The sequence below is a fragment of the Agromyces tardus genome, from assembly GCF_003710805.1.
Taxonomy (GTDB): Bacteria; Actinomycetota; Actinomycetes; order Actinomycetales; family Microbacteriaceae; genus Agromyces; species Agromyces tardus.
The window spans coordinates 1-43,714 of sequence record NZ_RHHB01000026.1 but is presented as its reverse complement, the minus strand read 5'-3'; the positions used below and the strand labels follow the sequence as shown (position 1 = coordinate 43,714).

Sequence of the window (43,714 nt, the reverse complement as noted above, 5' to 3'; positions counted from 1 at the left end):
CGTGCGTCGACGCGCGCCCTTCGCGCGCCCCGCGCCGCCGCGCCGCGCCAGCCGACCGCCGGCTCGCGGCCGGGAACGGGCATGCGCAGTAGGGTGAACCCCGTGGAGGGTTCGGTCGAGGCTCGCGTGAGCCACGAGGTCGACCGCTGGCTGGCGTGGCTTCCGCGCTGGCGACCGGGGACGCACCGCGGTCGCGTGCGCCTCTGCACGCGTTGCTTCGGCTCGCCCATCCTCGCGGCGGCCGGTCTCGACGTCGACGTGCCGCACCCCGTGCAGCACGCGTTCTCGATGCGCATGAAGGGCGTCATCGACGCCGCGGTCGATGACTACACAGCGCGGAACCTGCCGATGCTGCACCGGGAGATCCGCCTCGCCGAGGACCGCAAGGCCCGCCGACCGTATCGCGCGGGGGAGGGCCTGGACCCGGAGTTCCTGGGCCTCGACCTCGACCCGGAGCCGATGCCCGACCAGCCCTTCCTGTTCACCCTCCAGGGGCTCGAGGCGGAGACGGCCGCGGAGGCGGCCGAACCCGCGCCCCGACCGTTCACGATGGAGGAGAAGGAGGCGCTCCGGGAAGAGGTACGGCTCGCCGACGAGTTCGCGAAGCAACTGGGGCGGCGCATCTGCGTCGAGCTCGCCCAGCATCGGGAGCGCATCGGTCGCGCGGTCGTCGCGTTCGTGGAGCCGCAGGTCGCCGACCTGCTCGCCGACCTCGACCGGGAGCTCGACGCCCCGGGTTGGCCCGGCTGAGCACCGCGGCCCGTTCCGCCTGTGGAGAACAGGGCCCCGCGGCATCCGGACTCATTTGACCGCGAGGTTACGCCCCATTACCATTGATCGGGTGTGCGCTCTGCCGCGCGCTCGCATCATGCCTACGAAACCCCAGCGGATTCGGGTCGCGATGCGGGTTCTCCACGACGCACACTCGCAGGGTCCGGTCGCTCCGAGCGCCGGTCACCCCCACGGCATACCCACCACACGAAGCGCACCGCGGTTCCGCGGCGCGGGTGGGTCGTGATGTGAAATCCATCAACGCTGTCACCGTGCAGCACCAACAAGGAGAAGCAGTGCCAACCATTCAGCAGTTGGTCCGAAAGGGTCGCTCGCCGAAGGTCACCAAGACCAAGGCTCCCGCCCTGAAGGCCAACCCCCAGCAGCGCGGCGTGTGCACGCGTGTGTACACCACCACCCCCAAGAAGCCGAACTCGGCGCTCCGCAAGGTCGCCCGTGTGAAGCTCTCGAACGGCACCGAGGTCACGGCCTACATCCCCGGTGAGGGCCACAACCTGCAGGAGCACTCGATGGTGCTCGTGCGCGGCGGTCGTGTGAAGGACCTCCCCGGCGTGCGCTACAAGATCATCCGCGGCGCGCTCGACACGCAGGCCGTGAAGAACCGCAAGCAGGCCCGTAGCCGCTACGGCGCGAAGATGGAGAAGAAGTAATGCCTCGCAAGGGACCCGCTCCGAAGCGCCCCGTCGTCGCCGACCCGGTCTACGGTTCGCCCGTCGTCAGCCAGCTCGTCAACAAGATCCTCGTCGACGGCAAGAAGGACCTCGCGCAGCGCATCGTCTACGAGGCGCTCGAGAACGTCGCGAACAAGTCCGGCCAGGACGCGGTCGCCACCCTCAAGAAGGCGCTCGACAACGTGCGCCCCACCCTCGAGGTGCGCTCGCGCCGCGTCGGCGGTTCGACCTACCAGGTCCCCGTCGAGGTCAAGCCGCACCGCGCCAACACCCTCGCCCTCCGCTGGCTCACGAGCTACGCGAAGGCCCGTCGCGAGAAGACGATGACCGAGCGTCTCACCAACGAGATCCTCGACGCGTCGAACGGCCTCGGTGCCGCGGTCAAGCGCCGCGAGGACACCCACAAGATGGCCGAGTCGAACCGCGCGTTCGCCCACTACCGCTGGTAGTCGTTGGGCGGATGCCGCGAGGCGGCGCTTCGCGGCATCCGCTCACCCCCCACTTTCCACTCCTGACTTCCCCGGAGGAACCCCCGTGGCACAAGACGTGCTCACCGACCTGAGCAAGGTCCGCAACATCGGCATCATGGCGCACATCGATGCCGGCAAGACCACCACCACCGAGCGCATCCTGTTCTACACGGGCGTCAACCACAAGATCGGCGAGACCCACGACGGCGCGTCGACGACCGACTGGATGGAGCAGGAGAAGGAGCGCGGCATCACGATCACGTCGGCCGCCGTGACCTGCTTCTGGAACAAGAACCAGATCAACATCATCGACACCCCCGGCCACGTCGACTTCACGGTCGAGGTCGAGCGCTCGCTCCGCGTGCTCGACGGCGCGGTCGCCGTCTTCGACGGCAAGGAGGGCGTGGAGCCCCAGTCCGAGACCGTGTGGCGCCAGGCCGACAAGTACAACGTGCCGCGCATCTGCTTCGTCAACAAGATGGACAAGCTCGGTGCGGACTTCTACTTCACCGTCGACACGATCATCAAGCGCCTCGGCGCCAAGCCGCTCGTGCTGCAGCTCCCCATCGGCTCGGAGAGCGAGTTCGTCGGCGTCGTCGACCTCATCGAGATGCGGGCCCTCGTGTGGCCCGGCGACGCCAAGGGCGACGTGACCATGGGCGCCAAGTACGAGGTCCAGGAGATCCCCGCCGACCTCAAGGAGAAGGCCGAGGAGTACCGCCACGCGCTGCTCGAGACCGTCGCCGAGACCGACGACGCGCTGCTCGAGAAGTACTTCGGCGGCGAGGAGCTCTCGGTCGCCGAGATCAAGGGCGCGATCCGCAAGCTCACCGTCAACTCCGAGATCTACCCCGTGCTCTGCGGCTCCGCGTTCAAGAACCGCGGCGTGCAGCCCATGCTCGACGCCGTCATCGACTTCCTGCCGTCGCCGCTCGACGTGCCGGCCGTCGAGGGCCGCAACCCGCGCAACGAGGACGAGATCATCGAGCGTCACCCCGACGCCAACGACCCGTTCGCGGCGCTCGCGTTCAAGGTCGCGGTGCACCCGTTCTTCGGTCGCCTCACGTACATCCGCGTGTACTCGGGTCACCTCGACTCCGGCGGCCAGGTCATCAACTCGACCAAGGGCAAGAAGGAGCGCATCGGGAAGATCTTCCAGATGCACGCCAACAAGGAGAACCCGGTCGACTCGGTCACCGCGGGCAACATCTACGCGGTCATCGGCCTCAAGGACACGACCACGGGCGACACGCTGTGCGACCCCGACAACCAGGTCGTGCTCGAGTCGATGACGTTCCCGGCCCCGGTCATCGAGGTCGCGATCGAGCCCAAGACGAAGGCAGACCAGGAGAAGCTCGGCACCGCGATCCAGAAGCTCGCCGAGGAGGACCCCACCTTCCGCACCGAGCTCAACCCCGAGACCGGCCAGACCGTCATCAAGGGCATGGGCGAGCTGCACCTCGACATCCTCGTCGACCGCATGAAGCGGGAGTTCAAGGTCGAGGCAAACGTGGGCAAGCCGCAGGTCGCGTACCGCGAGACCATCAAGCGCGCCGTCGAGAAGCACGACTACACCCACAAGAAGCAGACGGGTGGTTCGGGCCAGTTCGCGAAGATCCAGTTCGCGCTCGAGCCCCTCGAGATCACGGCCGACAAGACGTACGAGTTCGAGAACAAGGTCACCGGTGGCCGCGTTCCGCGCGAGTACATCCCCTCGGTCGACGCCGGTTTCCAGGACGCCATGCAGTACGGCATCCTCGCCGGCTACCCGATGGTGGGTGTCAAGGGCATCCTGCTCGACGGCGCCGCCCACGACGTCGACTCCTCGGAGATGGCGTTCAAGATCGCCGGCTCGATGGGCTTCAAGGAAGCCGCTCGCAAGGCGAACCCGGTTCTGCTCGAGCCGCTCATGTCCGTCGAGGTGCGCACCCCTGAGGAGTACATGGGTGACGTCATCGGCGACCTGAACTCGCGTCGCGGTCAGATCCAGTCGATGGAGGATGCCGCCGGCGTGAAGGTCGTGCGTGCGCACGTCCCGCTCTCGGAGATGTTCGGATACATCGGCGACCTGCGGTCGAAGACCTCGGGACGCGCCGTGTACTCGATGGAGTTCGAGAGCTACGCGGAGGTCCCGAAGGCAGTCGCCGACGAGATCGTCCAGAAGAACAAGGGCGAATAGCCCTCGAACGCACGAGCCACCCGGTTCGCGTAACATATCAACACAACCCCCGTAATCCTCCGGTCGCAATCCAGCGCCCGGGGAGGTTGCACGAGTCCTGAGGAGGACCCACAGTGGCTAAGGCCAAGTTCGAGCGGACCAAGCCGCACGTCAACATCGGAACGATCGGTCACGTCGACCACGGCAAGACCACGCTCACCGCAGCGATCTCCAAGGTGCTCGCCGACAAGTACCCGTCGGCCACCAACGTGCAGCGCGACTTCGCGTCGATCGACTCCGCTCCCGAGGAGCGCCAGCGCGGCATCACGATCAACATCTCGCACGTCGAGTACGAGACGCCGAAGCGCCACTACGCGCACGTCGACGCCCCGGGTCACGCCGACTACATCAAGAACATGATCACCGGTGCTGCCCAGATGGACGGCGCGATCCTCGTGGTCGCGGCGACCGACGGCCCGATGGCCCAGACGCGTGAGCACGTGCTGCTCGCCAAGCAGGTCGGCGTGCCCTACCTGCTCGTCGCGCTGAACAAGGCCGACATGGTCGACGACGAGGAGATCCTGGAGCTCGTCGAGCTCGAGGTCCGCGAGCTGCTCTCGAGCCAGGGCTTCGACGGCGACAACGCTCCCGTCGTGCGCGTCTCCGGCCTCAAGGCCCTCGAGGGCGACGAGAAGTGGACGCAGTCCATCCTCGACCTCATGGAGGCCGTCGACGAGTCGATCCCCGACCCGGTGCGCGACAAGGACAAGCCGTTCCTCATGCCCATCGAGGACGTCTTCACCATCACCGGCCGTGGCACGGTCGTCACGGGCCGCGCCGAGCGCGGCACGCTGAAGATCAACTCCGAGGTCGAGATCGTCGGCATCCGCCCGACGCAGAAGACCACGGTCACGGGCATCGAGATGTTCCACAAGCAGCTCGACGAGGCCTGGGCCGGCGAGAACTGCGGTCTCCTGCTCCGCGGCACCAAGCGCGAGGACGTCGAGCGCGGCCAGGTCGTCGTGGCCCCCGGCTCGGTCACCCCGCACACCAACTTCGAGGGCACTGCCTACATCCTCTCGAAGGAGGAGGGCGGGCGTCACAACCCGTTCTACGCGAACTACCGTCCGCAGTTCTACTTCCGCACCACCGACGTCACCGGCGTCATCACGCTGCCCGAGGGCACCGAGATGGTCATGCCCGGCGACACCACCGACATGACGGTCGAGCTCATCCAGCCGATCGCCATGGAGGAGGGCCTCGGCTTCGCCATCCGCGAGGGTGGACGCACCGTCGGCGCCGGTACCGTCACGAAGATCCTCAAGTAGTCTTCGCGATCGCGACCACAGGGGTCGGGCCTTCGGGCCCGGCCCCTTCGTCGTCTGACGGCCGAGACCGCAGGGTCGGGTCTGCGCCGTGGTCGGGCCCGGCCCCTTCGTCGTCTGACGGCCGAGACTGCGGGGTCGGGTCTGCGTCGTGGTCGGGCCCGGCCCCTTCGTCGTCTGGCGGCCGAGACCGCGGGGTCGGGTCTGCGCCGTGGTCGGGCCCGGCCCCTTCGTCGTCCCCGGCGGGGGTCGGCCGCTACGTCGTTCGCGGGACCCTCACAGGTTCTGCTGAGGCACCCTCGGGTTACGTTGGAGGGGATGGTTCCCCCGTCGTCGTCCCCCGGGACGGCCGTGCGTCCGGAGATCCAACTGCTCCGCGCGCTGGCCGTCGGCGCGGTCGTGCTGCATCACGGCTGGCCGGCCGTCGCCCCTGCCGGGTACATGGGCGTCGACGTGTTCTTCGTCGTGTCGGGCTTCCTCATCACTGGACTGCTGCTCCGTGAGGCCGGACGAACAGGGCGCATCTCACTGCGGGACTTCTATCTGCGCCGGGCCCGCCGCATCCTGCCCGCAGCGGTCGTCGTGCTGGGGTTCGTGTCGGTCATGACCTTCCTCGTCGTGCCGCAGGCGCAATGGGCCTCCTACTTCCGGCAGGTCGTCGCGAGCGCGCTCTACGTCGAGAACTGGCAGCTCGCCGCGGACTCGCAGAACCCGCGCCGCGACGAACTCGTCTCCACCCCGGTGCAGCACTACTGGTCGCTCTCGGTCGAGGAGCAGTTCTACCTCGTCTGGCCGCTGCTCCTCATCGCCGCGCTGTGGGTCGCGCGTCGAAGCGGGAGGTCGAGCGCCCGCACGGCGCTCGTCGTGCTCGGCGTCGTCAGCGCGGCATCCCTCGTGCACTGCATCGTGCTGACCGCGCAGGACTACAACCTGGCCTACTTCTCGACCTTCGCCCGCACGTGGGAGTTCGGCGCGGGCGCACTGCTCGCCGTGGTCGCCGGCACGGTGCCAGCCGGACTCGACCGCCTGCGGTCGGCCGTGGGCTGGGCCGGGCTTGCCCTCATCGTCGTGCCCATCCTGACCTTCCGCAGCCCCGAGGCCTTCCCGGGTGTCGTGTCACTGCTGCCCGTCGTCGGTGCGCTCGCGTTCATCTGGGCGGGGATGCCGGCCGGCGCGTGGTCGCCCGCGCGGCTCAGTGCGCTCCGGCCCGTGCAGTGGACGGGCGACATCTCGTACTCGCTGTACCTCTGGCACTGGCCGATCTTCATGTTCGTGCCGTTCGTCACCGGCGTCCCCAGCCCGCCGTGGCTCATGGCGCTGCTCGTGGCCGCCTCGTTCGCCGTCGCAGCCGCGTCGAAGCGCTGGATCGAGGACCCGGTGCGGTACGGCTTCCGTGGGCGGCCGCCCCGGGCCGCCGTCGTGCTCGGCGGGGTGGCGTCCGCCGTGGCGCTCGTGGTCGCGGCGGGCGTCGTGGGCCCCGGCGTCGCCGCGGCGGAGGCCTGCGAGCGCTCGGTGCCCGCGGTCGAGTGACGGCCGGCTGCGATCGGCGGGCGGATGCCGCGCTGCGGGCGCCCGCGGCATCCGCTCGCCTGGTGGCATGCACCGGCCTGCGGCATCCGCTCGCCCCGCGTCAGACCTCGGTGCCGTCGATCGTGGTCGTGAGCTCGATCGACCCCTCGACGCTCCGCGCGACCGTGCAGCCCCGCTCGATCGCCTTCACCATGATCTCGAGCAGCTTCGCGCGCTCGTCGGGCTCGAGGGCGGAGAGGTCGACGAGCAGCTCCTCGTCGATGTGCCGGTACCGGTTGCCGTCGCGGGAGCTGCCGTGCGCCCAGATCGTCATGGGGAAGTCGTCGCCCAGCCGGCGTGCGGCGACGCGGTCGGCGCTCATGCCGGCGCAGGCCACGAGCGCGAGCTTGAGGAGCTCGCCCGGCGTGAAGTGCCCCTCGGCCTCGACGGGACCGATGAGCACCGTCGAGCCGCGCTCGTTCAGTCCCTCGTACGTGCGTGTGCCTGTGCGCGTCACCGAGACGCTGCCGGGTGCGATGCGGTCGCTCACCTGGTGGGCGTGCTCGGTCATGCGGTCTCCTGTCGTCGTCGGTCCCTCGATTCCACCACGGCGGGCGGCCCCGCGCGGACTGCCGGGAGCGCCCGGAGGGCAGCGCGTGCAGGGGCGCACGCCGGCCGCCCGGACCGCCCGCCGATGGCCGCGGGCGAGCCGCTGGCTGCGATCTGCCTGTGAGGCGCGCTGGCGCGACACGCCCGGGTTGCACGGGGGGCCCGACTGTGGCAAACTCGATGAGTTCAACATTTCGAACGGCGTGCTCTGCTGCGTGCCGTTCGAATCACTGCCAGGCAGTGCATAGCCACCGGAACAGCTCCCACGGAGCCGCACGGGTCAGGCTAGGCCGCGGGCAGCAGAACACGACAACCGACAACCAACTCGAGCATGGGTTTCCCATGCCCGTTTCGCGAGGGTGACACACCCGAGTGCGGGGGCCGGTTGGGGCTCACGGGTCGAGCGTGCCGAGGTCACCGCGCAAGCGGGGTGGTTTCGACAGGCTCGATCACGGCCTTTGACAGAAGAACAGTGGTGCTTCACACGGAGTAGCTACGCGGCGCCCGATGCCCTCGGAAGGGGTATGGCGCCTTGACAGAGAGAGAGTCCGAGATGGCGGGACAGAAGATCCGCATTCGACTGAAGTCGTATGACCACGAGGTCATCGACACCTCGGCGCGCAAGATCGTCGACACGGTGACCCGCGCGGGCGCCACGGTCGTCGGCCCCGTGCCGCTTCCGACCGAGAAGAACGTGGTGTGCGTCATCCGTTCGCCCCACAAGTACAAGGACAGCCGCGAGCACTTCGAGATGCGCACCCACAAGCGTCTCATCGACATCGTGGACCCGACGCCCAAGGCCGTCGACTCGCTCATGCGTCTCGACCTTCCGGCCGACGTCAACATCGAGATCAAGCTCTGAGGTACCAGATGTCTTCCGCTACCAAGAACGTGAAGGGCCTGCTCGGCACCAAGCTCGGCATGACCCAGGTGTGGGACGAGAACAACAAGCTGGTTCCCGTCACCGTCATCGAGATCGCGCCGAACGTGGTCACCCAGGTCCGCACCCCCGAGAAGGACGGCTACTCCGCCGTGCAGATCGCCGCGGGCGCGATCGACCCGCGCAAGGTCACGCAGCCCCTCGCCGGTCACTTCCGCGAGGCCGGCGTCACGCCCCGCCGCCACGTCACCGAGGTCCGCACCGCGGACGCCGCCTCGTACGAGCGCGGCCAGGAGCTCACCGTCGAGGGCGCCTTCGAGGCCGGCCAGCTGGTCGACGTCGTCGGCACCTCGAAGGGCAAGGGCTTCGCCGGTGTCATGAAGCGCCACAACTTCAAGGGCGTCTCCGCTTCGCACGGTTCGCACCGCAACCACCGCAAGCCCGGCTCGATCGGCGCGTCGTCGACCCCGAGCCGCGTCTTCAAGGGCATGCGCATGGCCGGCCGCATGGGCGGCGAGCGCGTCACCGTGCTCAACCTGCGCGTCCACGCCGTCGACGCCGAGAAGGGCCTGCTGCTCGTCAAGGGCGCCGTGCCCGGTGCACGCGGCCGCCTCGTTTTCGTCCGCAACGCAGTGAAGGGGGCGTAGTCCATGGCTACCGCCAACACCATCGACGTTCTCGACGCGACCGGCAAGAAGTCCGGTTCGGTCGAGCTGCCCGCCGAGCTCTTCGACGTGCAGACCAACGTGCCGCTCATCCACCAGGTCGTCGTGGCCCAGCTCGCCGCGGCGCGCCAGGGCACGCACAAGACCAAGACCCGCGGTGAGGTCTCCGGCGCCGGTCGCAAGCCGTTCAAGCAGAAGGGCACCGGTCGCGCCCGCCAGGGTTCGATCCGCGCCCCCCAGATGACCGGTGGTGGCATCGTCCACGGGCCGCAGCCGCGCGACTACGCGCAGCGCACCCCCAAGAAGATGATCGCCGCGGCACTCCTCGGCGCCCTGTCCGACCGCGCCCGCGGCGGCCGCATCCACGCCGTCGAGGCGCTGGCGGCCGGCGACGCGCCGAAGACGAAGGACGCCGTGGCCCTGCTCGGCGGCATCGCCCCGGCGAAGCACTTCCTGGTCGTGCTCACCCGCGACGAGGAGCTGTCGGAGCGCGTCGTGCGCAACATCCCGACCGTGCACGTGCTGCAGGTCGACCAGCTGAACGCCTACGACGTGCTCGTCTCCGACGACATCGTCTTCAGCACGGCCGCGCTCGAGGCGTTCATCGCCGCGAAGTCGGCCAAGAAGGAAGAGGTCTCGGCATGAGCGCCGCCCACAACAAGGACCCGCGCGACATCATCATCGCGCCGGTCGTCTCGGAGAAGAGCTACGGCCTGATCGACGAGGGCAAGTACACGTTCACCGTGGACCCCCGCGCGAACAAGACCGAGATCAAGCTCGCGATCGAGAAGATCTTCAACGTCCAGGTGGCGTCGATCAACACCCTGAACCGCCAGGGCAAGACCCGCCGCACCCGGTTCGGCATCGGCAAGCGCAAGGACACCAAGCGCGCGATCGTCACCCTCAAGTCCGGCTCGATCGACATCTTCACGGCTGTCGGCTAGGGAGCAGAGGAAGAACATGGCTATTCGTAAGTACAAGCCCACGACCCCGGGTCGTCGCGGATCGTCGGTCGCCGACTTCGCGGAGATCACGCGCTCGACGCCCGAGAAGTCGCTGCTCCGCCCGCTGTCGAAGACGGGTGGACGCAACAACCAGGGCCGCATCACGACCCGTCACATCGGTGGTGGCCACAAGCGCCAGTACCGCGTGATCGACTTCCGTCGCAACGACAAGGACGGCGTGCCCGCCAAGGTCGCACACATCGAGTACGACCCCAACCGCACGGCACGCATCGCGCTCCTCCACTTCGTGGACGGCACCAAGCGCTACATCCTCGCGCCGAACAAGCTGTCGCAGGGCGACCTGATCGAGTCGGGCCCCGCTGCCGACATCAAGCCCGGCAACAACCTGCCGCTGCGCAACATCCCCACCGGTACCGTCATCCACGCCATCGAGCTCCGCCCCGGCGGCGGCGCGAAGCTGGCGCGTTCGGCGGGCGCCTCGGTGCGACTCGTCGCCAAGGACGGCCCCTACGCGCAGCTCCGCCTGCCGTCGGGCGAGATCCGCAACGTCGACGCGCGCTGCCGCGCGACCGTCGGCGAGGTCGGCAACGCCGAGCAGTCGAACATCAACTGGGGCAAGGCCGGCCGCAAGCGCTGGAAGGGCGTCCGCCCGACCGTCCGCGGTGTCGCCATGAACCCGGTCGACCACCCGCACGGTGGTGGCGAGGGCAAGACCTCCGGTGGTCGCCACCCGGTCAGCCCCTGGGGCAAGTCCGAGGGACGCACCCGTCGCCCCAACAAGGAAAGCGACCAGCTCATCGTCCGTCGTCGTACCGTCGGCAAGAAGCGCAAGTAGGAGTAAGAGAAGATGCCTCGCAGTCTCAAGAAGGGCCCCTTCGTCGACGAGCACCTGCTTCGCAAGGTCGTCGTCCAGAACGAAGCCGGCACGAAGAACGTCATCAAGACCTGGTCGCGCCGCTCGATGATCATCCCGGCCATGCTGGGTCACACGATCGCCGTGCACGACGGCCGCAAGCACATCCCGGTGTTCGTCACCGAGACCATGGTGGGCCACAAGCTCGGCGAGTTCGCGCCCACCCGCACCTTCCGTGGTCACGTGAAGGACGACAAGAAGGGCCGCCGCCGCTAGTCGCGGTGGTGTGAAGGAGGAGAAGAAATGGTGGAGTCGATCGCCCGCGTGCGACACATCCGCGTCACCCCCATGAAGGCTCGCCGCGTCGTCAACCTGATCCGCGGCAAGCAGGCTCAGGAGGCCCTGGCCATCCTGAAGTTCGCGCCGCAGGGTGCGAGCGAGCCGGTGTACAAGCTCGTCGCCTCGGCCATCGCGAACGCTCGCGTCAAGGCCGACGCAACGAACACCTACCTGGACGAGCAGGACCTCTACGTCTCGCGTGCATTCGTCGATGAGGGCACCACCCTCAAGCGATTCCAGCCGCGTGCGCAGGGCCGTGCCTTCCGCATCAACAAGCGAACGAGCCACATCACCGTCGTGCTCGCCACGCCCGAGGAGGGTACGAAGTAATGGGTCAGAAGGTCAACCCGTACGGCTTCCGTCTCGGCATCACCACCGACCATGTGTCGCGGTGGTTCTCCGACTCGACGAAGCCCGGCCAGCGCTACGCCGACTACCTCGCAGAGGACGTCAAGATCCGTCGCCTGCTGCAGACGTCGCTCGACCGCGCGGGAGTCTCGCGCATCGAGATCGAGCGCACCCGCGACCGCGTCCGCGTGGACATCCACACGGCGCGTCCCGGCATCGTGATCGGCCGCCGCGGCGCCGAGGCCGAGCGCATCCGCGCCGACCTCGAGAAGCTGTCCGGCAAGCAGATCCAGCTCAACATCCTCGAGGTCAAGAACCCCGAGGCCGACGCCCAGCTCGTCGCCCAGGGCATCGCCGAGCAGCTCTCCGCTCGCGTGGCGTTCCGCCGCGCGATGCGCAAGGGCCTGCAGGGCGCCCAGCGCGCCGGCGCCAAGGGCGTCCGCATCCAGGTCTCCGGCCGCCTCGGCGGCGCCGAGATGAGCCGCTCGGAGTTCTACCGTGAAGGCCGTGTGCCCCTGCACACCCTCCGCGCGAACATCGACTACGGCTTCTACGAGGCGAAGACCACCTTCGGCCGCATCGGCGTGAAGGTCTGGATCTACAAGGGCGACATCACCAACAAGGAACTCGCCCGCGAGCAGGCCACCCAGAAGCCCTCGCGCGGCGACCGCAGTGACCGCCCCCGCCGTGCGCCCAAGGCGCAGGAGCCCGTGGCAGCAGGAGTTGAGGCATAACCATGTTGATTCCCCGTCGAGTCAAGTACCGCAAGCAGCACCACCCCGGCCGTTCGGGCCAGGCCACCGGTGGCACGAAGGTCACCTTCGGTGAGTTCGGCATCCAGGCCCTGACCCCCGCGTACGTGACGAACCGTCAGATCGAGTCCGCTCGTATCGCGATGACGCGTCACATCAAGCGTGGCGGCAAGGTGTGGATCAACATCTACCCCGACCGTCCGCTCACGAAGAAGCCCGCCGAGACCCGCATGGGTTCCGGCAAGGGTTCGCCCGAGTGGTGGGTCGCGAACGTCAAGCCGGGTCGAGTCCTCTTCGAGGTCTCCGGCGTCTCCGAGGAACTCGCTCGTGAGGCCATGACCCGTGCCATCCACAAGCTGCCCCTCAAGGCACGCATCATCAAGCGCGAGGAGGGCGACGCATAATGGCCGTCGGAACGAAGGAGCTCGCTCCCAACGAGCTCGACACCTTTGAAGACGAGCGACTCGTCGAGGAGCTGAAGAAGGCCAAGGAGGAGCTGTTCAACCTGCGCTTCCAGGCCGCCACCGGCCAGCTCGAGAGCCACGGACGCGTCCGCGCCGTCAAGCGCGACATCGCCCGCATCTACACGGTCATCCGTGAGCGCGAGCTCGGCATCCGGGCCACGCCCGCGCCGGTCGAGGCTCCGGCCAAGGCCGAGAAGAAGACCAAGAAGGCCAAGGCCGCGGCATCCACGGATGCTGCTGCCGAGGCAGAGACGAAGGAGGCCTGAACATGGCTGAGACCAAGAAGGCTGCGGCCGAGGTCGCCGAGTCGGCCGAGCTCGTCCGCGGGTACCGCAAGGTGCGTCGTGGCTACGTCGTCAGCGACAAGATGGAGAAGACCATCGTCGTCGAGGTCGAGGACCGCGTGAAGCACCCCCTCTACGGCAAGGTCATCCGCCGCACCTCGAAGATCAAGGCCCACGACGAGCAGAACACCGCCGGCATCGGCGACCTCGTCGTGATCAGCGAGACCCGCCCGCTCAGCGCCACCAAGCGCTGGCGCCTCGTCGAGATCGTCGAGAAGGCCAAGTAAGCCTCGCGCTTGCTTGAAAGAAGGAGTTAGAAGTGCTTCAGCAGGAATCACGACTCAAGGTCGCCGACAACACCGGCGCCAAGGAGCTGCTCACGATCCGCGTCCTCGGTGGCTCGAAGCGCCGGTACGCCGGCCTCGGTGACACCATCGTGGCGACCGTCAAGGACGCCATCCCCGGCGGCAACGTCAAGAAGGGCGACGTCGTCAAGGCGGTCATCGTCCGCACCGTCAAGGAGACCCGTCGTCCCGACGGCTCGTACATCAAGTTCGACGAGAACGCCGCGGTCATCCTCAAGAACGACGGTGACCCCCGCGGCACCCGCATCTTCGGACCGGTCGGTCGCGAGCTTCGCGACAAGAAGTTCATGAAGATCATCTCGCTGGCACCGGAGGTCATCTGAATCATGGCGAACATCAAGAAGGGTGACCTCGTGCAGGTCATCTCGGGGCGCAGCCAGGCCCGCGGCGGAGACCGCGGCAAGCAGGGCAAGGTCCTCGAGGTGCTCGTGGCGCAGAACCGCGTCGTCGTCGAGGGCGTCAACTACGTCACCAAGCACGTCCGGGTCGGCCAGACCCAGCGCGGCACGAAGACCGGTGGCATCGAGACGCACGAGGCGCCGATCCACGTGTCGAACGTGGCGCTCGTCGACCCCGAGACCAAGAAGCCGACCCGCGTCGGCTTCCGCAACGAGACCGTGACGAAGGACGGGGTCACGAAGACCGTCCGCGTCCGCTACGCGAAGAAGTCAGGTAAGGACCTGTAATGACCGACACGGCAACGCAGGCTGGCAAAATCCAGCCGCGACTGAAGACCAAGTACCGCAGCGAGATCGCGAAGAGCCTCACCGAGGCGCACGGCTACACCAACGTGCACCAGGTGCCGGGCCTCGTGAAGATCGTCGTGAACATGGGTGTCGGCGAGGCTGCTCGCGACGGCAAGGTCATCGACGGCGCCATCGCCGACCTCACGAAGATCACCGGCCAGAAGCCGCAGGTCACCAAGGCCCGCAAGTCGATCGCCCAGTTCAAGCTCCGCGAGGGCCAGCCCATCGGCGCCCACGTGACGCTGCGCGGCGACCGCATGTGGGAGTTCCTCGACCGCCTGCTCTCGCTCGCGCTTCCCCGCATCCGCGACTTCCGCGGCCTCTCGGACGCGCAGTTCGACGGCAACGGCAACTACACCTTCGGTCTCACGGAGCAGTCCGTGTTCCACGAGATCGACCAGGACAAGATCGACCGCGTCCGCGGCATGGACATCACCGTGGTGACCACTGCCAAGAACGACGACGAGGGTCGCGCGCTGCTCAAGGCGCTCGGCTTCCCGTTCCGGTCGGCCGAGGCCGCCAACTAGTACCCCCGGATGCCGCGCGCACGCGTGCGCGGCATCCGATCCGGTCCCGGGCACCCGCCCGGGCCCACACCACAGGTCAGTCCCCGTGTAACGGGTCCTGAAACCTGGTGAACGTTAGGAACCACGTCATGACGATGACCGACCCGGTCGCTGACATGCTGACCCGACTGCGGAACGCGAACTCCGCACACCACGACTCCGTGTCGATGCCCCACTCGAAGCTCAAGGCGCACATCGCCGAGATCCTCAAGAGCGAGGGCTACATCGCCGGCTTCGAGGTGACCGACGCGCGCGTCGGCAAGACCCTCACGCTGCAGCTCAAGTTCGGCCCCAACCGCGAGCGTTCGATCGCGGGCATCAAGCGCGTCTCGAAGCCCGGCCTCCGCGTGTACGCGAAGTCGACGGAGCTCCCCAAGGTGCTCGGCGGCCTCGGCGTCGCGATCCTGTCCACCTCCAGCGGTCTGCTCACCGACCGCCAGGCCGAGAAGAAGGGCGTGGGTGGGGAAGTCCTCGCCTACGTGTGGTAGTTCCATGTCACGAATCGGACGACTCCCCATCGACATCCCCGCCGGTGTCGACGTGAAGGTCGACGGCCCCGCCGTCACCGTCAAGGGCCCGAAGGGCGAGCTCTCGCTCACCGTGGCCTCGCCCATCGAGGTCAAGGTCGAGGACAACCAGGTCCTCGTCAGCCGCCCCGACGACGAGCGCACCTCGCGTTCGCTCCACGGCCTCACGCGCACCCTCATCGCCAACCAGATCCTCGGCGTCACGCAGGGCTACACCAAGGGCCTCGAGATCGTCGGCACGGGATACCGCGTCGCCCAGAAGGGCTCGGCGATCGAGTTCGCGCTCGGCTTCTCGCACCCCGTGACCGTCGAGCCGCCGGCCGGCATCACGCTGACCGTCGAGGGCAACAACAAGATCACGGTCGCTGGCATCGACAAGCAGGCCGTCGGCGAGACCGCCGCCAACATCCGCAAGATCAAGAAGCCGGAGCCGTACAAGGGCAAGGGCATCCGCTACGCCGGCGAGGTCGTGCGTCGCAAGGCCGGAAAGAGTGGTAAGTAATCATGGCCGTGAAGACCAAGACGGCAGCGCGTTCGCGCCGCCACACCCGACTTCGCAAGAAGGTCGTCGGAACCGAACAGCGTCCGCGCCTCGTCGTGACCCGCTCGGCCCGCCACGTGTTCGTGCAGGTCGTCGACGACAGCAAGGGCCGCACCGTGGCATCCGCATCGACCATGGAGGCAGACCTCCGTGCGTTCGACGGTGACAAGACCGCCAAGGCCCGCAAGGTCGGCGAGCTCGTCGCCGAGCGTGCCAAGCAGGCCGGCGTCGAGTCGGTCGTCTTCGACCGCGGCGGCAACAAGTACGCCGGTCGTGTCGCAGCGATCGCCGATGGAGCGCGAGAGGCAGGGCTCAACCTGTGAGTGAGAACACCGTGAAGGAGACCGAGGTGACCGCAGAGGCACCCGTCGAGACGGCAGCAGCCTCCGAGCCGCAGCGCAACGAGCGCGAGCCGCGTCGCGGCGGCGGCGGTGGCGGACGCGACCGCGGCCAGGGCCGCGACCGCGGCGGCCGCGACGCCGAGAAGAGCCAGTTCCTCGAGCGCGTGGTGACCATCAACCGCGTGTCGAAGGTCGTCAAGGGCGGTCGCCGCTTCAGCTTCACGGCGCTCGTCGTCGTGGGCGACGGCAACGGCCTCGTGGGCGTCGGCTACGGCAAGGCGCGCGAAGTCCCGACCGCGATCTCGAAGGGTGTCGAGGAGGCGAAGAAGAACTTCTTCCGCGTCCCCCGCGTCGGCGTCACCATCCCGCACCCCGTGCAGGGTGAGGCCGCTGCCGGTGTCGTCCTGCTTCGTCCCGCGTCGCCCGGTACCGGTGTCATCGCCGGTGGTCCGGTGCGTGCGGTGCTCGAGTGCGCCGGCATCCACGACGTCCTGAGCAAGTCGCTCGGCTCGTCGAACACCATCAACATCGTGCACGCCACGGTCGAGGCGCTGAAGCAGCTCGAGGAGCCCCGCGCAGTCGCCGCCCGTCGTGGTCTCGACTACGACCAGGTCGCTCCGGCCCGGCTGCTGCGTGCCGAGGCCCAGGCGGCCGAGGCCGCCGCAGCAGCGAAGGCAGGTGCCTGATGGCCAAGCAGCTCAAGGTGACCCAGATCAAGTCCAAGGTGAGCGAGAAGCAGTACCAGCGCGACACGCTCCGCAGCCTCGGGCTCAAGCGCATCGGCGCCTCCGTCGTCCGTGAGGACACGCCGCAGAACCGCGGCTACATCAAGACGGTCGCCCACCTCGTGAAGGTTGAGGAGATTGACTAATGGCTGACGAGAAGAACGCCACCGCCGCCGAGGAGCCCAAGAAGGCTCCCGCCAAGAAGGCTGCGGCGAAGCCCGCCGCCGAGAAGGCGCCGGCCAAGGCCGCCGCCGCCAAGGCTCCGGCCAAGGCCGCTGCTGCCAAGGCTCCGGCCAAGGCCGCTGCCGCCAAGGCCGACGCGGCTCCGGCCGAGAAGGCCCCCGCGAAGAAGGCTCCGGCGAAGAAGGCTGCCGAGAAGGACGCCGTCGACGCCAAGCGCGAGCCCGTGCTGAAGGTGCACCACCTGCGCCCGGCGCCCGGTGCCAAGAAGGACAAGACCCGCGTCGGACGCGGTGAGGGTTCGAAGGGCAAGACCGCCGGTCGCGGCACCAAGGGTTCGAAGGCCCGCAACAACATCCGCCCCGGCTTCGAGGGTGGACAGCTTCCGTACCACATGCGTGCGCCGAAGCTGCGCGGCTTCAAGAACCCGTTCCGCGTCGAGTACCAGGTGGTCAACCTGGACAAGCTCGCCGAGCTCTACCCGAAGGGCGGCGACGTCACCGTCGCCGACCTCGTCGACAAGGGTGCCGTCCGCAAGAACGAGCGCGTCAAGGTGCTCGGCAACGGCGACATCCAGGTGAAGCTCAACGTCGAGGTCGACAAGGTCTCCGGCTCCGCGGAGCAGAAGATCGTCGCCGCCGGCGGATCGGTAAAGTAGACAGCTGCACCACTTCAAGTTCGAGCCTGTCGGGACCTCGCGTATGATTCACGGGGGTCTCGACAGGCTCGAGCCGCATTTGAGCTGACTCCACGACGGAGCAACAGGAGGACGAGTGTTCAACGCCATCGGGCGGATCTTCCGCACGCCGGATCTTCGCCGCAAGATCGGGTTCACGCTGGGTATCGTGGCCCTGTTCCGGCTCGGATCCTTCATCCCGGCGCCGTTCGTGGACTTCTCGAACGTGCAGGCGTGTCTCGCGGCCAACCAGGGCGCATCGGGTCTCTACGAGCTCGTCAACCTCTTCTCGGGCGGCGCCCTGCTGCAGCTCTCGATCTTCGCGTTGGGCATCATGCCCTACATCACCGCGTCGATCATCGTGCAGCTGCTGCGCGTGGTGATCCCCCACTTCGAGACCCTCTACAAGGAGGGCCAGGCCGGCCAGGCCAAGCTCACCCAGTACACGCGCTACCTCACCATCGCGCTCGGCGTGCTGCAGTCCACGACGCTCATCACGGTGGCCCGCTCGGGCGCACTGTTCCCGTCGAACTCGGCCCCCGAGTGCTCGCAGCTCATCACGAACGACGCCTGGTACGCCATCCTCCTCATGGTCATCACCATGACCGCCGGCACCGGCCTCATCATGTGGATGGGCGAGCTCATCACCGAGCGCGGCATCGGCAACGGCATGTCGCTGCTGATCTTCACGTCGATCGCCGCGCAGTTCCCGGGCTCGCTCACCGCCATCGCGATCTCGCGCGGCTGGGACATCTTCGCCATCGTGCTCGTCGTCGGCCTCGCGGTCGTCGTCGCGGTCGTGTTCGTCGAGCAGTCGCAGCGGCGCATCCCGGTGCAGTACGCCAAGCGCATGGTCGGGCGGCGCACGTACGGCGGCAACAACACGTACATCCCGATCAAGGTCAACATGGCCGGCGTCGTGCCCGTCATCTTCGCGTCGTCGCTCCTGTACCTGCCCGCGCTCATCGCGCAGTTCAATCAGCCCGCCGCGGGCGAGACGCCGCAGGCCTGGGTGGTGTGGGTCACGAACAACCTCACCAAGGGCGACCACCCGCTCTACATGCTCCTCTACTTCCTGCTCATCGTCGGGTTCACGTACTTCTACGTCGCGATCACGTTCAACCCCGACGAGGTCGCCGAGAACATGAAGAAGTACGGCGGCTTCATCCCCGGCATCCGTGCCGGACGCCCGACGGCCGAGTACCTCGACTACGTGCTCACCCGCATCACCCTCCCCGGGTCGATGTACCTCGGCATCATCGCCCTGTCGCCGCTGATCGCGTTCGCGCTCGTCGGCGCCGACCAGAACTTCCCGTTCGGCGGCGCGTCGATCCTGATCATCGTCGGCGTCGGACTCGAGACGGTGAAGCAGATCGACGCCCAGCTGCAGCAGCGCCACTACGAAGGACTCCTCCGATGACGCACTCCGCCCGGTTCCTGATCGTCGGCCCGCAGGGCTCCGGCAAGGGCACGCAGGGCGTGCTCGTCGCCGAGGCCTTCGGCGTCCCGCAGGTCGCCACCGGCGACATCTTCCGCGAGAACGTCAAGGGCGGCACCGAGCTCGGCAAGCAGGTCCAGGAGATCATCGAGGCCGGCCACCTGGTGCCCGACGAGCTCACGAGCGAGCTCGTCCGGGACCGCCTCCAGCAGCCGGATGCCGCGGGCGGATTCCTCCTCGACGGGTATCCCCGCAACCGGGGGCAGGTCGACGACCTCGACGCCTTCCTCGCATCCCGCGGCGAGTCGCTCGACGCCGTCATCGAGCTCGTCGTGCCGCGCGAGGAGAGCATCGCCCGCATCACGCAGCGCGCCGTCGAGCAGGGTCGCACCGACGACACCGAAGAGGTCATCGCGAACCGCCTCGCGATCTACGAGCGTGAGACCGCGCCGATCCTCGACGTGTACCGCGAGCACGGCCTCGTGGTGGAGATCGACGGCGTGGGCACGCTCGACGAGGTCACGGGGCGCATCTTCGCGGCGCTCGCGGAGCGCGGTCTCGACGCCGCCGACCGCGGCGGCAACGGCGCGGCCGCCTGACCTCCCGCGTGTTCGGGCGCACCCGCTCCATCTACAAGTCGCCGCACGAGCTCCGCGCGATGATCCCGGCGGGCGCGGCGACCGCGGCGGCCCTCGCCGAGGCGCGCGATCGCATCGTCGTGGGTGCCACGCCGCTCGAGGTCGACGCGGCGGCCGACGAGGTCATCCGCTCGCTCGGCGGCCGCTCGAACTTCCAGCTCGTCCCCGGATACCGTCACACGCTGTGCATCTCGGTCGACGACGACATCGTGCACGGCATCCCGGGCGACCGCCCCTTCCGGCCGGGCGACATCGTCTCGGTCGACGGCGGGGCCGAGGTCGACGGCTGGAACGGCGACGCCGCCTTCACCGTCGTGCTGCCCGACCCCGCGCGCCCCGACGTGGTGGCCGCCCGGGAGGCGCTCGCCGCCGCCGCGGAGCGTTCGCTGTGGCACGGGATCGCCGCGCTCGCATCCGCCCGTCACCTGCACGAGGTGGGTGCCGCAATCGAGGACGCGGTGGAGGCGGCCGGCGACTACGGCATCATCGAGGGCTACGGCGGCCACGGCATCGGCAGGTCGATGCACGAGGAGCCGAGCGTGTACAACCACCGCGTGCGGGGGCGCGGCCCCGCGGTCCGCCCCGGACTCGTCGTGGCGATCGAGCCGATGATCGTGGCCGGCGCCATCGACACCGTCGTGCGCGACGACGGCTGGACGGTCACGACGTCCGACGGTGCCGACTCCGCCCACGTCGAGCACACGGTCGCGGTGCACGACGGCGGCATCTGGGTGCTGACGGCGCCGGACGGCGGCGCAGCGGGGCTCGCGCCGCTCGGCGTCGTGCCCGTGCCGATCACCTGACGCGCCGCCTCACGGGGCCATGAGGTGGGCCAGCTCGGTGAGCAGGCCGCCGTAGTCGACGGCGCCGCGCACGAGCCGCCGCACGTTCTCCGGCTCCGAGAACGCCTCGACGAACTGGTCGAACACCTCCTGGAACTCGGCGCGGCCGCTCTCGGCGAAGGCGATGAGCGCCACCACGTGCACGCGGGATCCGCCCCAGTCGATGGGCACGTCGTCGATGGCGAACGCGATGGCGCTGCGCGTCGCGGTCATCGTCATCGCGTGCGGCACCGCGAGGAGCTCGGTGAAGGCGGTCGACGACATGCGCTCGCGCTCGAGGGCGCCGTCGACGTAGCTCTCGTCGATGAGGCCCGCGTCGATCATGCGGTCGCCGAGCAGGCGGATGACGTCGTCGCGGGTGCGGCCGCGCATGCCGCGCACGAAGAGTTCGGGGCCGGTCGTGCGGGAGAGGGTCGCTGCGAGGCGAGCGCGGCGCCGGGCCACGCGGATGCGGGTGAGCTCGTTGCGCACCCGATCGAGGTCGCCCTCGGTCGGGAACGGCGCGACCACCACGGTGTGCGCGTGCGGCCGCGTGGGCGGGATGACGGCCACGAGCAGCTCGATGTCGGCGTCGCCGGGCGAGGCGGATGCTGCGGCGTCGAGCGCGACGAGCTCCACGTCGTCGCCCGTCGCCGACCGGAGGCGCTCCAGCAGCACCGAGCGCGCGTCGTGATACGCCGGAGCGGCGACGCCGACGCGCACGGTCTCGCCGCGGGACCGCGTGCGCTCGAGGTGCGCCCCGAGGTGCATCGCGAGGTAGGCGATCTCGTCGTCGTTCACGGTGATGCCCTCGAGTCGCCCCAGCTCGCTCGCGAGGTACACGGCGAGGTCGTAGATGAGCGGGTAGGCCGCCTTGATCGCCGCGGTGAGCGGATTGCGCGAGTAGCTGCGGTCGGCGGCGCGCACGGCGAGGTTGTCGACGTGCAGCGCGAGCCGGTTGATGAACTCGTCGTCGCCGAGGTCGATGAGGTAGTCGGCCGAGATGCGGCGCACGATCTCCTGCAGCACGACGACGCGCGCCGAGACGCCGCCCGCCCCGCCCTCCACGGACACCGCGTCGATCCGGCGGGTCGCGGCCCGCGTCGCCACGAGGCGCGAGATGTGGTCGAGCTCGGCCGGGTCGAGCGACACCCCGAAGTGGGAGACCACGAGGTCGCCCACGAGTCCGGCGAGCGGCTCGGAGCCCTGCGCGTCGGCACCCGGTGCGTCGGGGCCCCCCATCGCGACCGCGGCATCCGTCGCGTCCGCGGCATCCGTCACGACCGCGGCATCCGTCGCCGCCGCGCCCGTCGCGGTCGCAGCAGTGGCGCCCGTCGGGTCGGTGGGGTCATCGAGGTGCCGGTCGCGCCCGATCCGGTCGAGGGCGATCGCGAGGTGCAGCAGCACGTCGTCGAGCGTGTACTCGTTGGGCGCGTAGCCGGCCGCGTCGAGGGCGGCGACGAGCTCGCCGCGGAAGCCGTCCATCGCGGGGAAGGAACGTCGCAGCTCGTCGAAGCCGAGCACGCCCCGGTCGCCCTCCTCGCGCACGAGGGCGCTGATGAGCCGCCGCATGGCGCTCTCGGGCCCCTCCAGCCGCACCGTCGCGCCCTCGCGCCGCAGCCGCAGCCCGATGCCGTCCAGCCGAGTGCGCACGCGGCCGAGGTCGGCCTCGATCGTCGACTCGCTCACGTGCATTCCGTCGGCTGCCGCGTGCACGTCGAGGCCGTCGGGCGCGTCGACGAGGTCGCGGATGAGGCGCGCGAGACGCGCGGCGGGGGAGCCCTCGGCGCTCGCGGCGGATGCCTGCGCGACGCGTTCCGCCCAGGCGGCGCGGTCGAGCCGGTATCCCTCGGGCCCGGACTCGATGAGCACGCGTCCGCCGTCGTTCGCGCGGGCGACGTAGCTGCGGATCGTGCGGGGCGTCACGTCGAGCCGGGTGGCGAGGGAGGATGCGGTCGTCCAGCCGTCGGCGCTCGCGAGGACCTCCGCGAGTCGCTCCCACTTGTCTGGCACGTCGCTCCCGTGATGGTCGGATGCCGCCCCGCGGCCTCGTCGGGCGGACGCTGACAGTCAACCACCGCCCACCGCCCCGTGGCACCACATCGACGGAACCTTCCGGGGGGCAGGAAGGAAACCTGGTGGCGGGACCGGTCGCTCGAGAGGCACCATCGAGGTGTTCGCGGCATCCGCCGCAACCGATCGACGGAGACCGGGCGAGGCCGGCGAGGAGGCAGGCATGCGGATCATCGTGGTGTGCGGTGCGGGTGCGTCGAGCACCTTCGTCGCGCTGCGCGTGCGCCGTGCCGCCGACGCGAGGGGCCTCCGGGTCGACGCGCGTGCCGCCGCCGAGGCGGGACTCGCCGAGGCGCTCGACGGTGCGGACGTGCTGCTCGTCGGCGCGCACCTCGGCGACCGCGTCGACGCACTGCGCGAACTCGCGGCCGCGGCATCCGTGCCCGTCGCCGTGCTCCCCGCGGGAGCCACGGCGGCAGATGGCGACGACGCGCTCGATCTCGCCCTCGACACCGTCGGGGGTCGGTCGTGAACGACCGCCGGGCGCGCGCCGCCGTTCCCACCGCGCGCTTCGAGGGCTATGGTGAAGGCGGGAACGGAAGCCAACGACGGAGACCGGAATCATGGTGGAACGCACAGTTCGAATCGGATCGACCCACGGCCTGCACGCACGGCCCGCGAAACTCTTCACCCAAGCCGCCGCGGCATCGGGGTCGTCTGTCACCATCAGCAAGGCCGGTGGCACTCCCGTCAATGCGGCGAGCATCCTCGGGGTCATCTCGCAGGGCATCGACTTCGGCGATGAGGTCACCCTCGTCGTCGACGGCGGCGACGAGCAGCGCGTGCTCGACGAGCTGGTGGAGCTGCTCAGCACCGACCACGACGAATAGCTCGACGCATCCGTCGCCCAGTCAACCGAACGGAGAGGGCGCGTGATGGAGATCAAGGGCACGGGCATCGGCCTGGGTGTGGCGGTCGGCTCGGTGGTGCGGATGGCCGATCGGCTGCCCGAGCCGGTCGACCGGGCGAGCCACCTCGACCCCGAGCGTGAGGCCGAGCGGGCGAAGGCATCGCTGTCGGTCGTCGCCGAGGAGCTGAACCGCCGCGGCCGGCAGGCCGGCGGAGCGGCGCAGGACGTGCTCGAGGCGCAGGCCATGATGGCCGAGGACCCCACGCTCATCGACGACGTCGTGAAGCGGCTCGCCGACGGCAAGACCGCCGAGCGCGCCGTGTTCGAGGCGTTCGCCGCCTTCCGCGACATGCTCCTGGGCATGGGCGGCTACATGGGCGAGCGCGCGGCCGACCTCGACGACGTGTCGCAGCGGGTCGTCGCGCACCTGCTCAAGCTCCCGGCGCCGGGCGTGCCGAACCCCGGCCACCCGTTCGTGCTCGTGGCCCGCGACCTCGCGCCCGCCGACACGGCGATGCTCGACCTGACCCAGGTGCTCGGGCTCGTCACGTCCGACGGCGGCCCCACCTCGCACACCGCCATCCTCGCCCGCGAGAAGTCGATCGTCGCGGTCGTCGGCGCAGCGGATGCCGCGAGCCTCGCCGACGGCGACATGGTCATCGTCGATGCGGCCAACGACCTCGTCGTGACCGATCCCACCCCCGAGCAGGTCGCCGACGCGACCGAGCGCATCGCCGAACGGGCCGCCCGCGAGGCCGCCCCCGTCACTCCCGGCGCGCTCGCCGACGGCACGCCCGTGCCGCTTCTGGCCAACCTCGGCTCCGCAGACGGCGCCGCGGAGGCCGTCAAGCTCGGCGCCGAGGGCGTGGGCCTGTTCCGCACCGAGTTCCTCTTCCTCGACGCGAACACCGCGCCGAGCGTGCGCGAGCAGCAGGAGCAGTACACGCGGCTCCTCTCGGCGTTCCCCGGCAGCAAGGTCGTCGTCCGCGTGCTCGACGCCGGAGCCGACAAGCCCCTCGCGTTCCTCAACGCCAACGAAGAGGAGAACCCCGCGCTCGGGCTCCGCGGCATCCGCGCGCTGCGCCACTCGGAGGTCATCCTGCGCGAGCAGCTCACGGCGCTCGCCGCTGCGGATGCCGCGACCGACGCCGACCTCTGGGTCATGGCGCCGATGATCGCGACCGTCGACGAGACCCGCTACTTCACGACGCTCTGCGCCGAGCTCGGGATCCGCTACGCCGGCGTCATGGTCGAGACCCCGTCGGCCGCGCTGATCGCCGACCGCATCCTCGACGTCGCCGCGTTCGCGTCGATCGGCACCAACGACCTCACGCAGTACACGATGGCGGCCGACCGGCTCCTCGGCACCGTCGCGAACCTGCAGGACCCCTGGCATCCCGCCGTGCTGCGCCTCGTCGGCGAGGTCGGCGCCGCCGGAGCCGAACGCGGCAAGCCCGTCGGCATCTGCGGCGAGGCCGCCGCCGACCCGCTGCTCGCCGTCGTGCTCGTGGGCCTCGGCGCCACGAGCCTGTCGATGTCACCGTCGGCACTCGCAGATGTCCGCGCCTCCCTCGCGCGGTACACCCCGGACGACGCGAAGGCGATCGCCCGGGCCGCCTTGGCCGCTGAGGGAGCGGCCGAGGCGAAACTCGCGGCGAAGGACGCCGCATCCGAGATCACCACGGCGCGGGCGACCGCACCGTGACCACGAGAGAGGCACTGACATGACAACGTCGTCTGCAGACACGAAGCGGCCGGGGGGAGCACGCGTCGCAGTCCAGAGGTTCGGGTCGTTCCTGTCCAACATGATCCTGCCGAACATCGCGGCGTTCATCGCCTGGGGCATCGTCACGATGTTCTTCATCCCGGCCGGATTCACGCCGAACGAGTCCCTCGCGGAGCTCGTCGGCCCGATGATCATCTACCTGCTGCCCCTGCTCATCGCCAACCAGGGCGGCCGGCTGGTCTACGACACCCGCGGCGGCGTCGTGGCCTCCATCGCCACGGTCGGCGTGATCGTCGGCACCGACATCCCGATGTTCCTCGGCGCCATGATCATGGGCCCGCTCGCCGCGTGGCTCATGAAGCAGGTCGACCGGATCTGGGAGGGGAAGATCAAGGCCGGCTTCGAGATGCTGGTCAACAACTTCTCCGCCGGCATCCTCGGGTTCGCCCTCGCCATCGTGGGCTACCTGGCCTTCGGGCCGGTCGTCGAGGCGCTGAGCAACGGCCTCGAGGCGGCCGTCGACTGGCTCGTGAAGCTGTCGCTGCTGCCGCTGCTCAGCATCCTGGTCGAGCCCGGCAAGGTGCTGTTCCTGAACAACGCGATCAACCACGGCGTGTTCACCCCGATCGGAACCCAGCAGGCCAGCGAGACGGGCAAGTCGATCCTGTTCCTGATCGAGGCGAACCCCGGCCCCGGCCTCGGCATCCTGCTCGCGTTCACGTTCTTCGGCGTCGGCCTGGCCCGTGCGAGCGCTCCCGGCGCGATCATCATCCAGTTCTTCGGCGGCATCCACGAGATCTACTTCCCGTACGTGCTCATGAAGCCGATCCTGATCCTCGCCGCGATCGCGGGCGGCATGACGGGCGTCGCGACCAACGTGCTGTTCAACAGCGGACTCCGAGCACCGGCGGCTCCGGGCAGCATCATCGCGGTGCTCGCCCAGACCGCGCCCGACAGCTACGTCGGCGTGATCCTCTCGGTCATCCTCTCGGCGACGGTGACGTTCGTGATCGCGTCGATCATGCTCCGTGCGAGTCGCAAGCGCGACCTCGCGAAGGAGGGCGCCGGCGACCTGGCGGCCGCGATCGCGCAGACCGAGGCCAACAAGGGCAAGTCGAGCAGCGTGCTGCAGGGCCTCGCGGCCGAGGGCGTCGCCGCCGGCGGCGACCTCATCACGGAGGGCGAGGAGGCCGCGTTCCAGCGGAAGCCGATCCACACGATCATCTTCGCCTGCGACGCGGGAATGGGATCGAGCGCGATGGGTGCCACGGTCCTCCGCAACAAGATCAAGAAGGCCGGCATCGACAGCGTCACGGTGACCAACCGCGCGATCGCGAACCTCACCGACGACGTCGACCTCGTGATCACGCACCAGGACCTCACCGACCGGGCGCGCGGGCAGTCGCCGAACGCGCTGCACGTGTCGGTGGAGAACTTCATGAATTCGCCGAAGTACGACGAGATCGTGAACCTGCTCCAGAGCGAGGGCGTGCGCTGATCGTCGCACCGCCCGGCTGACCGACCGCCGCGGTGGCCTCCCGTCCCAGGGGGCCACCGCGGCATCGGCCCGCCCGCACGGCAACCCGTCTCGATGAGGAAGAAGGAGATCCCATGACCGACCAGATCCTGTCGCCCCGCGACGTGCGCCTCGAGCGGGCTGCGGCGAGCCGCGAGGAGGCCATCCGCGCGGCGGGCCAGATCCTCGTCGACGCCGGGGCCGTGCGCCCCGAGTACATCGACTCCATGCTCGCGCGCGAGTCGTCGGTCTCCACCTACATGGGCAACTGGCTCGCCATCCCGCACGGCACGAACGAGGCGAAGGACTCGATCCTGCGTTCGGCGCTCTCGTTCGTGCGCTACGACGCGCCGATCGACTGGGGCGGCGACGAGGCGCGCTTCGTCGTGGGCATCGCCGGCATCGGCGACGAGCACCTCGAGATCCTCTCGAAGATCGCCATCATCTTCTCCGACGAGGACGAGGTGCAGAAGCTGCTCGACGCCGGCTCCTCCGACGAGCTCGTCGCGCTGCTGTCCGAGGTCAACGACGCATGAAGGCCGTGCACTTCGGCGCCGGCAACATCGGCCGTGGCTTCGTGGGCCTGCTGCTGCACGACGCGGGCTACGAGGTCGTGTTCGCCGACGTGAACGCCGAGCTCATCGACGCGCTCGCGGCATCCGACCACTACGCCGTGCACGAGGTGGGCGAGGGTGCGCGCGACCGCGTCGTCGACCGCTACCGGGCGCTCAACAGCCAGGCGGATGCCGCGGCGCTCGCTGCCGAGCTGACGACCGCCGACGTCGTGACGACCGCCGTCGGGCCCACGATCCTGCGGTTCATCGCGCCCCACGTGCTGCAGGCGCTGCGGGACCGCCCGGCCGATGCCGCGCCCCTCGCCGTGATGGCGTGCGAGAACGCGATCGACGCGACGAGCCTGCTGCGCGACGAGGTCGCCGCGCTCGCCGGTCCCGACGAGTGGCTCGCGCTCGAGCGCCGCGCCGTGTTCGCGAACACCGCCGTCGACCGCATCGTGCCCGGGCAGCCCGAGGGGGCGGGGCTCGACGTCACGGTCGAGACCTTCTTCGAGTGGGCGATCGAGCGGCCGCCCTTCGGCGACCACCCGCTCGAGATCCCCGGCGCGCACTTCGTGGAGCGCCTCGCGCCGTACATCGAGCGCAAGCTCTTCACGGTCAACACGGGTCACGCCGCGACCGCGTACCTCGGCTTCCTCGCGGGGCACGAGCGCATCAGCGACGCGCTGGCCGACCCGGCGGTCGCCGAGGAAGTGGAGCGCGTGCTCCGCGAGACCTCCGCGCTCATCGTGGCCAAGCACGGCTTCTCCGAGGCCGAGCAGGCCGAGTACCGCGCGACGATCCTCGCGCGCTTCCGCAATCCCGGCCTGCCCGACACCGTCGAGCGGGTCGGCCGCCAGCCCCTGCGCAAGCTGAGCCGTCGCGAGCGATTCATCGCACCCGCTGCCGAACTCGCCGAGCGCGGCCTCGTGGTCGACGGGCTCCTCGCCGCGGTCGAGGCGGCGCTCGGCTTCGACGTGCCGGCCGATCCCGAGAGCGTCGAGCTGCAGCGGCTCCTGGGCGAGGCGGATGCCGCGACCTTCGTGCACGACGTGACCGGGGTGGAGGCGGGACATCCGCTGCACGACCGCCTCGTGGAGGTCGTGGCGCGTCACGTGCGCTGACGCTGAGACATCGCCCGGGCGCCCCGCGCCCCGGCGAACACACCCGACTGGCGAATCGCTTCGCGATCGCCTATAGTTGACCCTTGGTGTTTGCACGCCTGCTTCGGCATGCCCGACGCCTGAGCCACCACGGTTCCGGCGCCTCGTGCAACATCATCGCACGACCGAACACCCACACCACAAGCGATAGTGAGGCTATGGCCAAGAAAGACGGCGTCATCGAGATCGAAGGCTCGGTCATCGAGGCACTCCCGAACGCGATGTTCCGCGTGGAACTGACCAACGGGCACAAGGTCCTCGCGCACATCTCAGGCAAGATGCGCCAGCACTACATCCGCATCCTCCCCGAGGACCGCGTGATCGTGGAGCTGAGCCCCTACGACCTGACGCGCGGCCGCATCGTCTACCGCTACAAGTAAGGGCTGTTCGGAAAGTAACGGCCCGCGGCACTCCGCGGGCACGAGGACAGCGAGTAAAGGAACACACCTGTGAAGGTCAACCCCAGCGTCAAGCCCATCTGCGACCACTGCAAGGTCATCCGCCGTCACGGCCGCGTGATGGTGATCTGCAAGAGCAACCCGCGCCACAAGCAGCGTCAGGGCTGATCGCGCGCGACGCGTGAGCGTCGCGCCGATCAGGGTCGAGTCGGCGGCCCCGTGCGGGCCGCCGTATCGAGACCCGAGTCGCAACACAACTGAACACCGCAATCGGCAACGCCAGAAGCATCGATCTCGATACGCCGCTCCGCGGCTACTCGATCAGCGATGCGGACACCTCGGGTCGGAGGCCCGGGCACCGGCGTTGCTCCACACCTCCACTCATCCACAGGAGAAGCCACCATGGCACGTCTGGCAGGAGTCGACATCCCGCGCGAGAAGCGCGTGGAGATCGCACTGACCTACATCTACGGCGTCGGGCGCACTCGTGCGCTGCAGACGCTCGCGGAGACCGGCATCAGCGGAGACATCCGCGTGAAGGACCTCAGCGACGAGCAGCTCGTCGCGCTCCGCGACTACATCGAAGGCAATTTCAAGGTCGAGGGTGACCTCCGCCGCGAGGTCGCAGCCGACATCCGCCGCAAGGTCGAGATCGGATCCTACGAGGGCCTGCGCCACCGTCGCGGTCTCCCGGTCCGCGGCCAGCGCACCAAGACCAACGCTCGTACCCGCAAGGGCCCGAAGCGCACCGTCGCCGGCAAGAAGAAGCCCGGCCGCAAGTAACCGCTCAGCGCCGAAGATCTAGGAGATTTCACCAATGGCAGCACCCAAGGCGGCTACTCGCAAGCCGCGCAAGAAGGAAAAGAAGAACATCGCCGTGGGCCAGGCCCACATCAAGTCGACGTTCAACAACACGATCGTCTCGATCACCGACACCACCGGCGCCGTGATCAGCTGGGCGTCGTCGGGCGGCGTGGGCTTCAAGGGCTCGCGCAAGTCGACGCCGTTCGCCGCACAGCTCGCGGCCGAGTCGGCCGCGCGCCAGGCGCAGGAGCACGGCATGAAGAAGGTCGACGTCTTCGTCAAGGGCCCCGGCTCGGGCCGCGAGACCGCGATCCGCTCCCTCCAGGCCGCGGGCCTCGAGGTCGGCAGCATCAACGACGTGACGCCCCAGGCGCACAACGGATGCCGCCCGCCCAAGCGCCGCCGCGTCTAGTTCCCACCGTCGGTCGGGTAGGGCGCTCCGCGCCCGTATCGAGGCCTCGCGCACTCGCTGGTCTCGATACGGCCCTGACGGGCCTACTCGACCGGCGCCCACGTTCTCTCACAACTCAAGATCCTCGACCTCGCAGGTGTCATATAGCGGACACCCTGCCGAAAGGAATCCACAGTGCTGATCGCACAGCGTCCGACGCTCACCGAAGAGAACATCTCGGAGTTCCGTTCGCGTTTCGTGATCGAGCCCCTCGAGCCGGGCTTCGGTTACACCCTGGGGAACTCGCTCCGTCGCACCCTCCTCTCCTCGATCCCCGGCGCGGCCGTGACGAGCATCCGCATCGACGGCGTGCTCCACGAGTTCTCGACCGTCCCGGGCGTCAAGGAGGATGTCACCGAGATCATCCTCAACATCAAGAACCTGGTCGTCTCCAGCGAGCACGACGAGCCCATCACCGCCTACCTGCGCAAGCAGGGCGCCGGTGAGGTCACCGCCGCCGACATCTCCGCTCCGGCGGGCGTCGAGGTGCACAACCCCGAGCTCGTGATCGCGACGCTCAACGACTCGGCGAAGTTCGAGCTCGAGCTCACGATCGAGCGCGGCCGCGGCTACGTCTCGGCCAGCCAGAACCGCAACGAGTACTCCGAGGCCGGCCAGATCCCGGTCGACTCGATCTACTCGCCGGTCCTCAAGGTCACCTACCGCGTCGAGGCCACCCGTGCCGGCGAGCGCACCGACTTCGACCGCCTCGTGGTCGACGTCGAGACCAAGGCCGCCATCACGCCGCGCGACGCGATCGCCTCGGCGGGTCGCACGCTCACCGAGCTGTTCGGCCTCGCCCGCGAGCTCAACACGGCGGCAGAGGGCATCGAGATCGGCCCCGCGCCGGTCGACGCCGTGCTCTCGAGCGAGCTCTCGATCCCGATCGAGGACCTCGACCTGTCGGTGCGGAGCTACAACTGCCTCAAGCGCGAGGGCATCAACACGGTGTCCGAGCTCGTCGCCCTGTCGGAGTCGCAGCTCATGAACATCCGCAACTTCGGCCAGAAGTCGGTCGATGAGGTCAAGGACAAGCTCACGGAGATGGGCCTGTCGCTGAAGGACTCGGTCCCCGGCTTCGACGGCGCCCACTTCTACACGGGCTTCGACGACGAGAACTAGCGCGCCCCGGGCCGCACCAACCCCCACCACTGGAGAGAACGAACCATGCCGAAGCCCACGAAGGGCCCCCGCCTCGGAGGCGGACCCGCGCACGAGCGCCTGATGCTCGCGAACCTCGCTGCCGCGCTGTTCACGCACAAGCGCATCACCACCACCGAGACCAAGGCCAAGCGCCTGCGTCCCCTCGCCGAGCGTCTGGTGACGTTCGGCAAGCGCGGCGACCTGCACGCACGCCGTCGCGTCCTCGCCGTGATCGGCGACAAGAGCGTCGTCCACGAGCTGTTCGCGGTCATCGCCCCGCAGGTCGCCGACCGTGAGGGCGGCTACACCCGCATCACGAAGATCGGCAACCGCAAGGGCGACAACGCGCCCATGGCGGTCATCGAGCTCGTCCTCGAGCCGGTGACCCCGAAGACGCGCGCCGCCAAGCCGGCCGCGGCTCCGGCCGCCGACGAGGCCCCCGCCGAGGAGCCCGTCGTCGAGGAGACGCCCGAGGAGGTCGTCACCGAGGCCGAGGCCGCCGTCGACGAGGCCGCGGGTTCCGAGGCGTCGGAGGAGTCGGCCGAGGCCGTCGCCGCGAAGTAGTCCTCGCGCCACACTCGAAGGGCCCCGATGCGTTCACGCATCGGGGCCCTTCCGCGTCGCGGGCGCCAGCGGCACGCCACGGCATCCGCATCCCGTTCGAGAGCGAGCGGCGCCCGCGCGGCGCCCGTAGGCTTGTCGGGTGAGCGAGCATGCGACGGACGAGTCGGCCGCGCCCGACGCCGGCGCGGCGGCATCCGCGGTCCGCATCCGGCTCGGCATCGCCTACGACGGCACCGGGTTCAAGGGCTGGAGCCGCCAGCCCGGCCTGCGCACCGTGCAGGGCGTGATCGAGCAGGCACTCGCCACCCTCTTCCGTCATGAGCACGTGGCGCCGCAGCTCACGGTCGCCGGGCGCACCGACGCCGGCGTGCACGCCCTCGGCCAGGTCGCCCACTTCGACGTGGAGCGCGTGGCGTTCGCGTCGGCCACCCGGCCGCGGCGGGGGCATGCGGCCGCCACGGGCGATCCTGCGGGCGTGCTGCTGCGCAGGCTCTCGGGCATCCTCGGTGCGAGCGAGGCCGATATCGTCGTCACCGCAGCCGCCGTCGCGCCCGACGGATTCGACGCCCGCTTCTCGGCGACGTGGCGGCGGTACGAGTACCGCGTGGCGGATGCCGCGGCCCTCCGCAACCCGCTCGATCGCAACCGCACGGTGTGGTTTCCGCGCGAACTCGACGTCGCTGCGATGGATGCCGCGGCGCGGTCGCTCCTCGGACTCGGCGACTTCGCCGCGTTCTGCCGCCCGCGCGAGGGCGCGACGACCATCCGCACCCTCCAGGCCTACCGATGGGAGCGCGCCGCCGACGGCGTGCTCGTGGCATCCCTGCAGGCCGACGCCTTCTGCCATTCGATGGTGCGGGCGCTCGTGGGGGCCTGCGTCGCAGTGGGGGAGGGCAAGCTCGAGGCCGGCGACCCGCGCGTGCTGATGGAGGCCGGCGAGCGGACGAGCGCGTTCAAGGTGATGCCGGCCAAGGGACTCGTGCTCACCGAGGTCGGCTATCCCGACGATCACGAGCTCGAGGCTCGGGCGGCGCTGACGCGCGCACGTCGCGAATTGCACGTCGACGGGGTCGTCGGCTAAGCTTTCCCTTTGGTGCCGCCATCTGCGTCGGCACCCGAAGATGAGCCCTCCACCCGGGCGTTCGCCTCGCTTCGCGAGCGAACTCCCACCGGAGTGGGATTCACGAACCCCTCTCTCGACCAGAAAGCAGCACTTCCGTGACGCGCACCTACACCCCCAAGGCGACCGAGATCCAGCGTGACTGGGTCGTCATCGACGCCACCGACATCGTGCTCGGCCGCCTGGCCAGCCACACGGCCGCCCTCCTCCGCGGCAAGCACAAGCCGACCTTCGCGAACCACCTCGACAGCGGCGACTTCGTCATCATCGTGAACGCCGACAAGGTCGCCCTCACCGGCCAGAAGCTCGAGCAGAAGAAGGCCTACCGTCACTCCGGCTACCCGGGTGGCCTCAAGGCGGTCGGCTACGCCGAGCTCCTCGAGAAGAACCCCGTCCGCGCCGTCGAGAAGGCGATCCGCGGCATGCTCCCCAAGAACTCGCTCGGCCGGGCCCAGCTGAAGAAGCTCAAGGTCTACGCCGGCCCGGAGCACCCGCACGCGGCTCAGCAGCCCAAGCCGTACACCCTCACCCAGGTCGCCCAGTAACTCCGGCGCACTCGACGTTCTCGAAATAAGGATTCACACCAAAATGGCGAAGATCGCAGACCAGATCGAAGCGGCTCCCGAGAGCTACACCACCGAGAGCACCCCCTCGGCGGCCCCCACCACCCCCCGTCCCGTGCTCAACGTGTCGGGCGCGGCCGTCGGCCGTCGCAAGCAGGCCATCGCCCGCGTGCGCGTCGTCCCCGGCGCCGGCGGCATCACGGTCAACGGCCGTGAGTTCGCGGACTACTTCCCGAACAAGCTCCACCAGCAGCTCATCACCGACCCGTTCACCGTGCTCGAGCTCTCGGGCTCGTACGACGTGGTCGCGAAGATCACCGGCGGCGGCCCCTCGGGCCAGGCCGGCGCGCTGCGCCTCGCGATCGCGCGTGCGCTCAACGAGATCGACCGCGAGAACAACCGCCCGACCCTCAAGAAGGCCGGCTTCCTCACGCGCGACGCGCGCGTCATCGAGCGCAAGAAGGCCGGTCTCAAGAAGGCCCGCAAGGCGCCGCAGTTCTCCAAGCGCTGACGCGCGAGGGGACTGGCTCTCTCGATGCCTCGGCTCTTCGGAACCGACGGGGTCCGGGGCCTGGCCAACCGTGATCTCACGGCTGACCTGGCCCTGGGCCTCGCCCAGGCGGCTGCCGCCGTGCTCACGCAGGGACGGCACGCCGACGAACTGCGCGCTGCGGGCAGGCGACCGGTCGCGGTCGTCGCTCGCGACCCGCGCGTCTCCGGTGAGTTCCTCACCGCCGCCGTCTCGGCCGGCCTCGCGAGCTCGGGCGTCGACGTGCTCGACGCCGGCGTGCTCCCGACGCCCGCGACGGCATTCCTGATCGACAGCATCCGCGCCGACTTCGGCGTGATGATCTCCGCGTCGCACAACCCCGCTCCCGACAACGGGATCAAGTTCTTCTCGTTCGGCGGCACGAAGCTCCCCGACGAGGTCGAGGACCGCATCGAGTCCTTCCTCGGCAAGCAGAAGCTCGCGCCCACCGGCGACGGCGTCGGCCGCATCCGCCGCTTCGCCGACGCGGAGGACCGCTACGTCGTGCACCTGCTCGGCACGCTCCCCAACCGCCTCGACGGCATCAAGGTCGTGCTCGACTGCGCCCACGGCGCCGCCGCAGGGGTCTCTCCCGAGACCTTCAAGGACGCCGGCGCCGAGGTCGTGGTGATCGGGGCGGACCCCGACGGCATGAACATCAACGACGGCGTCGGTTCGACCCACCTCGAGCACGTTCGGGCCGCAGTGCTCGAGCACGGTGCCGACCTCGGCATCGCGCACGACGGCGACGCCGACCGCTGCCTCGCCGTCGACGCCGAGGGCAACACCATCGACGGCGACCGCATCATGGCGATCCTCGCCGTGTCCATGCACGAGCGCGGCACCCTCACCGACGACACCCTCGTCGTGACGGTCATGTCGAACCTGGGCCTCCGGCGGGCGATGGCCGAGCACGGCATCCGCGTGATCGAGACCAAGGTCGGCGACCGCTACGTGCTCGAGGCCCTCGCCGAGGGCGGCTACGCCCTCGGCGGCGAGCAGTCGGGACACGTCATCATGACCGAGTTCGCCACGACGGGCGACGGGGTGCTCACGGGGCTCCACCTCGCCGCCGAGATGGCCCGCACCGGCCGGTCGCTCGCTGAACTCGCCCGCGTGATGACCGTGTACCCACAGGTGCTCGTGAACGTGCGCGGCGTCGACCATCACGCGCTCGCCGACGATGCGGAGATCGCCGCAGCCGTGGCCGCAGTGGAGGCCGAACTCGGCGACACGGGACGAGTGCTCCTGCGTCCGTCCGGCACCGAGCCCATGGTGCGCGTCATGGTGGAGGCCGCCGACCAGCACGCGGCGGAGTCCCAGGCGGAGCGCCTCGCTGCAGTCGTCCGGGAGCGGCTCAGCCTGTAGCGATCCCCGCGGCGACGGCGGGCCGACGGCATCGGAGCGCCCCGCGGCATCCGCTCGTCGATCGCGTGGGTCGCTCAGAGCTTGCGGAGCAGCACGCTCGAGACCGCGTGGTCGGCGTCCTTGCGCAGCACGAGCGACGCACGCGACCGCGTCGGCCGGATGTTCTGCAGCAGGTTCGGCTCGTTGATCGACTGCCAGATCGAGCGCGCCCGCGCACGGGCCTCGTCCTCGGTGAGGCTCGCGTACCGGTGGAAGTAGGAGCGCGGGTTGGCGAACGCGCCGCGCTGGAGCTTCAGGAAGCGCTCCTCGTACCACCGCGCGATGTCGCCCGTGCGGGCATCGACGTAGATCGTGAAGTCGAAGAGGTCGCTGACCGCGAGCTTGTGCCCCGCCGCCGCGGGCTGCAGCACGTTGAGCCCCTCGACGATGAGCACGTCGGGACGCCGCACCGTGATCTGCGCGTCGGAGACGATGTCGTAGGCGAGGTGCGAGTAGAACGGCGCGCGCACCTCGGCGGCGCCCGCCTTCACCTCGCTCACGAACCGGAGCAGCGCCCGACGGTCGTAGGACTCGGGGAAGCCCTTGCGGGCCATGAGCCCGCGGCGTTCGAGCTCCGCATTCGGGAACAGGAACCCGTCGGTGGTCACGAGCTCGACCCGTGGGGTGTGCTCCCACCGGGCGAGGAGCTCGCGGAGGAGGCGGGCGATGGTCGACTTGCCGACGGCCACCGAGCCCGCGACGCCGATGACGAACGGCGTGGGCGTGACCTGCTCGCGCAGGAACTCGCTCGTGACCTGGTGGAGCGCCTTCGTGCCGCCGACGTAGAGGTTGAGCAGGCGGCTGAGCGGCAGGTACACCTCCGCGACCTCAGTGGGGTCGAGCGGCTCGCCCAGGCCGCGCAGCTGCACGATCTCGGTCTCGCGCAGCGGCGAGGGCATGGAGGGCGCGAGCGCCGCCCAGTCGGCACGACCCAGCTCGATGAACGGCGTGAGGTGGGCCGCGTGCGCGGACGGATGCTGCGGCTCAAGCACCTCAGCAGTCTAGTGTCGGGGCTCCCCGGGGCCGGTCGTCCCTCGGCGGCGGCCTCCCAGTCGACCGCCTATACAATCGAGCGCATGTGTGGAATCGTCGGATACGTCGGAGAGCGCAACAGCCTCGACGTGCTCATGGGTGGCCTGCGTCGCCTCGAATACCGTGGTTACGACTCGGCGGGCGTCGCCGTCATCGATGACGAAGGCGAGATCGAGACCGCGAAGCGCGCGGGCAAGCTCCAGGTCCTCGCCGACGAACTCGAGCGCCACCCGATCCACCGGGGCGGTACCGGCATCGGGCACACCCGCTGGGCGACGCACGGCGGCCCCACCGACCGCAACGCCCACCCGCACCTCGGCGACGACGGCCGCCTCGCCCTCATCCACAACGGCATCATCGAGAACTTCTCCGAGCTGAAGGACGAACTGCTCGCCGAGGGCTTCGCGTTCGAGAGCGAGACCGACACCGAGGTGGCGGCCGTGCTGCTCGGCCGGGAGTACCGGCGCACGGGCGACCTGCGCAGCGCATTCCAGGCGATCGTCTCCCGCTTCGAGGGCGCGTTCACGCTGCTCGCGGTGCACCGGAACGAGCCGGGCCTGGTCGTCGGCGCCCGCCGCAACTCGCCCCTCGTGATCGGCCTCGGCGAGGGCGAGAACTTCCTGGGTTCGGATGTCGCGGCCTTCGTCGAGTTCACGAAGCGCGCCGTGGCGATCGGCCAGGACCAGATCGTGGCGATCACCGCCGACGAGGTGACGGTCACCGACTTCGACGGCGAGCCCGTCGAGGTCGAGCCCTTCGAGGTCGCGTGGGACGCGTCCGCCGCGGAGAAGGGCGGCTGGTCGTCCTTCATGCGCAAGGAGGTCTCGGAGCAGCCCGAGGCCGTCGCGAACACGCTGCTGGGTCGCGTGGTCGACGGCCAGGTGCACATCCCCGAGCTCGAGTCGTTCGGCGACGACGAGTTGCGCGCCATCCATCGCATCACCGTCATCGCGTGCGGCACGGCAGCCTATGCCGGCATGGTCGCGAAGTACGCCATCGAGCAGTGGGCCCGCGTGCCCGTCGAGGTCGAGCTCAGCCACGAGTTCCGCTACCGCGAGCCGGTGCTCGACGAGGGCACCCTCGTGATCTCGATCAGCCAGTCGGGCGAGACCATGGACACGCTCATGGCCGTGAAGTACGCCCGCGAGATGGGCGCGCGCACGATCTCGATCTGCAACACGCAGGGCGCGACGATCCCGCGCGAGTCCGACGCCGTGGTCTACACGCACGCGGGACCCGAGGTGGCGGTCGCGTCGACGAAGGCCTTCGTGGCCCAGATCGCCGCCCTGTACCTGTTCGGGCTGCACCTCGCGCGGGTGCGCGGCACGCTCTCGGAGACGGAGCTCGGGAAGCAGCTCGCCGAGCTGCAGTCGGTGCCCGAGAAGATCCGGACCGTGCTCGGCGAGGCGGAGCACGTCGGCGAGCTCGCGCACTGGATGGCGGACACCCGCTCGGTGCTCTTCCTCGGCCGCCACGTCGGCTACCCGATCGCCCTCGAGGGTGCGCTGAAGCTCAAGGAGCTCGCCTACATCCACGCCGAGGGCTTCGCGGCGGGCGAGCTCAAGCACGGGCCGATCGCGCTCATCGAGCCCGGGCAGCCCGTGTTCGTCATCGTCCCGAGCCCGCGCGGCTCGGCGACCCTGCATCCGAAGGTCGTCTCGAACATCCAGGAGATCCGAGCCCGTGGCGCCCGGGTCATCGCGATCGCCGAGGAGGGCGATGCCGCGGTGCTGCCGTTCGCCGACGAGGTGCTCCGCATCCCGCTCGCCGCGCCCCTCTTCGAGCCGCTCCTCGCGGTCGTGCCGCTGCAGATCTTCGCCATGGAACTGGCGCAGGCGAAGGGCCTCGACGTCGACCAGCCGCGCAACCTCGCGAAGTCGGTCACGGTCGAGTAGCCCCGGACTCGCGCGGCGGCACGGTCGGCCTCGGGACGAGCGTGCCGCCGCCCGCTCCGTGCGGCAGACTCGAATTCAGGACCCGACGGGAGATCCGCCGGACGACGTGCGAAAGGGATGCGACATGATCGCGGGCATCGGCATCGACGTGGTCGACATCGCCCGCTTCGAGCGTTCGCTCGAGCGCACGCCGGGCCTGCGCATCCGCCTGTTCGCCGAGAGCGAACGCCGCGATCGTCCCGCTCGCTCGCTCGCCGCACGCTTCGCGGCCAAGGAGGCGCTCATCAAGGCGCTGGGCGGCCACGCCGTGATCCGCTGGCACGACATGCGCATCGTGCAGGACGTCGACGGCAACCCCGACTTCGCGCTGTCGGGCGGCCTCGCCGAGCACGTGCGCGCGCTCGGCATCGACCGGGTGCACCTCTCGATGAGCCACGACGCGGGCATCGCGAGCGCCTTCGTGGTGCTCGAGGGGCGCGCGTTCGAGGGGCGCGCGTTCGAGGATGGCGCACCCGACGGAGTGACCCCGTGAGCGACGCGGAGCCCGGCGGCGCCTTCCGTGAGGCACGGATCGACCTCGATGCGATCCGGCACAACGTTCGCGCCCTCGCCGAGCTCGTCGCGCCCGCCGGCGTGATGGCGGTCGTGAAGGCCGACGCCTACGGGCACGGCGCGGTCGCGGTCGCGCGCGCTGCACTCGACGCGGGCGCGCTGCGTCTCGGCGTGGCCGACATCGACGAGGCCCTCGCCCTGCGCGGAGCCGGCATCGACGCGCGGGTGCTCGCGTGGCTGCACGACCCCGGCGCGTCCTTCCGTGTGCCGATCGAGCGCGGCGTCGAGCTCGGCATCTCGTCGACGGGGCAGCTCCACGCGGTGGCGGATGCCACGGCATCCGCCGGTCGCGTCGCCGACGTGCACCTCAAGCTCGACACCGGCCTGTCGCGCAACGGCATCCCCCGAGCCGAGTGGCCCCATGCGGTCGCGGAGGCGGCGCGCCTCGAACGCGAGGGGCTCGTGCGGGTGCGCGGCGTCTTCAGCCACCTCGCGAACACCTCGCCCGAGGAGGACGCCGCGCAGCTCGAGGCGTTCCTGCGCGGCGTCGAGCTCGCCGAGGCCGCGGGGCTGCGTCCCGACGTGCGGCACCTGGCGTCGTCGGCGGCGGCCGTCCGCTTCCCCGAGGCGCGCCTCGACCTCGTGCGCATCGGCATCGGCATGTACGGCATCCCGCCGTTCGGCGACGGCACGACGGCGGCCGAGCTCGGCCTGCGGCCCGCGATGACCCTGCAGGGCCGGGTCGCGGCGGTGCGGCGGGTGGCGGCGGGCGACGGGGTGTCGTACGGCCACACGTGGCGGGCCGATCGCGCGACGACGCTCGCGCTCGTACCGCTCGGGTACGCCGACGGCGTGCCGAGGCAGGCCTCCGGTCGCGCCGAGGTGTTCCTGCGCGGGCGCCGACGCCCGGTCGTCGGACGCATCGCGATGGACCAGTTCCTCGTCGACGTCGGCGACGACGAGGTGGCCGTGGGCGACCCGGTGGTGCTGTTCGGCGATCCCGCCTCGGGCGCGCCCTCGGCCGACGAGTGGGGCGAGGCCGCCGAGACGATCGGCTACGAGATCGTCACCCGCGTCGGCCCACGGGTGCCGCGCCGCCACACGGGGGAGCGCTGATGCGCCTCGACGTCCCGAGCACCGCCGCCATGGAGGACCTCGGCCGCGAACTCGGCGCGCTGCTCCGTGCGGGCGACCTCGTCGTGCTCACGGGTCCGCTCGGCGCCGGCAAGACCACGCTCACCCGCGGGATCGGCGAGGCGCTCGGCGTGCGCGGCGCGGTGCAGAGTCCCACGTTCGTGCTGGCGCGCACGCACCCGAGCCTCGTCGGCGGCGCTCCGCTCGTGCACGTGGATGCCTACCGCCTGGGCGGCGCGGCCGAGCTCGAGGACCTCGACCTCGACTTCGCGCGCTCGGTCGTGGTGGTCGAGTGGGGTGCGGGCCTGCTCGACGGCGTCAGCGACTCGTGGCTCGACGTCGTCATCGAGCGCGCCCGGGGCGGCGAGCGGCAGGGGGCGCCGGATGCCGCGGCTCCGGGCCCCGGCGGCGCGGCATCCGGCGACGACGAACTCGACGCCGACGAGCCCCGCAGCGTGACCGTCGTGGGACACGGACCCCGCTGGGCCGGCACGCGCTTCGCCGCGGACGCCGAGCCCGACGCCGGACGCCGGACGCCGGCAGCCGGTCACTGACCCCGCTGTCGACGCCGCTCCCGACCCTGCTGTCGACCCCGCCGCCGACCGACCGGAGGCCGGGCAGGGCCCCGCCGCGGCCACGTAGGCTGGACGCATGCTCCTCGCGATCGACACCTCCACGGGCACGAGCGTCGCCGTGGTCGACCGCGACGGCGGCGTGCTGGCCGAGGTCGGCACCGACGACACGATGCGCCACGCCGAGGTCGTGGGCGGATTCATCCGCGACGCCCTCGCCGAGGCGGGAGTGCGACCCCACGCCCTGTCGGGCGTCGTCTCGGGAATGGGCCCGGGACCGTTCACGGGCCTGCGCGTCGGTATCGCCGCAGCCCGAGCCTTCGCGCTCGGCATCGCGCGCCCCGTCGTCCCCGTGGTGAGCCACGACGCCGTCGCGTGGGCCTGGTACACCGCGGGCGGTGCGGGCACGCTGCAGGTCGTGACCGACGCGCGCCGACGCGAGTCCGCCGTGAGCGAGTACGACGGGCTCGACGCCGATGGGCTCCCCGTGCGCGCCACCGGCCCCGCACTCGCCCCCCGGGACGCCGTCGCGCCGCCCCGCGGCATCCGCCTCGACGCGACCCGCGTGCCGGCCGGCGCGCTGGGCATGATCGCCGAGCTGGCGTTCGCCGCCGGTCGCCTGCCGGTCTGCGCCGATGAGCCGCTCTACCTCCGCGCCCCCGACGTGACGTTGTCGACCCCGAAGCGGGTGAGCCGATGAGCATCCTGCTCCGGCGGGCGGGCGCTGCCGACCTGGACGGCATCATGGCCATCGAACGCACCGTGTTCGCCACCGATGCGTGGCCCGCCGACATGATGCGCCACGAGCTCGACGGCGCCCACACCTACTACCTCGTCGTGGTCGACGACGCGCTTCCCCGCGAGGTCCTCGCCTACGCGGGCCTGCTCGCGCCCGCGGGCTCCGGCCAGGGCGACATCCAGACCATCGCGGTCGCGGCCGACCACCGCGGCGCGGGCCTCGGCCGCGCCCTCATGCACGCCCTCATCGACGAGGCGCGGCGTCGACGGGCCACGGAGCTCTTCCTCGAGGTGCGGGCCGACAACCCCGTCGCGCAGTCGCTCTACGAATCGCTCGGCTTCGTGCAGATCGGGGTGCGCCGCGGCTACTACCAGCCCGACGGCGTCGACGCGATCACGATGCGGCTCGACGTGCCTCCGGCCGTGACCATGCCCGCCGACGCCGAGGGAGCCGCCCGATGAACCGCGACGCACCCCTCGTGCTCGGCATCGAGACCTCGTGCGACGAGACCGGCGTGGGCATCGTGCGCGGCACGACGCTCCTCGCCAACGCCATCGCCTCCTCGATGGAGGAGCACGCACGCTACGGCGGCGTCGTGCCCGAGGTCGCCGCGCGCGCCCACCTCGAGGCGCTCGGCCCCACCATCCGGGCGGCGCTCGCCGAGGCGTCCGTCACCCTCGACGACCTCGACGCCGTCGCGGTCACCAGCGGGCCCGGCCTCGCCGGTGCGCTCATGGTGGGCGTCGGCGCCGCGAAGGCGCTCTCCCTCTCGCTCGAGGTGCCGATCTACGCCGTCAACCACCTCGTGGGGCACGTCGGCGCCGACCTGCTCGGCGACGACGAGCCGCTCGCGACCCCCACGGTGGCGCTGCTCGTCTCGGGCGGGCACACCTCGCTGCTGCTCGTGCGCGACCTGGACTCCGACGTCGAGCTGCTCGGCGAGACCATCGACGACGCCGCGGGCGAGGCCTTCGACAAGGTCGCGCGACTGCTCGGGCTGCCCTATCCCGGCGGGCCCGAGATCGACCGCGCCGCGGTCGGCGGCGACCCCGACGCAATCCGCTTCCCGCGCGGACTGACCCGTGCGAACGACCTCGAGCGGCACCGGTACGACTTCTCGTTCTCGGGGCTGAAGACCGCCGTCGCGCGGTGGGTCGAGCAGCGAGAGGCGTCGGGCGAGCCGGTGCCCCTCGCCGACGTGGCGGCGAGCTTCCGCGAGGCCGTCGTCGACGTGCTCGTCGACAAGGCGATCGCCGCGTGCGCCGACCTCGGCGTGCCGAGGCTCCTGCTCGGCGGCGGCGTGGTCGCGAATCGGCGCCTCCGCGAAGTGGCCGAAGCGCGAGCGGATGCCGCGGGCATCGCGCTGCGCATCCCGCCGCTGTCGCTCTGCACCGACAACGGCGCCATGATCGCGGCGCTCGGCGCCCGGCTCATCATGGCCGGACACGAGCCCTCTGGCCTCGGATTCGGCGCCGACTCGACGCTTCCGGTGACCGACATCCAGATGTGAGCGTGACCCGAGGTGACCTTGGTCCGATGCAGGGAGTTCCCTGTGAGCGCTAGTGTGAGCATCGCGGCGCCACGCCTCGCCGGTCGTTGACACCGTGCGCGGCCGCTGCCAGCATGGCGGAGCCGCACCGCAATCACCATTTCTGAGGGGAAACCACATCATGACCGACCCGTCCGACCAGCCGTCCGTCCCGCCCGTCCCCCCCACGCAGCCGGCACCGCCTGCTCCGCCCGCGGCTCCGGCGTACGCGCCCGCACCGGCCGCACCGGCCGCCCCCGCCTACGCAGCGGCTCCCGCCGGGCCGAAGACCAACGTGCTCGCGATCGTGTCGCTCGTCTCGGCGTTCTTCATCTCGCTCGTGGCGATCATCACGGGGCACATCGCCCTGAGCCAGATCAAGAAGACCGGTGAGCAGGGCCGCGGCCTCGCGATCGCCGGGCTCGTGCTCGGCTACCTCGGCCTCGTCGCGGGCATCATCGTCGGCATCGTGTGGATCGCGATCTTCAGCGCCGCCGTCTCGAGCGGCACCGTCACCACCTACTGATCGGTACGCGCCGAGAGGAGGCTCTGCCATGAGCGATCCGAACAACCCAGAGGAGCCCCAGGTTCCCGCCGAGCCGGCCGTTCCGGCCGAACCGGTGGTGCCTCCGGCTCCGGAGCCGGCGGTCCCGCCTGAACCCCCCGCCCCCGAGCCCGCGCCGCCGGCGCCTCCGGTCGCTCCCGCAGCGCCCGTGCCGCCGGTCGCGCCGCCGCCTCCCGCTCCGGCGCCCG

At 70.1% G+C, this 43,714-nt stretch carries 56 protein-coding genes; 53 read left to right on the top strand and 3 right to left on the bottom strand.

Translation table 11 applies throughout. From position 1 onward, the window contains the following. From EDM22_RS12740 to EDM22_RS12715, 6 genes are all read left to right on the top strand, one after another. Positions 1–750, top strand: a 750-nt coding sequence (locus EDM22_RS12740; RefSeq protein ID WP_342768523.1) for a hypothetical protein, incomplete at its 5' end; no start/stop codon positions are given. 317 nt (positions 751–1,067) lie between these two features. Beyond that, a complete protein-coding gene (gene rpsL / locus EDM22_RS12735) occupies positions 1,068–1,442 on the top strand; it encodes a 30S ribosomal protein S12 (RefSeq protein ID WP_022889720.1) in 375 nt (124 codons plus the stop codon). After that, positions 1,442–1,912 carry a 30S ribosomal protein S7 gene (rpsG, locus tag EDM22_RS12730; RefSeq protein WP_122937464.1) on the top strand — a complete coding sequence of 157 codons (471 nt, stop codon included), beginning with the start codon at positions 1,442–1,444 and terminating at the stop codon, positions 1,910–1,912. The genes rpsL and rpsG overlap by 1 nt, the downstream gene beginning before the upstream one ends. 85 nt (positions 1,913–1,997) lie before the next feature. Then, positions 1,998–4,112: an elongation factor G gene (gene fusA, locus EDM22_RS12725; protein WP_122937463.1), complete on the top strand. Its 2,115-nt coding sequence runs from the start codon at positions 1,998–2,000 to the stop codon at positions 4,110–4,112. A gap of 113 nt (positions 4,113–4,225) precedes the next feature. Beyond that, positions 4,226–5,419, top strand: coding sequence for an elongation factor Tu (gene tuf, locus EDM22_RS12720; RefSeq protein ID WP_122937462.1), 1,194 nt, complete (start codon positions 4,226–4,228; stop codon positions 5,417–5,419). A 315-nt stretch (positions 5,420–5,734) separates the two neighbouring features. Then, positions 5,735–6,946, top strand: coding sequence for an acyltransferase family protein (locus tag EDM22_RS12715; RefSeq protein WP_122937461.1), 1,212 nt, complete (start codon positions 5,735–5,737; stop codon positions 6,944–6,946). A gap of 100 nt (positions 6,947–7,046) precedes the next feature. Here the strand turns inward: EDM22_RS12715 and EDM22_RS12710 are convergent, their stop codons facing one another. After that, positions 7,047–7,496, bottom strand: coding sequence for an OsmC family protein (locus EDM22_RS12710; protein ID WP_122937460.1), 450 nt, complete (start codon positions 7,494–7,496; stop codon positions 7,047–7,049). 591 nt (positions 7,497–8,087) lie between these two features. Between EDM22_RS12710 and rpsJ the strand changes: the two genes are divergently transcribed. The 23 genes from rpsJ (at position 8,088) to map (ending at position 20,630) form a co-directional block, all read left to right on the top strand. Then, positions 8,088–8,396 carry a 30S ribosomal protein S10 gene (gene rpsJ / locus EDM22_RS12705; protein WP_017201594.1) on the top strand — a complete coding sequence of 103 codons (309 nt, stop codon included), beginning with the start codon at positions 8,088–8,090 and terminating at the stop codon, positions 8,394–8,396. An 8-nt stretch (positions 8,397–8,404) separates the two neighbouring features. Further along, positions 8,405–9,061 (top strand): 50S ribosomal protein L3, encoded by a 657-nt coding sequence (gene rplC / locus EDM22_RS12700; protein WP_122937459.1) that lies wholly within the window; start codon positions 8,405–8,407, stop codon positions 9,059–9,061. 3 nt (positions 9,062–9,064) lie between these two features. Further along, positions 9,065–9,724 (top strand): 50S ribosomal protein L4, encoded by a 660-nt coding sequence (gene rplD, locus EDM22_RS12695; RefSeq protein ID WP_122937458.1) that lies wholly within the window; start codon positions 9,065–9,067, stop codon positions 9,722–9,724. Continuing rightward, positions 9,721–10,023: a 50S ribosomal protein L23 gene (gene rplW, locus EDM22_RS12690; protein WP_122937457.1), complete on the top strand. Its 303-nt coding sequence runs from the start codon at positions 9,721–9,723 to the stop codon at positions 10,021–10,023. Before rplD ends, rplW begins: the two co-directional genes overlap by 4 nt. A 16-nt stretch (positions 10,024–10,039) precedes the next feature. Beyond that, positions 10,040–10,879 carry a 50S ribosomal protein L2 gene (gene rplB / locus EDM22_RS12685; RefSeq protein WP_122937456.1) on the top strand — a complete coding sequence of 280 codons (840 nt, stop codon included), beginning with the start codon at positions 10,040–10,042 and terminating at the stop codon, positions 10,877–10,879. A 12-nt stretch (positions 10,880–10,891) separates the two neighbouring features. Beyond that, positions 10,892–11,173 carry a 30S ribosomal protein S19 gene (rpsS, locus tag EDM22_RS12680; protein WP_018171448.1) on the top strand — a complete coding sequence of 94 codons (282 nt, stop codon included), beginning with the start codon at positions 10,892–10,894 and terminating at the stop codon, positions 11,171–11,173. Between the two features lie 27 nt (positions 11,174–11,200). Next, entirely contained in the window at positions 11,201–11,566 is a 366-nt protein-coding gene (rplV, locus tag EDM22_RS12675; protein ID WP_122937455.1) for a 50S ribosomal protein L22, read from the top strand. Beyond that, a complete protein-coding gene (gene rpsC / locus EDM22_RS12670) occupies positions 11,566–12,318 on the top strand; it encodes a 30S ribosomal protein S3 (RefSeq protein ID WP_122937454.1) in 753 nt (250 codons plus the stop codon). The genes rplV and rpsC overlap by 1 nt, the downstream gene beginning before the upstream one ends. A gap of 2 nt (positions 12,319–12,320) precedes the next feature. After that, positions 12,321–12,740: a 50S ribosomal protein L16 gene (rplP, locus tag EDM22_RS12665; RefSeq protein WP_122937453.1), complete on the top strand. Its 420-nt coding sequence runs from the start codon at positions 12,321–12,323 to the stop codon at positions 12,738–12,740. Next, on the top strand, positions 12,740–13,066 hold the full coding sequence (gene rpmC, locus EDM22_RS20180; RefSeq protein WP_122937452.1) for a 50S ribosomal protein L29: 327 nt from the start codon (positions 12,740–12,742) through the stop codon (positions 13,064–13,066). The genes rplP and rpmC overlap by 1 nt, the downstream gene beginning before the upstream one ends. Positions 13,067–13,068: 2 nt before the next feature. Continuing rightward, entirely contained in the window at positions 13,069–13,371 is a 303-nt protein-coding gene (gene rpsQ / locus EDM22_RS12655) for a 30S ribosomal protein S17 (RefSeq protein ID WP_122937451.1), read from the top strand. A gap of 32 nt (positions 13,372–13,403) precedes the next feature. Beyond that, positions 13,404–13,772 (top strand): 50S ribosomal protein L14, encoded by a 369-nt coding sequence (rplN, locus tag EDM22_RS12650; RefSeq protein ID WP_122937450.1) that lies wholly within the window; start codon positions 13,404–13,406, stop codon positions 13,770–13,772. 3 nt (positions 13,773–13,775) lie between these two features. Continuing rightward, on the top strand, positions 13,776–14,135 hold the full coding sequence (rplX, locus tag EDM22_RS12645) for a 50S ribosomal protein L24 (RefSeq protein ID WP_122937449.1): 360 nt from the start codon (positions 13,776–13,778) through the stop codon (positions 14,133–14,135). Continuing rightward, positions 14,135–14,722 (top strand): 50S ribosomal protein L5, encoded by a 588-nt coding sequence (rplE, locus tag EDM22_RS12640; RefSeq protein WP_122937448.1) that lies wholly within the window; start codon positions 14,135–14,137, stop codon positions 14,720–14,722. The genes rplX and rplE overlap by 1 nt, the downstream gene beginning before the upstream one ends. 128 nt (positions 14,723–14,850) lie before the next feature. Beyond that, positions 14,851–15,249 carry a 30S ribosomal protein S8 gene (gene rpsH / locus EDM22_RS12635; RefSeq protein WP_122937447.1) on the top strand — a complete coding sequence of 133 codons (399 nt, stop codon included), beginning with the start codon at positions 14,851–14,853 and terminating at the stop codon, positions 15,247–15,249. 4 nt (positions 15,250–15,253) lie between these two features. Next, the gene (gene rplF / locus EDM22_RS12630; RefSeq protein WP_122937446.1) at positions 15,254–15,790 is read left to right on the top strand and encodes a 50S ribosomal protein L6; all 537 of its coding nucleotides are present in this window, start codon (positions 15,254–15,256) and stop codon (positions 15,788–15,790) included. A 2-nt stretch (positions 15,791–15,792) separates the two neighbouring features. Beyond that, a complete protein-coding gene (gene rplR, locus EDM22_RS12625) occupies positions 15,793–16,152 on the top strand; it encodes a 50S ribosomal protein L18 (RefSeq protein WP_122937445.1) in 360 nt (119 codons plus the stop codon). Then, positions 16,149–16,856, top strand: coding sequence for a 30S ribosomal protein S5 (rpsE, locus tag EDM22_RS12620; protein WP_122937444.1), 708 nt, complete (start codon positions 16,149–16,151; stop codon positions 16,854–16,856). The genes rplR and rpsE overlap by 4 nt, the downstream gene beginning before the upstream one ends. Further along, on the top strand, positions 16,856–17,041 hold the full coding sequence (gene rpmD / locus EDM22_RS12615; RefSeq protein WP_122937443.1) for a 50S ribosomal protein L30: 186 nt from the start codon (positions 16,856–16,858) through the stop codon (positions 17,039–17,041). Before rpsE ends, rpmD begins: the two co-directional genes overlap by 1 nt. Further along, complete coding sequence (gene rplO / locus EDM22_RS19860) at positions 17,041–17,733, top strand: 50S ribosomal protein L15 (protein WP_122937442.1); 693 nt, start codon at positions 17,041–17,043, stop codon at positions 17,731–17,733. The genes rpmD and rplO overlap by 1 nt, the downstream gene beginning before the upstream one ends. A gap of 115 nt (positions 17,734–17,848) precedes the next feature. Further along, positions 17,849–19,171, top strand: coding sequence for a preprotein translocase subunit SecY (gene secY / locus EDM22_RS12605; RefSeq protein WP_122937441.1), 1,323 nt, complete (start codon positions 17,849–17,851; stop codon positions 19,169–19,171). Next, positions 19,168–19,788: an adenylate kinase gene (locus tag EDM22_RS12600; protein WP_122937440.1), complete on the top strand. Its 621-nt coding sequence runs from the start codon at positions 19,168–19,170 to the stop codon at positions 19,786–19,788. The genes secY and EDM22_RS12600 overlap by 4 nt, the downstream gene beginning before the upstream one ends. 8 nt (positions 19,789–19,796) lie before the next feature. After that, positions 19,797–20,630 (top strand): type I methionyl aminopeptidase, encoded by an 834-nt coding sequence (gene map / locus EDM22_RS12595; RefSeq protein ID WP_281274085.1) that lies wholly within the window; start codon positions 19,797–19,799, stop codon positions 20,628–20,630. A 9-nt stretch (positions 20,631–20,639) separates the two neighbouring features. Here map and EDM22_RS12590 read toward each other — a convergent pair whose 3' ends face one another. Continuing rightward, positions 20,640–22,661: a BglG family transcription antiterminator gene (locus tag EDM22_RS12590; protein WP_122937439.1), complete on the bottom strand. Its 2,022-nt coding sequence runs from the start codon at positions 22,659–22,661 to the stop codon at positions 20,640–20,642. 223 nt (positions 22,662–22,884) lie between these two features. Here EDM22_RS12590 and EDM22_RS12585 point away from each other — a divergent pair, with 223 nt between their 5' ends. The 16 genes from EDM22_RS12585 (at position 22,885) to glmM (ending at position 35,470) form a co-directional block, all read left to right on the top strand. Beyond that, a complete protein-coding gene (locus EDM22_RS12585) occupies positions 22,885–23,193 on the top strand; it encodes a PTS sugar transporter subunit IIB (protein WP_122937438.1) in 309 nt (102 codons plus the stop codon). 91 nt (positions 23,194–23,284) lie between these two features. Beyond that, a complete protein-coding gene (locus EDM22_RS12580) occupies positions 23,285–23,551 on the top strand; it encodes an HPr family phosphocarrier protein (RefSeq protein WP_122937437.1) in 267 nt (88 codons plus the stop codon). Between the two features lie 45 nt (positions 23,552–23,596). Beyond that, positions 23,597–25,276 carry a phosphoenolpyruvate--protein phosphotransferase gene (ptsP, locus tag EDM22_RS12575; RefSeq protein ID WP_122937436.1) on the top strand — a complete coding sequence of 560 codons (1,680 nt, stop codon included), beginning with the start codon at positions 23,597–23,599 and terminating at the stop codon, positions 25,274–25,276. 19 nt (positions 25,277–25,295) lie between these two features. Further along, on the top strand, positions 25,296–26,795 hold the full coding sequence (locus EDM22_RS12570) for a PTS mannitol transporter subunit IIBC (protein ID WP_122937435.1): 1,500 nt from the start codon (positions 25,296–25,298) through the stop codon (positions 26,793–26,795). A 113-nt stretch (positions 26,796–26,908) separates the two neighbouring features. After that, on the top strand, positions 26,909–27,349 hold the full coding sequence (locus EDM22_RS12565) for a PTS mannitol transporter subunit IIA (RefSeq protein ID WP_122937434.1): 441 nt from the start codon (positions 26,909–26,911) through the stop codon (positions 27,347–27,349). After that, the gene (locus tag EDM22_RS12560) at positions 27,346–28,491 is read left to right on the top strand and encodes a mannitol-1-phosphate 5-dehydrogenase (RefSeq protein ID WP_122937433.1); all 1,146 of its coding nucleotides are present in this window, start codon (positions 27,346–27,348) and stop codon (positions 28,489–28,491) included. Before EDM22_RS12565 ends, EDM22_RS12560 begins: the two co-directional genes overlap by 4 nt. Before the next feature lie 197 nt (positions 28,492–28,688). Beyond that, positions 28,689–28,910: a translation initiation factor IF-1 gene (gene infA, locus EDM22_RS12555; protein ID WP_011186713.1), complete on the top strand. Its 222-nt coding sequence runs from the start codon at positions 28,689–28,691 to the stop codon at positions 28,908–28,910. A 69-nt stretch (positions 28,911–28,979) separates the two neighbouring features. After that, positions 28,980–29,096 (top strand): 50S ribosomal protein L36, encoded by a 117-nt coding sequence (rpmJ, locus tag EDM22_RS12550; RefSeq protein WP_005050492.1) that lies wholly within the window; start codon positions 28,980–28,982, stop codon positions 29,094–29,096. Positions 29,097–29,330: 234 nt separating this feature from the next. After that, positions 29,331–29,711, top strand: coding sequence for a 30S ribosomal protein S13 (gene rpsM / locus EDM22_RS12545; protein ID WP_056734978.1), 381 nt, complete (start codon positions 29,331–29,333; stop codon positions 29,709–29,711). 34 nt (positions 29,712–29,745) lie between these two features. Beyond that, the gene (gene rpsK / locus EDM22_RS12540; RefSeq protein WP_092668574.1) at positions 29,746–30,144 is read left to right on the top strand and encodes a 30S ribosomal protein S11; all 399 of its coding nucleotides are present in this window, start codon (positions 29,746–29,748) and stop codon (positions 30,142–30,144) included. Positions 30,145–30,318: 174 nt separating this feature from the next. Continuing rightward, positions 30,319–31,305: a DNA-directed RNA polymerase subunit alpha gene (locus EDM22_RS12535; RefSeq protein ID WP_122937432.1), complete on the top strand. Its 987-nt coding sequence runs from the start codon at positions 30,319–30,321 to the stop codon at positions 31,303–31,305. A 45-nt stretch (positions 31,306–31,350) separates the two neighbouring features. Further along, complete coding sequence (gene rplQ / locus EDM22_RS12530; RefSeq protein WP_122937431.1) at positions 31,351–31,890, top strand: 50S ribosomal protein L17; 540 nt, start codon at positions 31,351–31,353, stop codon at positions 31,888–31,890. Between the two features lie 139 nt (positions 31,891–32,029). Further along, a complete protein-coding gene (truA, locus tag EDM22_RS12525) occupies positions 32,030–32,971 on the top strand; it encodes a tRNA pseudouridine(38-40) synthase TruA (RefSeq protein WP_122937430.1) in 942 nt (313 codons plus the stop codon). A 137-nt stretch (positions 32,972–33,108) separates the two neighbouring features. Beyond that, the gene (rplM, locus tag EDM22_RS12520; protein WP_122937429.1) at positions 33,109–33,555 is read left to right on the top strand and encodes a 50S ribosomal protein L13; all 447 of its coding nucleotides are present in this window, start codon (positions 33,109–33,111) and stop codon (positions 33,553–33,555) included. Between the two features lie 43 nt (positions 33,556–33,598). After that, entirely contained in the window at positions 33,599–34,084 is a 486-nt protein-coding gene (rpsI, locus tag EDM22_RS12515) for a 30S ribosomal protein S9 (RefSeq protein ID WP_122937428.1), read from the top strand. Between the two features lie 24 nt (positions 34,085–34,108). Next, positions 34,109–35,470: a phosphoglucosamine mutase gene (glmM, locus tag EDM22_RS12510; protein ID WP_122937425.1), complete on the top strand. Its 1,362-nt coding sequence runs from the start codon at positions 34,109–34,111 to the stop codon at positions 35,468–35,470. A 74-nt stretch (positions 35,471–35,544) separates the two neighbouring features. On the opposite strand, the gene coaA is transcribed toward glmM, so the two are convergent. Then, positions 35,545–36,501, bottom strand: coding sequence for a type I pantothenate kinase (gene coaA / locus EDM22_RS12505; RefSeq protein WP_122937423.1), 957 nt, complete (start codon positions 36,499–36,501; stop codon positions 35,545–35,547). A gap of 84 nt (positions 36,502–36,585) precedes the next feature. On the opposite strand from coaA, the gene glmS reads away from it, so the two are divergent. The 8 genes from glmS (at position 36,586) to EDM22_RS12465 (ending at position 43,487) form a co-directional block, all read left to right on the top strand. After that, positions 36,586–38,436, top strand: coding sequence for a glutamine--fructose-6-phosphate transaminase (isomerizing) (glmS, locus tag EDM22_RS12500; protein ID WP_122937421.1), 1,851 nt, complete (start codon positions 36,586–36,588; stop codon positions 38,434–38,436). A gap of 124 nt (positions 38,437–38,560) precedes the next feature. After that, entirely contained in the window at positions 38,561–38,968 is a 408-nt protein-coding gene (locus EDM22_RS12495; RefSeq protein ID WP_122937419.1) for a holo-ACP synthase, read from the top strand. Continuing rightward, positions 38,965–40,104, top strand: a complete 1,140-nt coding sequence (gene alr, locus EDM22_RS12490) for an alanine racemase (protein WP_122937418.1) — start codon at positions 38,965–38,967, stop codon at positions 40,102–40,104. Before EDM22_RS12495 ends, alr begins: the two co-directional genes overlap by 4 nt. After that, positions 40,104–40,676 carry a tRNA (adenosine(37)-N6)-threonylcarbamoyltransferase complex ATPase subunit type 1 TsaE gene (gene tsaE / locus EDM22_RS12485; protein ID WP_122937416.1) on the top strand — a complete coding sequence of 191 codons (573 nt, stop codon included), beginning with the start codon at positions 40,104–40,106 and terminating at the stop codon, positions 40,674–40,676. Before alr ends, tsaE begins: the two co-directional genes overlap by 1 nt. A gap of 97 nt (positions 40,677–40,773) precedes the next feature. Then, a complete protein-coding gene (gene tsaB, locus EDM22_RS12480) occupies positions 40,774–41,394 on the top strand; it encodes a tRNA (adenosine(37)-N6)-threonylcarbamoyltransferase complex dimerization subunit type 1 TsaB (protein WP_122937414.1) in 621 nt (206 codons plus the stop codon). After that, on the top strand, positions 41,391–41,894 hold the full coding sequence (rimI, locus tag EDM22_RS12475; RefSeq protein WP_122937412.1) for a ribosomal protein S18-alanine N-acetyltransferase: 504 nt from the start codon (positions 41,391–41,393) through the stop codon (positions 41,892–41,894). Before tsaB ends, rimI begins: the two co-directional genes overlap by 4 nt. After that, a complete protein-coding gene (tsaD, locus tag EDM22_RS12470) occupies positions 41,891–42,943 on the top strand; it encodes a tRNA (adenosine(37)-N6)-threonylcarbamoyltransferase complex transferase subunit TsaD (protein WP_122937409.1) in 1,053 nt (350 codons plus the stop codon). Before rimI ends, tsaD begins: the two co-directional genes overlap by 4 nt. Before the next feature lie 160 nt (positions 42,944–43,103). Beyond that, complete coding sequence (locus tag EDM22_RS12465) at positions 43,104–43,487, top strand: DUF4190 domain-containing protein (RefSeq protein WP_122937407.1); 384 nt, start codon at positions 43,104–43,106, stop codon at positions 43,485–43,487. Positions 43,488–43,714: the final 227 nt, after the last annotated feature.

What these genes read in the sequence shown, in the direction of transcription:
- rpsG (WP_122937464.1), top strand. Translation starts at nt 1,442, where the DNA reads ATGCCTCGCAAGGGACCCGCTCCGAAGCGCCCCGTCGTCGCCGACCCG.
- EDM22_RS12715 (WP_122937461.1), top strand. Translation starts at nt 5,735, where the DNA reads ATGGTTCCCCCGTCGTCGTCCCCCGGGACGGCCGTGCGTCCGGAGATC.
- EDM22_RS12710 (WP_122937460.1), bottom strand. Translation starts at nt 7,496, where the DNA reads ATGACCGAGCACGCCCACCAGGTGAGCGACCGCATCGCACCCGGCAGC.
- rpsJ (WP_017201594.1), top strand. Translation starts at nt 8,088, where the DNA reads ATGGCGGGACAGAAGATCCGCATTCGACTGAAGTCGTATGACCACGAG.
- rplC (WP_122937459.1), top strand. Translation starts at nt 8,405, where the DNA reads ATGTCTTCCGCTACCAAGAACGTGAAGGGCCTGCTCGGCACCAAGCTC.
- rplD (WP_122937458.1), top strand. Translation starts at nt 9,065, where the DNA reads ATGGCTACCGCCAACACCATCGACGTTCTCGACGCGACCGGCAAGAAG.
- rplW (WP_122937457.1), top strand. Translation starts at nt 9,721, where the DNA reads ATGAGCGCCGCCCACAACAAGGACCCGCGCGACATCATCATCGCGCCG.
- rplB (WP_122937456.1), top strand. Translation starts at nt 10,040, where the DNA reads ATGGCTATTCGTAAGTACAAGCCCACGACCCCGGGTCGTCGCGGATCG.
- rpsS (WP_018171448.1), top strand. Translation starts at nt 10,892, where the DNA reads ATGCCTCGCAGTCTCAAGAAGGGCCCCTTCGTCGACGAGCACCTGCTT.
- rplV (WP_122937455.1), top strand. Translation starts at nt 11,201, where the DNA reads ATGGTGGAGTCGATCGCCCGCGTGCGACACATCCGCGTCACCCCCATG.
- rpsC (WP_122937454.1), top strand. Translation starts at nt 11,566, where the DNA reads ATGGGTCAGAAGGTCAACCCGTACGGCTTCCGTCTCGGCATCACCACC.
- rplP (WP_122937453.1), top strand. Translation starts at nt 12,321, where the DNA reads ATGTTGATTCCCCGTCGAGTCAAGTACCGCAAGCAGCACCACCCCGGC.
- rpmC (WP_122937452.1), top strand. Translation starts at nt 12,740, where the DNA reads ATGGCCGTCGGAACGAAGGAGCTCGCTCCCAACGAGCTCGACACCTTT.
- rpsQ (WP_122937451.1), top strand. Translation starts at nt 13,069, where the DNA reads ATGGCTGAGACCAAGAAGGCTGCGGCCGAGGTCGCCGAGTCGGCCGAG.
- rplX (WP_122937449.1), top strand. Translation starts at nt 13,776, where the DNA reads ATGGCGAACATCAAGAAGGGTGACCTCGTGCAGGTCATCTCGGGGCGC.
- rplE (WP_122937448.1), top strand. Translation starts at nt 14,135, where the DNA reads ATGACCGACACGGCAACGCAGGCTGGCAAAATCCAGCCGCGACTGAAG.
- rpsH (WP_122937447.1), top strand. Translation starts at nt 14,851, where the DNA reads ATGACGATGACCGACCCGGTCGCTGACATGCTGACCCGACTGCGGAAC.
- rplF (WP_122937446.1), top strand. Translation starts at nt 15,254, where the DNA reads ATGTCACGAATCGGACGACTCCCCATCGACATCCCCGCCGGTGTCGAC.
- rplR (WP_122937445.1), top strand. Translation starts at nt 15,793, where the DNA reads ATGGCCGTGAAGACCAAGACGGCAGCGCGTTCGCGCCGCCACACCCGA.
- rpmD (WP_122937443.1), top strand. Translation starts at nt 16,856, where the DNA reads ATGGCCAAGCAGCTCAAGGTGACCCAGATCAAGTCCAAGGTGAGCGAG.
- rplO (WP_122937442.1), top strand. Translation starts at nt 17,041, where the DNA reads ATGGCTGACGAGAAGAACGCCACCGCCGCCGAGGAGCCCAAGAAGGCT.
- EDM22_RS12600 (WP_122937440.1), top strand. Translation starts at nt 19,168, where the DNA reads ATGACGCACTCCGCCCGGTTCCTGATCGTCGGCCCGCAGGGCTCCGGC.
- EDM22_RS12585 (WP_122937438.1), top strand. Translation starts at nt 22,885, where the DNA reads ATGCGGATCATCGTGGTGTGCGGTGCGGGTGCGTCGAGCACCTTCGTC.
- EDM22_RS12580 (WP_122937437.1), top strand. Translation starts at nt 23,285, where the DNA reads ATGGTGGAACGCACAGTTCGAATCGGATCGACCCACGGCCTGCACGCA.
- ptsP (WP_122937436.1), top strand. Translation starts at nt 23,597, where the DNA reads ATGGAGATCAAGGGCACGGGCATCGGCCTGGGTGTGGCGGTCGGCTCG.
- EDM22_RS12570 (WP_122937435.1), top strand. Translation starts at nt 25,296, where the DNA reads ATGACAACGTCGTCTGCAGACACGAAGCGGCCGGGGGGAGCACGCGTC.
- EDM22_RS12565 (WP_122937434.1), top strand. Translation starts at nt 26,909, where the DNA reads ATGACCGACCAGATCCTGTCGCCCCGCGACGTGCGCCTCGAGCGGGCT.
- EDM22_RS12560 (WP_122937433.1), top strand. Translation starts at nt 27,346, where the DNA reads ATGAAGGCCGTGCACTTCGGCGCCGGCAACATCGGCCGTGGCTTCGTG.
- infA (WP_011186713.1), top strand. Translation starts at nt 28,689, where the DNA reads ATGGCCAAGAAAGACGGCGTCATCGAGATCGAAGGCTCGGTCATCGAG.
- rpsM (WP_056734978.1), top strand. Translation starts at nt 29,331, where the DNA reads ATGGCACGTCTGGCAGGAGTCGACATCCCGCGCGAGAAGCGCGTGGAG.
- rpsK (WP_092668574.1), top strand. Translation starts at nt 29,746, where the DNA reads ATGGCAGCACCCAAGGCGGCTACTCGCAAGCCGCGCAAGAAGGAAAAG.
- rplQ (WP_122937431.1), top strand. Translation starts at nt 31,351, where the DNA reads ATGCCGAAGCCCACGAAGGGCCCCCGCCTCGGAGGCGGACCCGCGCAC.
- rpsI (WP_122937428.1), top strand. Translation starts at nt 33,599, where the DNA reads ATGGCGAAGATCGCAGACCAGATCGAAGCGGCTCCCGAGAGCTACACC.
- glmM (WP_122937425.1), top strand. Translation starts at nt 34,109, where the DNA reads ATGCCTCGGCTCTTCGGAACCGACGGGGTCCGGGGCCTGGCCAACCGT.
- glmS (WP_122937421.1), top strand. Translation starts at nt 36,586, where the DNA reads ATGTGTGGAATCGTCGGATACGTCGGAGAGCGCAACAGCCTCGACGTG.
- EDM22_RS12495 (WP_122937419.1), top strand. Translation starts at nt 38,561, where the DNA reads ATGATCGCGGGCATCGGCATCGACGTGGTCGACATCGCCCGCTTCGAG.
- tsaE (WP_122937416.1), top strand. Translation starts at nt 40,104, where the DNA reads ATGCGCCTCGACGTCCCGAGCACCGCCGCCATGGAGGACCTCGGCCGC.
- tsaB (WP_122937414.1), top strand. Translation starts at nt 40,774, where the DNA reads ATGCTCCTCGCGATCGACACCTCCACGGGCACGAGCGTCGCCGTGGTC.
- rimI (WP_122937412.1), top strand. Translation starts at nt 41,391, where the DNA reads ATGAGCATCCTGCTCCGGCGGGCGGGCGCTGCCGACCTGGACGGCATC.
- tsaD (WP_122937409.1), top strand. Translation starts at nt 41,891, where the DNA reads ATGAACCGCGACGCACCCCTCGTGCTCGGCATCGAGACCTCGTGCGAC.
- EDM22_RS12465 (WP_122937407.1), top strand. Translation starts at nt 43,104, where the DNA reads ATGACCGACCCGTCCGACCAGCCGTCCGTCCCGCCCGTCCCCCCCACG.